Origin of the sequence: Pseudonocardia autotrophica, assembly GCF_003945385.1 — a bacterium.
Taxonomy (GTDB): Bacteria; Actinomycetota; Actinomycetes; order Mycobacteriales; family Pseudonocardiaceae; genus Pseudonocardia; species Pseudonocardia autotrophica.
Genome location: NZ_AP018920.1, coordinates 5,071,999 through 5,128,340, shown reverse-complemented (window position 1 = coordinate 5,128,340; position 56,342 = coordinate 5,071,999). Strand labels below are relative to the sequence as shown.

Genomic DNA, 56,342 nt, shown 5'->3' with positions numbered 1-56,342 from the left:
CCTCACCCACGGGGTGCAGGCCGGGGACGTGCTGCCCGGCTCGGGCCTGGTGTGGACCCGCGCCGACCGGCCGTCCCGGATGGTGGTCGAGGTCGCCGACAACCCGGAGTTCCGGGCGGCCCGCCGGATACCCGGCCCGGTGCTGACCCCGGACACCGATCTGACCGGCAAACTCCGGGTGCCGGCCGGGCACGGCCGCGTGCACTACCGCGTCGTCGCCGAGGACCTCGACGGCGGCAGCACGAGCGAGCCGCTGACCGGGTCGTTCCGGGCGCTGCCCGGACCGGGCGAGCCGGTGCGGATCCAGTGGTCCGGCGACGTCGTCGGGCAGGGCTGGGGCATCGACCGCGACCTCGGCGGTATGACGATCTTCTCTGCGATGGCCGACCGCGAGCCCGACCTGTTCCTGCACTGCGGGGACACCGTCTACGCCGACGGCCCGCTGGAGGAGACGGTCGCACTGCCCGACGGCCGGGTCTGGCGCAACGAGACGACCCCGGAGAAGGCCAAGGTCGCCGAGAGCCTGGCCGAGTTCCGCGGCCAGTTCGCCTACAACCTGCTCGACGACCACCTGCGCCGTTACACCGCATCGGTCGCCCAGATCAACCAGTGGGACGACCACGAGGTCACCAACAACTGGTACCCCGGCGAGATCCTCACCGGCGAGGTGGGGGAGCAGTACGTCAACGAGAAGCGGGTCGACGTGCTCGCCGCCCGCGGGTTCCAGGCGTTCCACGAGTGGGTGCCGCTGGACCCGCGGACCGCCGTCGACGGCCGGGTGTACCGGAAGCTGTCGTTCGGCCCGCACGTCGAGGTGTTCGTGCTGGACATGCGCAGCTACCGCGGCCCGAACACCGTCAACACCGGTGCCGACGAGCGGATCCTCGGTGAGAAGCAGGCGCGCTGGCTGGTCGAGTCGCTGGCGTCGTCCCGGGCCACCTGGAAGATCGTCCAGTCGGACATGCCGATCGGCGTGCAGGTCCCGGACGGCGACACCGCCTGGGAGGCCGTGGCCAACGGCGAGCCCGGCCCACCGAGCGGGCGGGAGTCCGAGATCGCCGGCGTGCTGACCGCGATCGCCCGCAAGGGGGTACGCAACGTCGTCTGGGTGACCGCGGACGTGCACTACACCGCCGCCCACCACTACTCGCCGGACCGGGCCGCGTTCGACGACTTCGACCCGTTCTGGGAGTTCGTGTCCGGGCCGTTGCACGCCGGGGCGTTCGGGCCGAACGAGCTGGACCCGACGTTCGGTCCGCGTGCGGAGTTCGTCCGCGGCCCGGCCCGGGACGGCGCGTCACCGCTGGAGGGCTTCCAGCACTTCGGCGAGCTGGACGTGGCGGGCGACGGCTCCTCCCTGACGGTGCACCTGCGCGACCAGACCGGCGCCTCGCTCTGGAGTCGCACACTGCACCCGGCCTGACGGCACACCCGCCGCCCTCGCCGCACACCCGCCGGCCCCGCGGCTCGCCGGCTAGCGTTGCGCCGCGCTCGCCGGCCCCGCGCCACGCCGACTGGCCCGCCGCACACCCCTTCGCCCCGCCGCACACCTGCTGCAACGGGTGTGCCGCGGGGCGAAGGGGTGTGCGGTGAGGTCAGGCGGTCGCGTCGAGCGAGGCGATGACCTTCGTGGGCCGGATACGGACGACCAGCTCGCCGGGCACCCCGTTGCGCCGGCCGAACTCCTCGGCCCGGTCCGCACCCATGTACCGGCCGCCCAGCGCGGTCGCGATGCGCAGCAGTTCGTCGGGATCGTCGCTGATCTCGGCGATGCCCTGGACCTGCACGAACGCGTACGGCGGCGCCGCGAGGTCCGCGCTGAGCACCACCCGGGGATCGCGGACGAGCGCCCGCCCCTTCGCGGTGCCCGCCCCGGTGTTGAACACGAGCACGCCGTCCTCCGCCAGGAACCAGACCGGGGCGACGAGGGGACGGCCGTCCTTCCCCGTCCAGCCGAGCATTCCGGTGCGGGTGCCCTCGTTGAGGAACGCGACGACCTCGGGGGACAGCGTGGTCTCACTCATCGCGCGAGGCTAGCCCGGTGCCGGTGCGACCGCCCGGGGTGGCAGCCGGTCGTGGCTCGCCGGGCGGTCGGCGCCACCCCGGGACCGTCCGCCCGGCCTCGATGCCGGTCCCGGCCGCCCGGATCGCGCCCGGCCTCGACCGATCTCGCCCCGCCCCGCCTGCCCCGCCCCGCCTGCGCCGCTCCACCCCGCCTGCGCTGCTCCGCCCGCCCGCCCGCTCCGCCCCGCCGGGCCGGGCCGGGCCGATTGTCCGTGCGCTCCCGGTCCGCCTGCGCTCTCCCGACGCGTGCCGGCACGCACGGACTAGGGTCGCCCGCATGCCCTACGAGGTGCGAAGCGCGGTGTGGCGGGCCGCGCTGCGTCCCGCCGGCGGCGCGCCGGGGATCCACGACCCGGCCGAGCCCGTGCTGCCCGGCCGGGCCCGGGTGCGCAGACCGACCGCCGAGCCGCTGCCTGCCCGGTCGGCGCGATGAGCACCCCCGAGCCCGGGCCGGACGGCTCGGTGGGCGCGCTGCGGGCGGGGACCGTGCTGGGCCGCCAGGTCGACGGCGTCTCGTGCGGGCCGTCGGTGCTCGTGATGACGGCCGCGCTCACCGGATCCGGATGGCCCGGCGCGGTCGGCGCCCGGTTCGGGGCCGCGCAGCGACTGGCACACCGGCAGGCGAACCGGCTGTGGCCGCGGGCGCTGGGCACGACGCCGTGGGGGATGCGGGCCTGGCTGCACCGGCACGCGCCGGCCGCGGGGCGGTTCCGGGTCCGCCCGGCCACCCGGGCGGTGCTGCGCCGGGTCGCCGACGCCGGGCAGCCGGTACCGGTGCTCGTCGGTTCGCCCCGGCTGCCGCGGCACTGGGTGCTGGTGGTCGGCGCCGGGTCGGACGGCCGGTGGCGGGCCTACGAGCCGTCGTCCGGGCAGGTGCGGACGGTCGATCCGGACTCGTTCCGGGACGGGTCGGCGGTGCGCTCGACCGGGTGGCCGAGAGCATGGGCGGTCCTTCTGCCGGCGTAGCGCCGTAACGCGGTGTGCTCCGACGGTGATCCGGACGTAACGGGAACGAGTGAAGGTTCCTGACATGTCCGATTCCCGCTCCCCGCTGTTCGCCCTCGGCCGTCGTGACCTGTTCCGGGCGGCCGCGGCCGTCACCGCCACCGGCGGGCTGCTCGGCTGCTCGGGCGGCGGCGCGGTGCTCCCCGCGGCCGCACGCGGCGTGCTGCTCGACGGCCCGCTGCAGCCCGGTACCGGCGACATCCCCGGCGACCACTACCTCGGCTCCGACCCGGACGCCGTGCGCTGGGGCTACGTCCCCGCGATCGGCGCCGAGCCGGTGCTGACCGTGCGCTCCGGGCAGACGGTCACCATCGACACGGTCTCGCACGAGGGGATCCTGGAGGACCAGGGGCGCGACCCGGTGGCCTGGTTCGCCCGGCACGGGGTGGCCGCCGACGGGGTGCTGAGCGATGCGATCGCGATCGCCCGCGACTACCGGCGCACCCCGCGCGACTTCGACACCGACGGCCCGCACGTGATCACCGGGCCGATCTTCGTCGAGGGTGCCCGGCCGGGCGACGTGCTGAAGATCGAGACCCTGTCCGCGGTCCCCCGGGTGCCCTACGGCGTGATCTCCAGCCGGCACGGCAAGGGGGCGCTGGCCCGCACCCGCGACGGTGGCGCCCCGGACGGCATCACCCTGGACGAGATCATGCCGCCGGTCGCGACCGACGGCCGGGACACCGGGGACCCGCAGCGCCAGGGCAACGTCTCGCTGTTCACCGCGGTCCGGCCGGGTGACGACGGCCTGCCGCAGGGCGTGCTGCCCTACGGCGACGGGCAGGAGGTGGCGTTCGGGCTGCGCCCGTTCATGGGCACGATGGGCGTCGCGCACGCGGCCGCCGGCTCGGAGACCGCCCCGGAGCTCAACTCGATCCCGCCGACGCTGGGCGGCGGCAACATCGACATCCGGCTGCTCGGCCCGGACTCGGCGTTCTACCTGCCGGTCCGATCCGAGGGTGCGCTGTTCTACGTGGGTGACCCGCACCTGGCGATGGGTGACGGGGAGGTGGCTCTGACCGCGTTGGAGGGCTCGCTGCGGGCCACCTTCCGGCTGACGGTCTGCCGGCCGGGGGAGGGGACCGCGCCGTCGCCCGCGTTCGGCTATCCGTTCGGTGAGACGCCCGACGCCTGGGTGCCGATCGGGCTGTCCGACCCGGACGGGGTGATCGGGGGCCAGGAGACCGACCTCGGGGTGGCGATGCGCCGGGCCGTGGTCAACGCGCTGGACTTCCTGGAGGTCGACCGGGGGATGGACCGGGCGACCGCCTACGCCTACCTGTCGGCGGCGGCGGACTTCGCGGTCTCCCAGGTGGTGGACCGCACCGTCGGCATCCACGGCGTCATCCCCAAGGCGCACTTCGGCAGCTGAGCGGAGCTCGCGGAGCGCGCATCCATACCGAACCCCGGGCCGGAATCCTGTCGGTGGTGGCTCGTAGACTTGACATGTGACCGAGACCCTGCCAGCGCGTACCGCCGAACTGCCCGCCAAGTGGACCCCCGGCGAGGTAGAGGGCGACATGTACCGCCGCTGGGTCGAGCGCGGCTACTTCCGGGCCGACCCGGCGTCGGGCAAGCCGGCCTTCAGCATCGTCATCCCGCCGCCGAACGTCACCGGCAGCCTGCACCTGGGCCACGCGATGGACCACACGCTGATCGACGTGCTCACCCGGCGCCGCCGGATGCAGGGTCACGACGCGCTGTGGCTGCCCGGGATGGACCACGCCGGCATCGCGACCCAGTCCGTCGTCGAGCGGCGGATGGCGGCCGCGGGCGAGCCCGACCGGCACGCGATCGGCCGGGAGGCCTTCGTCGAGAAGGTCTGGGAGTGGAAGGCCGAGTCCGGCGGCTCGATCCTGGGCCAGATGGAGCGCCTGGGCGACGGCGTCGACTGGTCCCGCGAGCGCTTCACGCTCGACGACGGGCTGTCCCGCGCGGTCGCCACCGTGTTCAAGAAGATGTTCGACGACGGGCTGATCTACCGGGCCGAGCGCCTGGTGAACTGGTCCCCGGCGCTGCGGTCGGCGATCTCGGACATCGAGGTCGACCACGCCGAGGTCGAGGGCGAGCTGGTCTCCATGCGCTACGGCGACGGCGACGCCTCGGTCGTCGTCGCCACCACCCGGGTCGAGACGATGCTGGGCGACACCGCGGTCGCCGTGCACCCCGACGACGAGCGCTACCGGCACCTGGTCGGCACCGAGATCGAGATGCCGATCACCGGGCGGCGGATCCCGGTGATCGCCGACGACTACGTCGACCCGGAGTTCGGCTCCGGCGCCGTGAAGATCACCCCGGCACACGACCCGAACGACTTCGAGGTCGGCCGCCGGCACGACCTGCCGATGCCGACGATCATGGACGAGACCGGCACGATCGCCGGATCGGGCACCCGCTTCGACGGCATGGACCGCTTCGAGGCCCGGCGCGAGATCCGGGCCGAGCTCGCCGCCGAGGGCCGGATCGTCGCCGAGAAGCGTCCCTACCTGCACTCGGTCGGGCACTGCTCGCGCACCGGGGTGCCGATCGAGCCCCGGCTGAGCCTGCAGTGGTTCGTCAAGGTCGAGCCGCTGGCGAAGGCCGCCGGCGACGCCGTCCGCTCCGGGGCGACCACGCTGCACCCGAAGGAGCAGGAGCGCCGCTTCTTCGACTGGGTCGACAACATGCACGACTGGACGATCAGCCGTCAGCTGTGGTGGGGCCACCGGATCCCGGTCTGGTACGGCCCGGCGGGCGAGATCGTCTGCGTCGGGCCGGACGAGCAGCCCCCGACCGGCGAGGGCTGGCGGCAGGACTCCGACGTCCTGGACACCTGGTTCTCCTCCGGGCTGTGGCCGTTCTCCACGCTCGGCTGGCCGGACGAGACCCCGGACCTGGCCGCGTACTACCCGAACTCGGTGCTGGTCACCGGCTACGACATCCTGTTCTTCTGGGTCGTCCGGATGATGATGTTCGGCACGTACGCGATGGGGCAGACCCCGTTCCGGGACGTCTACCTGCACGGGCTCATCCGCGACGAGCACGGCAAGAAGATGTCGAAGTCCAAGGGCAACGTGATCGACCCGCTGGCCCTGATCGACGACTACGGCGCCGACGCGCTGCGGTTCACCATCGCCCGCGGCTCCAACCCGGGCACCGACATGTCGCTGTCGTCGGAGTGGGTCGCCGGGTCCCGGAACTTCACCACCAAGCTGTGGAACATCACCCGGTTCGCACTCGCGAAGGGGGTCACGGCAGCCGATGCCTCGGCCCTTCCGGCGGAGACGGACCGCACCGACGCCGACCGGTGGATCCTCGGCCGGCTCGCCGAGGTCCGGCAGCAGACCGACGAGCTGCTCGACTCCTACCAGTTCGCGAAGGCGACCGAGGGGCTCTACCACTTCGCGTGGGACGAGCTGGCCGACTGGTACGTGGAGCTGTGCAAGACCCAGCTCGACGACCCGGCCACCGAGCCGGGCACCCGCGCGGTGCTCGGCCACGTGCTCGACGCGCTGCTGCGGATGCTGCACCCGATCGCGCCGTTCGTCACCGAGGCGCTGTGGACCGCGCTCACCGGCCGGGAGACGGTCGTGACGGCCGCCTGGCCGACCGGCGCGGACACCGGCGCACCGGTCGACCGGGCCGCGTTCGCCCGGGTCGCCGACGTCCAGAAGGTGATCACCGAGATCCGCCGTTTCCGGACCGAGCAGGGCCTGCCGGACCGCAGGTCGGTCGCGGCCCGGCTGGTCGGGCTGTCCGACGCGGGGCTCGCCGCGCACGAGCGGGCGGTCCGGTTCCTGAACCGGCTCGACGTCGCGGGCCCGGAGTTCTCCGCGTCGGCGACGTTCGAGGTCACGACCTCCGGCGGCCCGGTCACCGTCGAGCTGGACACCTCCGGCGCGATCGACGTCGCCGCGGAGCGGTCCCGGCTGGGTAAGGACCTGGCCGTCGCCGAGAAGGAACGCGACCAGGCGGAGAAGAAGCTGAACAACCCGAAGTTCACCGAGAAGGCCCCGGCCGAGGTGGTCGACGGGATCCGCGAGCGGCACTCCGCCGCGCTGGCGGACATCGAGCGGATCGCGGCGCGGCTGGCCGCGCTGCCGGAGGCCTGAGCACGTGGCACCACAGGACGACCGGTTCGAATACGACCAGTTCGACGAGGAGGACTCGCCGACCTACGGCGGGGACCGCTGGGCCGAGGGCGGCTTCGGCCGGGATGAAGCCGATCCCGAGGCGGACCCCGCCGGCCGGGCCGGCGCGGACGACTCCGATTCCGACACCGAGGACTCCGACACCGGTGACGCCGACTCCGACACCGGTGACGCCGACTCCGACACCGGTGACGCCGACTCCGACTCCGGTGACGCCGACAGCAACACCGAGTCCGGCGGATCCGCCCCGGAGGACGGCGACCGGTCCGTTGCGGCCGGCCGTGCGGCGGCCGCCGAGGCACCGGAGAAGGACGCTCAGGAGGCCGTGATCGCGGCCGTGCTGCAGGAGATCCGCGGCGGCGACAACCCCGACGTGGTGCCCGCCCAGTCCACCGTCGCCGGCTACGCGGAGTTCCTCGCGGTCGACGCGGTGCTGGACCGGCGCTGGCCGGAGTCGGTCATGGAGCCGTCGCTGGACCGGATGCAGGCCCTGTGCGACGCGCTCGGCGAGCCGCAGCGCGGCTACCCGGTGGTGCATCTGACCGGCACGAACGGCAAGACGTCGACGTCCCGGATGATCGACGCCCTGCTCACCGAGATCGGCCTGCGGACGGGCCGCTACACGAGCCCGCACCTGCAGCGGGCCACCGAGCGGATCAACCTCGACAACCGGCCGGTCAGCCCGGAGCGCTACGTCGAGGCCTACCGCGAGGTGGAGCCGGTGGTCGAGCTGCTCGATGCCAAGCGGGGCGACGAACCGCAGCTGAGCAAGTTCGAGGTACTCACCGCGATGGCGTTCGCGACGTTCTCCGACGCCCCGGTCGAGGCCGCGGTGATCGAGGTCGGGCTCGGCGGCCGCTGGGACGCCACCAACGTCGCCGATGCGCACGTGGCGGTCGTGCTGCCCATCGGCGTCGATCACGCCGAGTACCTGGGCGACGACATCGTGGGGATCGCCCGGGAGAAGGCCGGGATCATCAAGCCCGGCTCGGTCGCGGTGCTCGCGGCGCAGGACAAGCAGGTCGCCGAGGTGCTGATCGAGCGCTGCGCCGAGGTCGGCGCGCAGGTCGCCCGGGAGGGGGCCGAGTTCGGGGTCCGCGAGCGGGAGATCGCCGTCGGCGGTCAGCGCCTCGAGCTGCAGGGCCTGTCCGGCCGCTACGACGACGTGTTCATCCCACTGCACGGCGAGCACCAGGCGGCGAACGCGGCCGTCGCGCTGGCCGCCGCCGAGGCGCTGGTGGGGGCAGGCACCGCGCAGCCGCTGGACCCGGACGCGGTCCGCGCCGCGTTCGCCTCGGTGCGCTCCCCGGGCCGGCTGGAGCCGGTGCAGGGCGGGCCGGACGTACCGACCGTGCTGCTCGATGCCGCGCACAACCCGGCCGGCGCCACCGCCCTGGCCAGGGCGCTGACCACGGAGTTCAGGTTCACCCGGCTGGTCGGGGTGATCGGCGTGCTGCAGGGCAAGGACGCGCGCGGCATCCTCGAGGGCCTCGAACCGGTACTGAACGAGGTCGTGGTCACCGGTAACGCGTCGCCGCGTGCGATGAACCCGGACGAGCTGGGCGCGCTGGCCGCGGAGGTGTTCGGCGCCGACCGGGTCAGCGTGGAGCCGTCGCTGCAGCTGGCGATCGACCAGGCGGGTGAGCTCGCCGAGGAAGCGGGCGGATCGGGCGTCGGCGTCGTCGTCACCGGCTCGGTGGTCACGGCGGGCGAGGCCCGCGCCCTGTTCGGCAAGGAGCCCGAGTGAGCGAGATCCCCGGAGTCCCCGAGGGCGTGCGACCGCCGCCCACCGACCCGATGAAGGGCGCCCGCGGCGTGTTCGCGGCGACGCTGATCCTCGAGGCGATCGTGGTGCTGCTGGCGCTGCTGGTGCTGCCGCGGTTCGGCAGCGGGTCCACCGGGCTCGGCATCGGGGTGATCGTCGGTCTGGCGGTCGCGATGATCCTGGCCTCCGGGCTGCAACGCCGGTCGTGGGGGCTGAACGCGGCCCTGGTGCTGCAGGTCCTGCTGGTGATCGCGGCGTTCGTGTTCCTGCCGTCGCTGGCGATCGTCGCGCTCGCCTTCGTGATCGTCTGGGTGATCCTGGTGTGGATGCGCCGGGAGGTGGCCCGGCGGATGGCGGCCGGGACGCTGCCGTCGCAGCAGGAGGGGTAGCAAGGCCGCGGCGCTGCTCCAGAGCGTCTGTACCAACCACGCGCTGGTCGACGGGAACGAGCGGCTGGGGTGGTCGGTGACCGCCGTCTTCCTGGTGCTGAACGGGGAGCGGATCCGCCCCGATCAGGACGCCGTGTTCGATCTGGTGATCGCGGTGTCGGAGGGCGGGCTGCGGGAGCTCGACCTGAACGCGGCGGCCCTGCGTGACCTGACCGACGGTGTGTGACACCGGGTCCGGTGACGGCACCGGCCGTCGTTACCCTGACGGGCGTGACTGAACGCACTCTCGTCCTGGTCAAGCCCGACGGGGTCTCGCGCAAGCTCGTCGGTGAGGTCGTCTCCCGCATCGAGCGCAAGGGCCTCGATCTCGTCGCACTCGACCTGCGCACCGTCGACCGTGAGCTGGCCACCCAGCACTACGCCGAGCACGACGGCAAGCCCTTCTTCGAGGAGCTGATCTCCTTCATCACCTCCGGCCCGGTGCTCGCCGCGGTCGTCGAGGGTCCGCGGGCGATCGCCGCCTGGCGCCAGGTGGCCGGCGGGACCGACCCGGTCGAGAAGGCGGCGCCGGGCAGCATCCGGGGCGACCTGGCCCTGGAGACCGGCTCGAACCTGGTGCACGGCTCGGACGCGCCGGCCTCGGCCGACCGGGAGATCAAGCTCTGGTTCCCGAACCTGTGACGGCGCAGGTCGGCGTCCCGCGCAGGATCGTCGACCCGCACCCGGACACCGCCCGCGCGCTCGGTGAGCTCTGGATCGCCGTCACCGAGGCGGGCGGCGCCGTCGACTTCGTGCCCGGCTGGGATCCCGCCGAGATCCGGGGCCTGGCCGCGGCCACGATCGACGGCGTCCGGTCGGGGGCGCTGCGGATGCTCGTCCTCGGCGACGAGACGGCCCCCGACGGCACGGTCTTCCTGGCCCGCGGCAGCGGCATCGCCGCGCACCGCGCGGACGTGCAGCGGCTCATGGTCCGGCCGGATCTGCAGGGCCGTGGGCTCGGCACGGTCCTGCTGGAGGCCGCCGTCGCGCACGGTCGGGAGATGGGCGTCGAGATGCTCACGCTCGGTGCCCGCGGCGGGACGTCGCTGCCCGCCTTCTACACCGCCCGCGGCTTCGTCGAGTACGGCCTGCTCCCGCGTGGGGTGCGGCTCGGCGCCGAGGACGTCCGCGACGTGCACCTGTTCGTGTTCCCGCTGACCTCCTGACGACCTGATGATCGTGTGACGCCCGTTGGCCGGATGGCAGACGGGCCGGTTGGGGTTCACCATGTGCGGATGACGGTGCTCACTCCTCGCCCGACCACCGCAGACCTCGTACGCGGCGTGCTGGTGGCGGCGTTCGCGATCGTGCAGGTGCTGGTCTCGGCATTCGGCGGGGCCGGGGTCGGGGAGGTGGCCCGCGCCTACGACACCCCGCTGCTCGCGGCCGGCTGGGCGTTCTCCATCTGGGGCCTGATCTACCTGGGGTTCCTCGCCTACGCCGGATACGCGCTGCTGCCCGCCCAGCGTGGCCGGGCGGTGCACCGCCGGGTCGGCTGGTGGCTCGCCGCGTCGGCGGTGCTGAACCCGCTGTGGATCCTGGCGTTCTCGAACGGCTGGGTGATCACCGCGCAGCTGGTGCTGATCGCGCTGGTCGTCGTGCTGGCCGTGACCTACGGGCGGCTGTCCCGGGAGACCGCGCAGGGCTGGACGGAGCGGCTGGTCTTCCGGCTGCCGGTGGCGCTGTACCTGGGCTGGGCGTCGTGTGCGCTGCTGCTCGGGCTGATGGCGGCCGGGGTGGCGGTCGGCCTGCCGAGCGAGGGCGCACTCCCGCAGACGGCCGCGGTGCTGCTGCTGGTGATGTTGACCGCGGTGGTGCTGTCGGTGATCGGCACGACGGCCGGGTTCGCCGGGTTCGCCGCCGCCGTGGTGTGGGCGCTCGTCGCGATCGCGGCGAACGACCGCCCGGTCGCGGTCGCGCTGGTCGCGGTGGTGGCGGCGGTACTGGTGGCGGTGCAGGCCGCGCGCCGCATCCGGCGCTCGGTGGAGCCGGCCCGGCTCGCATTCGGCTGAGCCCGCCGGCCCGGGGTCCGTTACCCGCTGGAACTCTCCCAGCTACTTGCTACCGTCTGGCCGGGACGGCAGAGGTACCAGGAGGTTTCGGCATGATCACCGGAAGCATCGTCGCGATCGTGACCCCCATGCACGACGACGGCGAGGTCGACCACACGGCGCTCGGTGAGCTCGTCGAACGGCAGATCGACGCCGGCACGTCCGCGATCGTCTCGGTCGGCACGACCGGTGAGTCGTCGACGCTCTCGGTGCTCGAGCACACCGAGGTGATGCGTCGCACGATCCAGGTGGCGAACGGCCGGGTGCCGGTGATCGCCGGCACCGGCGCGAACTCGACCGACGAGGCGATCCACCTGACCCGGGCGGCCCGTGCGGCCGGTGCCGACGGCGCGCTGCTGGTCACGCCGTACTACAACAAGCCTCCGCAGGAGGGCCTCTACCAGCACTTCAAGCGGATCGCCGAGACCGTCGCGATCCCGCAGTACCTGTACAACGTCCCCGGCCGGACGGCATGCGACCTGCTCCCGTCGACGGTCGCGCGGCTCGCCGAGATCCCGAACATCGTGGGGCTCAAGGAGGCCAAGGGCGATCTGGACCGGGTGCGTGAGCTGGTCGCGCTCGGGCTCGACGACTTCGCCCTCTACTCCGGCGACGACGGCACCGCCCGTGCCTCGATGCTGGCCGGCTTCCACGGCGACATCTCGGTGACGGCGAACGTCGCCCCCGAGCCGATGGCGCGGATGTGCAAGGCCGCGGTCGCCGGCGACGCCGAGACGTCGTCCGCGCTGGACGCGGACCTGGCGGGCCTGCACTCGGCGCTGTTCTCCGAGCCGAACCCGATCCCGGTCAAGTGGGCGCTCGCCGAGCTGGGCCTGATGCCCGGCGGGATCCGGCTGCCGCTGGTGCCGCTGGACGAGTGGCACCACGAGGACGTCCGGGCGGCGCTGCGGGCTGCGGGACTGCTGAACTGACGGCTGCTCAGGCCGGGTCGGGTGCGCCCGCCCCGGCCTCGGCGTCCGGTCCGCTGGTCGGCCCGGCGCTGCTGGTGCGCACGTTGCGCACGATGTCCCGGCCGAAGGTCACGTCGACCCGTTCGGCGACGGCCAGCTCCAGCACGGCGATCATGACCTCGCCGGAGATCTGACGCAGCCGCTCGATCGTCTCGTAGACCCGGGGCCACTGGTCGTCCGGACGTCCGGACGCGTCGAAGGGCTGCCAGATCTCGCCGAGGAACAGATCGACGTAGAGCTTCGCGACGGCGTCGGCGTGCTTGCGGACCTGCTCGACGACGTCCAGCGAGCGGGTGATCGGGATGCCCAGGCCGGTCAGCTCGGCCGCAGCGGTCATCAGCCGCGGGCTGATCTCCTCGTAGGTGTCCTCGCCGACCTCGCGCAGCAGGCCCATCTTCACCCCGCGCTTGGCGAGGCCGGTGTCGGTCGACTCGTAGCGCTGCGCGAGCTCGGCGAGATGAACCATCTGCCGGGTCTCGGGGGCGAACAGCGCGCGGACGGTCCGGATGAACTGCACGACCTGCTCGGTGGAGCCACCGGTGGTGTCGAGCAGCTTCTTGATGGTGTCGAGCTTGACGCCCTCGTCCTGCAGGTCCTTGATCAGTTCCAGCCGGGCGGCGTGCCCCGGGCCGTAGTAGCCGGTCCGGGCCCGTACCTCGGGCGGCGGGAGCAGCCCGCGCGACTGATAGGCACGGATGTTGCGCACCGTGACTCCGCTGGCGTGGGCCAGCTCGTCGATGGTGCGCCATCCCTCCAGGTCAGCGTCCTCGTCCACCATGACATGAACCGTAGCACTAACCCATGTGACACAGGCGACCGATCGTTGCGGGTTGCTATGTGACATCAAGTTGTGCAGAGTTGATGTCATGTTCCGATCCGCTGCTTCGGCTCCCGCCCGGCCCCGGCGGCTGCTGGCTGCCGTGAGCGCGCTCACCACGCCGCTGCTGCCCGAGGACTTCCTGACCCTGTTCGATCCGCTGTGGTCGACGACGTCGCTGCGCGGCCGGGTCGTGGCGCGGCGCAGGGAGACCGACCGGGCCGTGTCGGTCACGATCGAACCCGGCCGGGCCTGGGCCGGCCACCGGGCAGGCCAGTACGTCGGGATCGGGATCGACGTCGACGGCGTCCGGTACCGCCGCAGCTACTCGCTGTCCTCGCCGGAGACGGCCGAACACCTCACGGTCACCGTGCAGGAGGTGCCGGGCGGGGTGGTCTCCACCGAGCTCGTCCGCAACGTGCCGATCGGCACCGTCGTCGAGCTGGAGCAGGCGGCAGGTGGGTTCACCCTGCCCGATCCGCTGCCCGGCAGGCTGCTGTTCGTGACCGCGGGCAGCGGGATCACCCCGGTGATGAGCATGCTCCGCACGCTCGCCGCGGCCGCCGCACCGATGCCCGACATCGTGCTCGTGCACAGCGCCCGCACCCCGCAGGACACGATCTTCGCCGCCGAGCTCGCCGGGCTCGCCGCCCGGCATCCGTCGCTGCGCGTGGTGCAGCGGCACAGCGGGGTCACCGGGCGGCTCGATCCGGCGAGCCTGGACGCCGCCGTACCCGACCGGGCCGCCCGCACCGTGTACGCCTGCGGCCCGGACGGGCTGCTCGACGCCCTCACCGACGCCTGGGACGACGTCGTGGTCGAGCGGTTCACCCCGCCCGCACGGGAGAGCGAGGGGACCGGCGGCACCGTCGAGCTCGGTGACAGCACCGTCGAGGTGCAGCCGGGCCAGAGCCTGCTGGAGGCCGGCGAGTCGGCCGGGAAGATCATGCCCAGCGGGTGCCGGATGGGCATCTGCTTCGGCTGTGTGCTGCCGCTGCGCGAGGGCCGGGTCCGCGATCTGCGGACCGGGCAGGCGCACGGGGAGCCCGGCGATCTCGTCCAGACCTGCATCAACTCCGCCTGCGGCCCGGCGAGCATCGACCTGCCCTGAGCACGGCGGACCGCGCCCGGCCCCTCCGGCCGCCACCCGGTCCCCGCGACGGGGCCACTCCGTCGCCCCGGGCCGGCGCGCCACCGGCCGGCACCACCGACCGTCACCGGAGCCCGGATCGTCCGGCCCGGCTTCCCATCGACCCGAGGAGGTCCACCATGACCGCCACGCTCGACACCACCGTCACCGACTCCGAGCCCGGCCCGGAGGAGACCGGCCTCGTCCGGCAGCCGCAGCGGCCGCTGCTGGAGCTCGTCCCCTCGACCCGGCGCGCGGACGTGCAGGCCACCACCGCGCTGACCGCCGAGCAGATCGAGGAGCTGGGCCGCCGGCTCGACGCCATCCGGGACCGCGTCCTCGACGAGCGCGGCGCGTCCGACGCCGCCTACATCCGTGACGTCATCGGCAAGCAGCGGGCGCTGGAGATCGGCGGGCGCGCACTGCTGTTCGCCGGCGTCCTGCCGCCGGCCTGGATCGCCGGCACGGCCATGCTCTCGATCGCCAAGATCCTGGAGAACATGGAGATCGGGCACAACGTCATGCACGGCCAGTGGGACTGGATGCGCGATCCCAAGATCCACTCGTCGACGTGGGAGTGGGACAACGTCTCCTCGTCGGCCGAGTGGAAGCACTCGCACAACTACCTGCACCACACCTACACCAACGTCGTCGGCAAGGACCGCGACGTCGGCTACGGGATCCTGCGGCTGTCCGAGGAGCAGCGGTGGACGCCCTACTACCTGGGCAACCCGCTCTACAACTTCCTGTTGAGCCTGTTCTTCGAGTACGGCGTCGCGCTGCACGACCTGGAGGTCGAGAAGGTCGCCGCGGGGGAGAAGTCCTGGTCGCGGGTGTGGCAGCAGGTCAAGTCGATCGGCCGCAAGACGGGCAGGCAGGTCTTCAAGGACTACCTGGCGTTCCCGGCGCTGGCCGGACCGTTCTTCCTGCCGGTGCTCGCCGGGAACCTCACCGCGAACGTCGTGCGCAACGTCTGGTCGCACGCGGTGATCTTCTGTGGGCACTTCCCGGCCGGGGCGGTGCAGTTCTCCGAGGAGCAGCTGGCCGACGAGAGCCGAGGCGAGTGGTACGTCCGGCAGCTGCTCGGCTCGGCGAACCTCGACGGCGGCCGGTTCTTCCACCTGATGACCGGCCAGCTCAGCTTCCAGATCGAGCACCACCTGTTCCCGGATCTGCCGAGCAACCGCTACGCCGAGATCGCTCCCGAGGTGCGGTCGCTCTGCGAGGAGTACGGGCTGGAGTACACCTCCGGGCCGCTGTGGAAGCAGTACCTGCAGGTGCTCGGCACGATCAACCGGCTGGCGCTGCCCAACGGGAAGCGCTGAGCCCGCTGTGCACCGAGCCCCCGCCGAGCCCGCTGTGCCGACAGCGCCCGCCGTGCCCACGGCGCCCACCGGATCCCGAGGTACCCGGTTCCGGTGGGCACGGCGGCGGCCCGGTGCTCAGGGGGCGGGGACCGCGTCCAGGAATCCGTGGACCTGCTCGATCCGGCCCTCGGCGTCCAGCACGATCACGTCGAAACCGATCACCGGAGGTTCCGCCCCGCTCGCGTAGCTCTCCGGCGGTGCGGCCTGCCAGCGGAACCGGGCCCGGTCGTGGTGGGCGTCGATGTCGCCCAGCAGCCGGAACTCGAAACCCGGCAGCCGGTCCTGGACGGTCCCGAGGAACCCGTCGACGCCGTCGTGGCCGGTGACATCGGCGAGCGGATCGACGTAGCGGCAGCCCGGTGCGAACAGCTCGGCGACGAGCCGGCGCCGGGCACCCGGGTCGGTCCGGTTGAAGGCCTCGACGTAGCGCCGGGCGAGTGCGGTGAAGTCGGTCGTCGTCTCGGTCACGGTGTGCTCCTCGGGATCGGATGGGTCGGCGGTCTGCCGGGACCGAGCCTGGACCGGACCCCCGGGGCCGGGCGATGACCTGGGAGGTAACGACGCCGCATTACCTCCCGGGTAGTCGAACTCGGGCGGCCGTATGGCTAGCGTGATGCCGGTGACCAGCGCGAACGTCCGTCCGTCCCGGAACGCAGGCCCGGGGGAGATGCTCCGGTTCTGGCGGGCCCGGCGGCGCCGCAGCCAGATGGACGTGGCGCTCGCGGCCGGCGTCTCCACCCGGCACCTGAGCTTCGTCGAGACCGGCCGCTCCGGTGCCAGCCGGGAACTGCTGGGCGCGCTCGCCGAGCAGCTGGAGATCCCGTTGCGCGAGCGCAACGCGCTGCTGCTCGCCGCGGGTTTCGCGCCCGCCTACGCCGAGCGCCCGCTCGACGACCCGGATCTCGCGCCGGTCCGAGCGGCTCTGGAACAGCTGGTCGCGGCGCACGAGCCGTATCCGGCGCTGGTCGTCGACCGCTGGGGTGACGTGCAGCTGGCCGGAAGATCCGTCACGTCCCTGCTCGGCGGGCTCGATCCGGTCGTGCTCGGGCCACCGGTGAACGTCTACCGGGCCTGCCTGCACCCGGGCGGTCTCGCGCCACGGATCCGGAACCTCGCGCAGTGGCGGGAGCACCTGCTGCACCGTCTGGAACGGCAGATCCGGGTCACCGCCGACCCACGGCTCGGTGCGCTGCTCGCCGAGTGCCGCGACTACCCGGCCCCGCCGGAGACCGCGCTGCCCTCGGCCGGTTCCGACGTGGTGCTCCCGATGCTGCTCGACACCCCGGCGGGCACGCTGGCGTTCCACTCGACGCTGACGACGTTCGGTGCCCCGCACGACGTCACCCTCGCCGAACTCGCACTGGAGACCTTCCTGCCGGCCGACGAGGCGACCCGCGCCGCCCTGCAGGCGATGTCAGGCGAATTGTCGTGAACGCGTCCGGTGCGGGCAGCCGACCCGCTAATCTCCGCGGTGTCCTATAAGGGAAGTTCGGGGGGACCTCATGCGGAGCTTCAGCGGGATGCTGGTCGGGGTGATCGGGGTCGGGACCGGCCTCGCGTTGCTGGGCAACGGTATGGAGTCGACCCGCCGCGCGATGGCGATGTTCGCGATGGGGCAGATCCCGCTCGGTGCGCTCACGATGCTGCTCGGCGGTGCGGTGCTCGGCCTGCTCGCCGGGCTGGCGCGGCGGATGCCCGCCGCGCCGGTGACCGCGGGTGCCGTGCTGCTCGCCGCCGGCGCCCTGTCGATGGTCGCCCCCGGTGAGATCTACAGCCTGCTCGGCCCGGGTGGCATCGGCGACGTGATCCTGCTGCAGATGGGGACCGCCTTCGGGGCGCTGCTCGTCGTCGCGGTGCTCGTCGCCCGGCGGCAGACGAGCGCTACCCCGTCGGCGCCGGAGAGCGGTGGGCCGCGTCCGTCGTCCGGTAGCGGCCCGGTCGTGCACTGAGCGGGTGCCCGCCACCGACCCGCCGGGTCGTCCCGTTCGGACGGGGCTACCCTGGTGCAGCGTGGCACCCACCTCCGTATTCCCCGCCCTCGAGTCGATCCTGCCCCGTGTCTCGAAGCCGGTGCAGTACGTCGGCGGTGAAGGGAACTCGCAGGTCAAGCCCTGGGACTCGGTCTCGGTCCGGTGGGCACTGCTCTACCCCGACGCCTATGAGGTCGGTCTGCCCAACCAGGGCGTCCAGATCCTCTACGAGGTACTCAACGAACGGGCCGACGCGCTCGCCGAGCGGTGTTACGCGGTCTGGCCCGATCTCGAGGAGCTGATGCGGGAACGCGGGGTCCCCGCGTTCACCGTCGACGCGCACCACGCGATCGGCGACTTCGACGTGCTGGGCGTCTCGTTCTCCACCGAGCTCGGCTACACGAACCTGCTCACCACCCTCGATCTCGCCGGGACCCCGCTGCACGCGGCGGACCGGGACGAGACCCATCCGGTCGTCGTCGCCGGTGGGCACGCGGCCTTCAACCCGGAGCCGGTGGCGGACTTCGTCGATGTCGCCGCGCTCGGCGACGGCGAGGAGGTCGTCGGCGACATCACCGACGTCGTGCGGGACTGGAAGGCGCAGGGACGACCGGGCGGGCGCCGGGAGCTGCTGCTGCGGTTGTCCTCGACACCGGGCTGCTACGTGCCGTCCCTCTACGACGTGAGCTACGCCGACGACGGCCACATCGCCGCGGTGACCCCGGCCGACGAGCGGGTTCCCGCGAGCGTCCAGAAGCGCACCACGATCGAGCTGGACGACTGGCCGTACCCGAAGAAGCCGCTGGTCCCGCTGGCCGAGACGGTGCACGAGCGGGCGTCGGTGGAAATCTTCCGCGGCTGCACCCGCGGCTGCCGGTTCTGCCAGGCCGGGATGATCACCCGGCCGGTGCGGGAGCGGTCGCTGCAGGGGATCGGGGAGATGGTCGACGCGGCCGTGCGCGCGTCCGGGTTCGACGAGGTCGGCCTGCTGTCGCTGTCCTCGGCCGATCACTCCGAGATCGCCGAGGTGACCAAGGGCCTCGCCGACCGCTACGAGGGCACCAACACCTCGCTGTCGCTGCCGAGCACCCGGGTCGACGCGTTCAACATCGACCTCGCCAACGAGATCTCCCGCAACGGCCGCCGGTCCGGTCTGACCTTCGCCCCCGAGGGCGGCTCCGAGCGGATCCGCCGGGTGATCAACAAGATGGTGTCCGAGGACGACCTGATCCGGACCTGCGCGGAGGCGTTCTCGCAGGGCTGGCGCCAGGTCAAGCTCTACTTCATGTGCGGGCTGCCGACCGAGACCGACGAGGACGTCCTGGAGATCGCCGGCATGGCCTACCGGGTGATCGAGGCGGGGCGCCGGGCGTCCGGCCGCAACGACGTCCGGTGCACGATCTCGATCGGCGGGTTCGTCCCGAAGCCGCACACCCCGTTCCAGTGGGCGTCGCAGTGCCACCCCGAGGTGGTCGACGCCCGGCTGCGGAAGCTGCGCGAAGCGGTGAACGCCGACCGGAAGATCGGCCGTAACATCGGTATGCGCTACCACGACGGCGAGCCCTCGCTGATCGAGGGGCTGCTCGCCCGCGGTGATCGCCGGGTCGGCGCGGTGATCGAACGCGTGTGGCGCGACGGCGGCCGGTTCGACGGCTGGTCCGAGCACTTCTCCTACCGCCGCTGGGTCGACTCGGCGGCCCAGGCACTGGAGCCGATGGGCGTCGACCTGGACTGGTACACCACCCGGGAGCGGTTCGCCGGCGAGATCCTGCCGTGGGACCACCTCGACTCCGGCCTGGAGCGGGACTGGCTCTGGGAGGACTGGCAGGAGGCACTCGCCGGCCGCGAGCAGGACGACTGCCGTTGGACGCCGTGCTTCGACTGCGGGGTGTGCCCGTCCACCGGCACCGACATCGAGGTGGGGCCCAGCGGTACCACCTTGCTGCCTCTGACGGTGGTGAACCCGACGGCGTCGGCGGGCGCGATGGCGCAGGGGGCTCGGCAGGGATCGGGTGACTGAGACGACGGGAGCGTCGAGCGGTCTGTCCTCCATCCCCGATCGGGGCTCGGGTGCCGGTGGCTCCGAGTGGGAACACGGCGGACGGCGGCTGCGGGTCCGGGTCGCCGACGAGCGCGATGTCGCCGGGCTGGCCCGGCTGCGCCGGCAGTGGCTGGAGGAGCGCGCGGGGCGGCCGGTGGCCGATCCCGGGTTCGAGGAGGCGTTCGCCGCCTGGTGGCGGGTCGAGCAGCCACGCCGGGCGTTCTGGATCGCCGAGGCGGGCAGCGAGCGCGCCGGATACACCGCGATCGGCTCGATCAACGTGTTGGAGACCGTGCAGATGCCGCGGCCGGGCGGCCGGGGCACCCGGACCGGCCAGGTCGGCAACGCGTTCGTGCTCGGCTCGTTCGCCGAGGCGGGGGTGCCGCGTGCACTGCTCGCAGCGGTCGTCGCGCACGCCCACGACCGCGGCTACCGGCGGTTGATGCTGGCCCCGACGGCGGGCAGCACCGCGTTCTACCGGCGGGCCGGGTTCCGGCCCGCCGGTGACACGCTGCTGGTGCTGGAGCAGTAGCAGCCGGTCAGGCCGGTGCGGAGGTGCTGACCGGGGTCGGGTTGCGGAACAGGTCGAGCACCGGGCAGTGCGCGTCCACCGTCTCGCGCAGCCGCCGGTAGTCGTCCTCGGACGCGGGGCCACGGAGATCGACGACCAGCCGCACCTCGCCGAAGCCGGGGCGGACGCCGTCGTCGAGACCGAAGAAGCCGCGGACGTCGAGATCACCCTCGACGTCGACCTGCACGTCGTCGAGCGGGATGCCGAGCTTCGCCGCCCAGAACCGGTAGGTCACCACCTGGCAGGACAGCAGTCCGGCCAGTGCGAACTCGACCGGGTTCGGGGCGGCGTCGGCGCCGCCGAGCGCGGGCGGCTCGTCGACGAGCACGTCGTGGCGGCCGATCCGGATCGCGGAACGGACCCCCTCGCCGCCGGAGCCGGTGGCGCGGAACAGCGCGTGGGCGTTGTCGGGGTCGGTGTCGACGGCGCGGGTGGTGGCGGCGACGATCTCGCTCAGTGCGGCGTCACGCGGGGTCTGGGTGCTGGTCACGGGAGGTCCTCTCAGGGCGATGCGACGGGTCGGCGGGGCAGCGGGCGCGACAGATCGCGCTCGCGGTGCGGAGCAGGTCCACATGGCGCCGTCGTACGCCGACGAACATCACGTCTCCTCGAGAGGCCCGGACAGTGGTGATCCGACCGTACGACGGGCCCGGGCCCGGGGGCGACGTGATGTCCGCCGACCGGGACACCCGTCCGGACATCCCGGGGGAGGGGATCGGAGGTGGCGGTCCCGCACGTCCGGCTCGACGGCCCGGACCGCCACCGCGCGGCGCCCGCCACGACCGGGGGCTCCTAGACTCCCCGCATGGCACGCGTGAAGGCAGGAGCGGCGGCGAACCCGGCACCTCCGACGGTGCAGCGGGTGCGCCTGCGCTTCGCCAAACGCGGCCGGCTGCGCTTCCTGTCGCACCGTGACATCGCCCGTAGCTTCGAGCGGGCGGTGCGGCGCGCCGGCGTCCCGGTGTCGCACTCGCACGGTTTCAGCCCGCATCCGCGGCTGTCCTGGGTCGGCGCGGCGCCGACCGGCGCGGCCAGCGAGGCCGAGTACGTCGAGATGGGCGTGACCCGTGAGGTCGATCCGGAGCTGCTCCGGGAGGCGCTGGACCGGGCGCTACCCGACGGGCTGGACGTGCTGGCGGCCGTGGTCGCGCAGCCGCCGGCGCTGGCCGACCGGATCGACGCGGCCCGGTGGCGGCTCGAGATCCGCGGCGTGTCGCACGCCGAGGCCACCGCTGCGGTGGCCGCACTCCTGGAGCGGGACTCGGTGACCGTGACCCGCGTCACGCCGTCCGGTCGCAAGGAGATCGACGTCCGGGCGGCCCTGGTGGCGCTGGTGGTCGAACCGCAGGTGAACGACGAAGCGGCGGATCATGCACCGGCCGACGTGGCGGGTTCCCCGGGTCCGGCGACCGGCTGTGCGATACTGACCGCGGTCGTTCGGCAGACCACACCGACCGTTCGACCCGATGACGTGCTGGGTGCACTCAGCGTTGTCGCAGACCTGACGCCACCGGTTCCGGTGACGGCCACCCGGTTGGCGCAGGGCCTGCTCGACGACGGGGGTGACCTGGTGGATCCGCTCGGATCGGCACCGGCGACTCGGGGCCGGCCCGGAACGTCCTGACACGGGCGGCGTGGAGCTGCCGGCACGCCGTCGAGCAAGCACCCCGTAGATCCGGGGCAGCGACACCAGATGTGCCGCACCGCGCACCCGCGCGAGCTGCGGAACGAGTACGCGCAAGGTCCCTGCGTGGCCGCCTCCGACGTGAGGCGCCCGGGGGCGAAGGAGCTGAATGTCCGTGAACGACGCGCCCGCCGGTGACACCGGCGGGCCCTCCGGTGTGTCGGAGCCCGCGCCCAGCCAGGACCTGCCGGAGAAGATGCGGGTCCACGCACTGGCCAAGCTGCTCGGAAGGGCCAGCCGGGACGTCCTGGGTGCCCTGAGCGGGCTGGGCCACGAGATCCGCAGCGCCCAGTCCAGCATCACCCGTGCGATGGCCGAGCAGGTCATCGCCGCGCTGGCCCCCGCGACGGCCGACCCCGCGACGGCGGCCCCGGCACCCGAGGCCCCGGCCGTGCCCGCGGCACCCGAGCCGGCCACCGCGCCGGACCCGGTGGTCGACGACGGCGCCGACGTCGCAGCGGCCGCGGAGCGGCTCGGTGACCGCGAGGAACCGCAGGCGGCCCCGCTCGCCCCGGTGTTCGCGATGCCGATGTTCCAGGCTCCCACCACGCCCGTGCCGGCCCCCGTCACTCCCGCCGAGCCGGACTCCGGCTCGGGCTCCGGATCAGGCTCCGGCTCCGGCTCCGGCTCCGAGGAGGAGTCCGGCGGTCGGAAGCGCCGGGGTCGCAAGAGCAAGCGGGACGACGACCGTTCCGCCGCGCCGTCCGCCGACGAGCAGGAGTCCTCGGCAACCGACGACGCGACCGGCGGCGACCCGGACTCCGGGCCCGACGCCGGCGGCGAGGACGACGACGACGAGGGCGCCCGCCGCAGGCGCCGTCGCGGCCGCCGTGGCCGTGGCCGCGGCAAGGGCGGCGACGACCTGGGCGAGAACGACACCGACGGCGAGTCCGGTGACGACGACACGGCCGACGACTCGGCCGATTCGGCCGATGAGGCCGAGCGGTCGTCCGACGGCGACGGCGAGACCGACGGCCCCGACGGTGGCGACGACCAGTCGTCCGGCTCCCGGCGTCGTCGGCGCCGGCGGCGCCGTGGCGGTTCGGACGTCGAGGATCGTTCCGAGGACGACCCGCCGAACACCGTGACGAAGGTCCGTGAGGCGCGCCAGGAGCAGTCCGGCGGCGGCTCGGCCGCCGACGACGGCGTGCAGAGCGTCCGTGGTTCCACCCGTCTGGAGGCGAAGCGTCAGCGTCGCCGGGACGGGCGCGACGCGGGCCGCCGTCGCCCGCCGATCCTGTCCGAGGCCGAGTTCCTGGCCCGCCGCGAGTCGGTCGACCGGCAGATGGTCGTCCGGCAGCTCGCGGACCGCACCGAGATCGGGGTGCTCGAGGACGAGGTCCTCGTCGAGCACTTCATCGCAGGCGGCGGTTCGACCGCCGGCGGCATGGTCGGCAACATCTACCTCGGCCGGGTGCAGAACGTGCTGCCCTCGATGGAGGCGGCCTTCGTCGACATCGGGCGTGGCCGCAACGCCGTGCTCTACGCCGGTGAGGTGAACTGGGACGCGGCCGGTCTCAACGGCAAGGCCCGCAAGATCGAGCAGGCGCTGTCCTCCGGCGACCAGGTGCTGGTCCAGGTCACCAAGGACCCGGTCGGGCACAAGGGTGCCCGGCTGACCACCCAGATCTCGCTGGCCGGGCGGTTCCTGGTCTACGTGCCCTCCGGCGGTGCCGCCGGGATCTCCCGCAAGCTGCCCGACACCGAGCGCAAGCGGCTCAAGGACATGCTCAAGGAGATCGTCCCGGCCGAGGCCGGTGTGATCATCCGGACGGCGTCCGAGGGTGTTTCACACGAGGCGCTCGAGCGCGACGTGCGCCGGCTGCAGGCGCAGTGGGAGATCGTCAAGGAGAAGTCCGAGAAGACCGGCAAGGGTGCCCCGAAGGCGCCGACGCTCCTCTACGAGGAGCCGGACATGCTGGTGAAGGTCGTCCGCGACCAGTTCAACGAGGACTTCTCGAAGCTGATCATCTCCGGCGACGACGCCTGGGAGACCGTCTCCGGCTACGTCCGGCACGTCGCACCGGAGCTGACGGAACGCATGCACCGGCACACCGGTCCGTCCGACGTGTTCACCGAGCACCGGATCGACGAGCAGCTGCTCAAGGCGCTCGACCGCAAGGTCTGGCTCCCCTCCGGCGGCACGCTGGTGATCGACCGGACCGAGGCGATGACCGTCGTCGACGTCAACACCGGCAAGTTCACCGGGTCCGGGGGCAACCTCGAGGAGACCGTCACCCGGAACAACCTGGAGGCGGCCGAGGAGATCGTCCGTCAGCTCCGGCTGCGCGACATCGGCGGGATCATCGTCGTCGACTTCATCGACATGGTGCTCGAGGCCAACCGGGATCTGGTGCTGCGCCGGCTCACCGAGTGCCTGGCCCGCGACCGCACCCGCCACCAGGTGGCGGAGGTGACCTCGCTCGGGCTGGTCCAGATGACCCGTAAGCGGGTCGGCGGGGGCCTGCTGGAGCACTTCTCGACGCCGTGCGAGCACTGCCGCGGCCGCGGCGTGATCGTGTCGACCGACCCGATCGGCGACCAGCACGGCAGTGCCAACGGCAACGGCAACGGCCGCGCGGCCGGGGGCGGCGGCAGCAACGGCTCCGCCGGCGGCTCCAACTCCAACAGCAACGCCAACGGAAACAGCGGCGGCAACGGAAACGGCGAGGACGGTGGTGGACGCCGCCGTCGCCGCCGGGGTGGTGGCAACGGCGACTCCGGGAACGGGCAGCAGTCCGAGACCCACGAGACCGCCGCGGACCGTTCCGGCGCCGAGCGCAACGGCCATGACCAGCAGGACAGCGGCGACCGGTCGGTCGACACCAGCTCCGCCGTCGCCGGGGTGGCGGCGGTGGCCGCCGGTCTCGGTGTGCGCGGCGAGGAGCCGGGCGGCGGGGCCGCGACGGTGACCGATCCGGCGCCCGCACCGGTGACCGATCCGGCGCCCGCACGGGTGACCGATCCGGCGCCCGCACCGGTGACCGACCCGGCGCCCGCACCGGCACCGGGCGCTGATCCGGACGACGTGGCCGTCGCCCAGCCGATCGGCGAGCTCACCGGCTCGGCGCCGAAGGCCGGGCGGACCGCCTCCGGGCGGCGCCGCGCCGCGACCCGCTCCGCAGGTGCTCCGTCCGCGCCGGGCTCCGCTGCGGCCGAGGTGACCACGGCTGCCGCGGCTGCGTCCCAGGCCGACGGACCCACCGCCGCCGGGGCCGGCACTGCCGCTGGGACCGACACCGCTGCGGCTACCGCCACCGGATCGGCTCCCACCGGGGCGCCGGCGACCGCGGCCACCCCGGATCCGGAGACCGGCACCGGGTCAGCCGCCGAGGGCGCGCCGGCCCAGGCCGAGCCGGCCCCGCGCCGGCGCCGGGTCAGCCGGACGGCGGGTGCCCCCGCGGCGACCGTCGATCCGGTCGTCATCACGACTCCCACCCCGAGCACCGACTCGTCGGGCACGCAGGACGGCCCCGCCGCACCTGCCGTTCCCGAGCAGCCGGAGCCTGCGGCGGTGGTGTCCCGGCCGCGTCGTGCGCGCCGGGCAGCCTCCCGTCCCGCGGGTCCGCCCCAGGACGGGGGGTGAGTGCGGCCCCGGCGACGGGGTCGCGTACTCTTGACCGACAGAAGCCACGCCTCTGTGTCCGGGCCTCCTGGCCTGGATCGACACAGTCCAGTGGCGTGCGCGCCGGGTTCGGCGCGAGCTGTGTAGACCGAGCGCAAGCAAGCGCCCCCGAATTTCAGGAGTCGTGCGTCAGCGATGTACGCGATCGTCAAGACCGGCGGAAAGCAGTACAAGGTGGCCGTCGACGACGTGGTCACCGTCGAGAAGCTCGACGGTGAGCCCGGTGCGGAGATCAGCCTGCCCGCCGTGCTGCTCGTCGACGGCGACCAGGTGTCCACGGACGTGTCGGGCCTCACCTCCGCGGTGACCGCCACGGTTGTCGAGCACACCAAGGGTCCCAAGATCCGGATCCACAAGTTCAAGAACAAGACCGGGTACCACAAGCGTCAGGGGCACCGTCAGCCGCTGACGAAGGTCCAGGTCACCGCGATCGGCAAGTAAGGAGCCTGCGTCATGGCACACAAGAAGGGTGCGTCCAGCTCCCGCAACGGTCGCGACTCGAACCCGCAGTTCCTGGGTGTGAAGCGCTTCGGCGGCCAGACCGTCAAGGCCGGCGAGATCCTGATCCGCCAGCGCGGCACCAGCACCCACCCGGGTCTGAACGTCGGCCGCGGTAAGGACGACACGCTGTTCGCCCTCGCGGCGGGCACCGTGCAGTTCGGTTCCAAGCGCGGCCGCAAGACCGTCAACATCGTGCCGGTCGAGGTCTGAGCGACCCGCCCAGCACGTCCACGACGCCGACGGCGGGTCACCCCGGTTACCGGGGGGCCCGCCGTTCGTCGTGTCATCACCACATCGAGGAGGCACCCATGTCCCGCTTCGTGGACCGCGTCGTGCTGCACGCGACCGCGGGCGCCGGGGGCAACGGCTGCGCCTCGGTGCACCGCGAGAAGTTCAAACCCCTCGGCGGCCCGGACGGCGGCAACGGCGGTCGCGGCGGCTCGGTCGTCCTGGTCGTCGATGCCGGCGTGCACACGCTGCTCGACTACCACCACCGGCCGCACGCCACCGCCCGCAGCGGCACCCAGGGCCAGGGGGCGTTCAAGAACGGCGCCAACTCCCCGGACCTGGAGCTGCGCGTCCCGGACGGCACGGTGATCCTCGACGACGACGGCGAGATCGTCGCCGACCTGGTCGGGCCGGGTACCCGGTTCGTCGCCGCCCAGGGCGGCCGCGGCGGCCTCGGCAACGCCGCGCTGGCCTCCGCCGCGCGCAAGGCGCCCGGCTTCGCTCTGCTCGGCGAGCCCGGCGAGGAGGTCAGCTTCACCCTCGAGCTGCGCTCGCTGGCCGACGTCGGGCTGGTCGGTTTCCCGAGTGCCGGCAAGTCCTCGCTGGTCGCGGCGATGTCCGCGGCCCGCCCGAAGATCGCCGACTATCCCTTCACCACGCTCGTCCCGCAGCTCGGCGTGGTCAGCGCGGGCGATGCCACCTTCACCGTCGCCGACGTCCCCGGGCTGATCCCGGGCGCCGCCGACGGGCGCGGGCTCGGGCTGGAGTTCCTCCGGCACATCGAGCGCTGCTCGGTGCTGGTGCACGTCGTCGACTGCGCGACCTTCGAGACCGAGCGCGATCCGGCGTCCGACATCGAGGCGCTGGAGACCGAGCTCGCGCACTACGCCGACCAGCTGGGCACCAGCGCGCTCGGCGAGCGGCTGGACCAGCGCCCCCGGATGATCGCGCTGAACAAGATCGACGTGCCGGACGCCGCCGATCTCGTCGACATGGTCCGCGCCGATCTCGCCGAGCGGTTCGGCTGGCCGATCTTCGCGATCTCCACCGCGTCCCGCTCCGGATTGCGGGAACTGGGCTTCGCCATGGCGGAGCGGGTCGCCGCGGCCCGCGCCGCACAGCCCGAGATCGAGCCCACCCGCACCGTGATCCGGCCGAGGGCGGTCGACGACTCCGGTTTCACCATCGAGCCGGACACCGAGCTCGACGGCGGGTTCGTGGTGCGCGGGGAGCGGCCCGAGCGCTGGATCCGGCAGACCAACTTCGAGAACGACGAGGCCGTCGGCTACCTCGCGGACCGGCTCGCCCGGCTAGGGGTGGAGGAGTCGCTGGCGAAGGCGGGCGCGGTGCCCGGCTGCCCGGTCACGATCGGCGACATGACCTTCGACTGGGAGCCGTCGACACCGGCCGGCGTCGCGGCGCTGCTCACCGGGCGCGGCACCGACGTCCGGCTCGAGGACACCGGCCGGGTGGGCGCGTCCGACCGGAAGTACGCCCGCGCGGCGCGCCGGAAGCACCTGTCCGACGCCGAGCTCGCGGCCGGGGCGCGGTACTCCTCGGACCACGAGCTCGAACGGTGAGCAGGGGATGAGTTCGACCCGATCCGCGATCGGTGCGGCCCGCCGGATCGTCGTGAAGGTCGGGTCGTCGTCACTGACCAGTCTCACCGGCGGGCTCGACCCGGCCCGGCTGGACGGGCTGGTCGACGCGTTGATGGCCCGCCGGCACGCCGGGAGCCAGGTGGTGCTGGTGTCGTCCGGGGCGATCGCGGCCGGGCTCGCGCCGCTGCAGCTGCGCAGGCGGCCCCGTGATCTCGCCACCCAGCAGGCCGCCGCGTCGGTCGGGCAGCTGCTGCTGGCGCACGCCTACTCGGCGTCGTTCGCCCGCCACGGCCAGGGCATCGGGCAGGTACTGCTCACCGCCGACGACATGATCCGGCGCGCCAGCTACCGCAACGCGCAGCGCACCCTGGAGCGCCTGCTGCAGCTCGGCTCACTGCCGGTGGTCAACGAGAACGACACCGTCGCCACCGCTGAGATCCGGGTCGGTGACAACGACCGGCTGGCCGCGCTGGTGGCGCACATCGTCGGCGCGGACGCGCTGCTGCTGCTCTCCGACGTCGACGGGCTCTACGACGGCGACCCCCGGGACCCCGGATCGTCGCTGGTCACCGAGGTCGACGATCCGGCGGAGCTGGCCGGGATCAGCGTGACCCGGACCGGCTCGGGCCTGGGCACCGGCGGGATGTCGACCAAGGTGACGGCCGCGGCGATGGCATCCGCCGCCGGGATCCCGGTGCTGCTGACCTCCGCCGAGGAGGCCGCCGCCGCCGTCGATGCCGTGCCGGACGGCCCGAAGGTCGGCACCGCGTTCCGCGCCTCCGGCCGCCGGATGAGCGCACGGCGGTTCTGGCTGCGGCACGCCGCCGACGTCCGCGGCGCCCTCGATCTCGACGACGGCGCCGTCGAGGCCGTCCGTACCCGCCGCCGGTCGCTGCTGGCGGCCGGGGTGCACGGCGTCTCCGGAGACTTCGTCGCAGGTGACGTGGTCGAGCTGCTCGCGCCGCACGGCCGTCCGATCGCTCGCGGCGTCGTCTCCTACGACGCCGCCGAACTGCCCGCGATGATCGGGCGCCGGAGCCGGGAGCTGCCGCCCGAGCAGCGCCGCGAGCTGGTGCACGCCGACGACCTGGTGCTGGTCCAGTAGCTCGCCTGCGGGATCCACCGGGCAGCGGCGCCTCAGCCGGTCCGCTCGAACCAGGTCCTGATCGATCGCCGGTACCCGTCGGGCATGGTCAGTCCGTCCACCTCGGACTGTGCGAAGAGGCCGATCGCCTTGTGCTCGTGGGACAACACCGGATCGACGTCGGACACCGGACGGCAGCCGTAGGTCACGATGAAGACGTGCCGCTCGACCTGGTGGATGTAGTACATCCAGGTGTCGAGAACGGGGCCGGACCGGCTCAGCCGCCGGACGCTACCGCCCGGCGACCTCCCTGGCCCTGGCGAGCTCGATCTTGCCGGTCGGGGTGCGCGGCAGCTCGTCGACCACGACCACGACGCGCGGCACCTTGTAGCCGGCCAGCACCGCACGGACCCGGTCGCGCAGCCGGTCGGGCAGCTCCGGGCCGGCGCCGGGGGCGGCGACGACCGCGGTCACCTGCTCACCCCACACCGGATCGGGGACCCCGACGACCACGCAGTCGGCCACCGCCGGATCGGCGAGCAGCACGTCCTCGACCTCCTGCGGGTGCACCTTCTCGCCACCGGTGTTGATCACTCCGGCGCCGCGGCCGAGGAACCGGATGACCCCGTCGGACGTCAGCTCGGCCAGGTCACCGGGCACCGCGTAGCGCACCCCGTCGACGAACCGGAACGTCGCGGCGGTGCGCTCGGCGTCGCCGTGGTAGCCCAGCGGCAGCGGGCCGCGGTAGGCGAGCATCCCGGTCCCGGGCTCGCCGGGGGCGAGCACCCGGCCGTCCTCGGTGATCAGTCGGGTCGCGGGCACCGGCCGGAACCGGGCCGGCAGGTCGTCCACCGAGTGCGTCACCGCGAACGCGAACGGACCACCCTCGCTGGCCGCGATCGCGTCGGTGACGGTCAGCTCGGTGCGTTCGTGCAGCGCCTGCTTGGTGCGGTCGCCGAGTGCGGTCCCCGAGCTCAGCACCACCCGCAGCGACGACAGGTCGTGCGGGGTGCCCGCCGCATCGGCCCTGGCCAGCTCCTCGACCAGCGGGACACCGACCGCGTTGCCCGCCACCACGATCGTCCCGACCCGCTCCGCGGCGACCGTCTCCCAGACGTGCCTCGGATCGAGCCGGCCGGGCCTGGTGAGCACCGCCCGGCCGCCGACGAGCAGCGCACCGAGGGTGTTGAACAGGCCGGTGCCGTGCATCAGCGGAACCACCGGCAGGGTGACCGGCGACCGGCCGCCGGTGCGGGCGGACACCGCGAGTTCCACGGCGTCGTCGAGATCGGCGGGCGGGGCGTCGCGGCCCAGCGGCCCGAAGATCGCGACCGCGATGCTGTGCAGCAGGTCGACCTGCTGCCACACGACGCCCTTCGGTCGTCCGGTGGTGCCGCCGGTGTACATGAACAGCCGGTCCGATCCCGGCCGCGGGGTGTGCGGGCGGGGCGGGGTGCTGCGGCGGATCTCGGCCAGGTCGGCCGCGTCCGGACCGGGATCGGCGTCGGGTGCGGCGCCGTCGCGGACCAGCAGCCGCAGCGAGGGCAGGTGCGCCGCGGCGTGCGCGACGTTCGGGGCGAGCGATCCACTGAACACGATCGCAGCGGCGCCCGCGTCGTCGAGCAGCGAGGTGAGCTCGGCCGAGGTGTAGCGGTAGTTCGCGTTCACCGGGACCGCGCCGAGCTTGAACGCCGCGAACACGGTCTCCAGGTAGGCCGAGCCGTTGTACAGGTAGCAGGCGACCGTGTCCCCGGCCCGGACGCCTGCCGACTCCAGCGCGGTCGCCAGCCGCGACGCGCGGTCGTCGAACTCGGCGTAGGACCACCGGGCCCCGGGCTCGCACACGGCCGTCGCGTCCGGGAGCCGGGCGGCGACGGCCTCCCACACGGTGCCGAAGGCGACGTCCATGCGGTCACGGTAAGGAGCCGGCGGCACCTCGGACGATCGGCCGATGACCGTCGTCGCGGCGGTCGTCCGGCCGCTGCGGACCGCGACGGATGACGTAGATCGGGTGACCTCGCCGATCCGGCTGCCATGCTGGGACCCCCGGGCGTCGGAGCCCGGGACGGCCGAGGGGAGGCGCTGCGAGTGAACGCACCGACCGAGTCAACGACGACGATCACCCCGGTGAAGGTCCTCGTCGCCGACGACCACGCCGTCGTCCGGCGCGGGATCCGGGCCTACCTGGAGGCCCTCGACGACGTCGAGGTCATCGGGGAGGCCGGGGACGGGCAGGAGGTACTGGACCGGCTCGGTGCGATGGCCGTGCACCGGGAGCTGCCCGATGTCGTCCTGATCGACCTGCTGATGCCCCGGCTCGACGGCGCCGCGACGACGGCGCTGATCGCCGAGCGTTTCCCGGGTGTGCGGGTCGTCGTGCTGACCAGCTTCGGCGAGATGGAGCGGGTGCACACCGCGCTCGGCAACGGGGCATCGGGCTACCTGCTCAAGAACGCCGAACCGGGCGAGGTGGTCGCCGCGATCCGGGCCGCCGCCCGCGGCGACGTGTTCCTCGACCCGAGCGTCGCCCGGCAGCTGACCAAGGAGATGATCTCGCCGCCGAGCGGGCTCGGCGCGCTCACCCACCGCGAGCGGGACGTGCTGATCCTGGTCGCCCAGGGCCGGTCCAACCAGGAGATCGCCGACCAGCTGGTGATCAGCGAGCGGACCGCGCGCACACACGTCAGCAACGTGCTGCGCAAGCTGGCGCTCACCTCCCGCACCCAGGCGGCGCTGGTCGCGGTCCGGCAGGGACTCGTCCCGCCGCAGAGCTGATCGCGCGGCCACGACGGATGACGTAGCGCGTCCGGGACGGCAGACCGCCGCCGTCGCCGCCGCGCGGCCCCTAGCGTCGGACGCCGGGGCGGACCACGCCCGCGGTCGGAGAAGCGCCCACCGGGGTGCCGGAGCCGGGTGCCCGCACGACGGCGCCGGATCCGGACGGCCTGCACGGTGGGGCAGGCGAGGGAGGTACGGATGCTCGACGGCAAGGTCGCCGTGGTGACAGGAGCGGGCCGGGGGCTGGGCCGGGCGTATGCCCGGGCGTTGGCGGCGTCGGGCGCCGCCGTGGTGGTGAACGACCTCGATCCCGGTGTCGCGCAGGAGACGGTCACGTCGATCACCGACGCCGGTGGGCGCGCGGTCGCCGAGGCCGGCGCGGTCGGCACGGCCGATGTCGCCGACGCGCTGGTCGAGCGCGCGGTGCGCGAGTTCGGACGACTCGACGCGATGGTCACCAACGCCGGCGCGCTGCGGGACCGGACGCTGCGCAAGACCACCGACGACGACTTCGATCTCGTCGTCGGCAGCCATCTGCGTGGCACCTTCACCTGCGGGCGGGCGGCGGCCGCCCGGTTCCGTGAGCAGGGCGGTGGCGGCCGGCTGATCCTGGTCGGGTCACCCGCCGGGCAGCGGGCCAGCTTCGGGCAGACCGCGTACTCGGCGTCCAAGGGCGCGATCGTCGCGATGATGCGGACCTGGGCGGTGGAGCACGCGAAGATCGGGGTCACGGTCAACGCGATCCTGCCGACCGCGCTGACCAGGATGGTCGCGACCATCCCCGGGCTCGGCGAGCTGGTCGAGGCCGTCGACCGGGGCGAGCCGGTGCCGCCGGAGGTCCGGCGCACCGGGCTGGGCACACCGGACGACGCGGCACCGGTCGTCGTGTGGCTGGCGTCGGAGGCGTCCGCGCACGTCACCGGGCAGGCGATCGCGGTGGGCGGTGACCGGATCGCGCTGTGGACCCACCCGGAGGAGGTCGCCGAGCGACTGTGCGACGGCGGCTGGAGCCCCGAGGCGGTGGCCACCGAGTTCGCGCAGGCCCCGCTGCAGGACTTCACCCAGGCGCTGCCCGCCGCGGCCACCGGGGGTACCCGATGAGCGCCCCGACGGTCGCGACCGGGATCGACGGCGTCCGCGCGCTGCCGCGCGGTGAGGTGCTCGGTGAGAGCGGCCCGGTCACGGTGACCCAGCACGACGTCGACCTGTTCGCGCAGGCCACCGGCGACCACCAGTGGATCCACGTCGATCCGCGGCGGGCCGCCGGCACACCCTTCGGCGGCACGATCGCGCACGGCTACCTGACGCTGTCGCTGGTGCCGCGGTTGCTGCCGGAGATCCTGCGGCTGGACGGCTTCTCGATGGTCGTGAACTACGGCTGCGAGAAGGTGCGGTTCCCGTCGCCGGTGCCGACCGGTTCCACGCTGCGGGCGACCGCGGTCCTCGACGAGGTCACCGAGGTGACCGGAGGTCTGCAGGTCACGATCACGATGACGATCACGGTCGAGGGCGCCACCAAGCCCGCCTGCGTGGTCACCTTCCTGACCCGGCACCTGGTGTGAACACCGGGGCGGGCGCGCCGGACGGCGCGCCCGCCCCGGGGGATCAGGAGGTCGCGGTCCGCCAGCCGGGCCGGTAGTCCTCGCGTGCCATCTCGCTGTACGGGGCCGGGCTGACGACCGCGCGCACCGCGAACTGCTCGTGCGGCTCGACGGTGGTCTTGCGGGATCCGCCGTCCGGCTCGCCCCAGACCACCCGCACCTCGGCGCCGAGCGGGACGCCCGGGTCGATCGTGGCCAGCGACAGCGCCTTGCGCTCGTTCGCGCTGTACCCGGTGAACATGGACAGGCCGACGACGTTGTCGTCGGCGTCGACGACCGAGTCGAAGTTGGACGATCCGAAGTTCGCGTTCGGCAGGTCGAAGAACTGGTACTCGGGTCCGTCCGCGACCGGGGAGGCGAGCAGCGTCGAGACGTCCTCGACGTTCCAGGCGAGAGTCACCTTGCGCCGCTCGGCGGCCGGCTCGATCCGCTCCAGCGCGGAGCGGCCGATGAAGTCGTGGTCGAACTTCACGAAACCGCCGTAGCCCAGCTCCCACGGGTTCGTGTAGTAGTCCTCGACGTCGGCGGAGACGAAGCTGCCGGCGACCGCGTTGTTCGCCTCGTAGGAGTCGGCGCCGAGCCACTCCCGGTAGGCCTTCAGCTCGTCGCCGGTGTAGATCGCGGGCAGCGGCGACGGGATCCAGCCGGACTCCAGGGTGTTGCAGGAGTAGGCGCGCGCCCCGGCCGGTTCGATCCCGAACTCGCGGCCCGCCTCGAGGATCGTCTCGCGCACGGCGCCGTAGCTCTCGTACGGCCCCCAGATCTCCAGCCCGGGCGCGCCGGCCATGCCGTGCCGCAGCGTCCGGACCTCCACCCCACCGACGTTCATGTGCCCCATCCGGAAGAACTTGACCTTCTCCACCGGGCCACCGTTGACCTTCTCGATGACCTCCCAGGCCCGCGGGCCCTGGATCTGGAACCGCCAGACGTCGCGGGTCACCTCGCGACCGTACGGGCGGGACGGGGAACGCTCGTCGCGCCGGATGTCGACGTCGTAGCCCTGGCCCTGGAAGGTCAGCCAGTTCGCCACCGGGGCGCGGCCGACGAAGACGAACCGGTCCTCGGCCAGCCGGAACAGGATGCCGTCACCGATCACCCCGCCACCCGGCGCGACCGGCACGAACTGCTTCGCGGAGTCGACCGGGAAGTTCGCGGTGCTGTTGATCCCGGTGTCGGTGAACAGTTGCAGCGCACCCGATCCGGACACCCACAGGTTGACCATGTGGTGGGTCTGGTCGAACAGCACGGCGGTGCGCTGCCAGGCGCGTACCTCGCGCCGGAAATTGCTGAACTCGGAGGGGACGACCGGGTAGATGTAGGCGCCGAGCTGGGCGTTCCGCAGCAGGTCGACGGTGTCACCGGCCCGGTCCAGTACGTCCTGCAGGTTCCTCGCGCTCATGGTGCTCCAGTCCTCGACGACGATCGGACCAACGCTAGGAACGCCGGGCTCGGTCATGGCAGCGCGGAACGACGGCAGCGGGCCTGCCGGGGTGGCCGTACCGGGTGCGACGGATGACGTAGCGCCGCCCCGCTACGTCATCCGTCGCGGGGCGGACGGGGCGCGGCGGCGGCCGCCGGTCGGGACATCCGGGCGATGGCCGCGGCCCGCCCGGCTCCTAGCGTCGGTACCCGGAGCCGACCGCGGGGGGAACCGAGCATGACCACCAGGAGCGACCTACCGGGGACCTACGTCTTCGACGGTCCCAGCGGGCGCCGCGGCCGGCCGCTGAACCGGATGTTGCAGTCGCTGCGCACCGAAGGGGCGCGGGCCGATTTCCGCGCCGACGAGGCCGCGTACTGCCTGCGGTTCGAGCTGTCGGCGGAGCAGACCACGGCCGTCCTGGAACGCGACTGGCAGGCGATGCTCGATCTCGGCGGCAGCATCTTCTACATCTACAAGCTGGCCATGATGGACGGACGCTCGATGCAGTACCTGGGCGGTGTGTTCACCGGCATGACCGAGGCGGAGTTCACGGCCGCGATGGCGGCGGGAGGACGGACCGATGTCTGAGGTGATCTGGGGTCTGGGGACCTCGCACGTGCCGTCGATCGGCGCGGCGATGGACCGCGACCTGACGGCCGATCCGAAGTGGTCACCGCTGTTCGACGGCTACGCCCCGGCCCGGGAGTGGCTGGCCGAGCGGACCCCGGACGTCGCGATCCTGGTCTACAACGACCACGCGAACGGCGTCGACCTGGACATCGTGCCGACCTTCGCGATCGGGACCGCCGAGCAGTACCGGGTCGCCGACGAGGGGTACGGCCGGCGTGCGGTGCCGGACGTCACCGGGGACCCGGACCTGTCGTGCCACCTGCTGGAGCACCTGGTCGACGACGGTTTCGACCTGACCGTGTTCTCCGAGCTCGACGTCGATCACGGCTTCACCGTGCCGCTGTCGGTGTGGACGCCCGATCCCGGCGACGCCTGGCCCTGCCCGGTCGTCCCGATCATGGTCAACGTCATCCGCTACCCGCAGCCGAGCGCGGCCCGCTGCTACGCACTCGGGCAGGCGATCGGGCGGGCACTGGCCTCCTACGAGGGCGCGCGCACCGTCGGGATCCTCGGCACCGGCGGGATGTCGCACCAGCTGGCCGGTGCGCGGGCCGGGTTCGTCAATCCCGAGTTCGACCGGATGTTCCTGGACGCGATCGCCGACGACCCGCAGCGGCTCACCGCCCTGCACCGCGACGAGTACATCCGGCTCGCCGGGTCCGAGGGCATCGAGCTGATCATGTGGCTGGTCATGCGCGGCGCGATGAACGCCCGCGTCCGCACGGTGCACACCGCCTATCACGTCCCGGCGTCGAACACCGCCGCCGGACTCGCCCTGCTGGACAACCGGAGCGCCCCGTGACGTCGTTGCTCGATCCCCCCGACCGAAGCACCGGGCCCCGGCGCACCGACCGGCGGGCCGTGCTCGCCCGGGTGCTGCGCGAGGCCACCTACGAGGTGCTGCCGTTCCCGAGCGCCGGGGACAAGGTGCTCGCGCACGTACCCACCGGCACCGGGCTGAGCGTGACGACGACCGAGGCGAAGGGCCTCGGACCGACCGTCGATCTCGCCGTCCGGCTGACCGGGCACGGCTACCGGGTCGCCCCGCACATCGCGGCCCGCCTCGTCCGGGACCGGGCGCACCTCACCGATCTCGCCGACCGGCTCACCGAGGCGGGGATCAGCACGGTGTTCGTCATCGGCGGTGACGCCGCCGAGCCCGCGGGCGCCTATCCGGACGCCCTTGCTCTGCTCACCGACCTGCGTGCGATCGCCGGCGACCGGTTCGACCACATCGGGATCGGCGGCTACCCGGAGGGGCACGGCGGCATCGCCGACGAGCTGATCGAGGGTGCGCTCACCGCGAAGGCGCCGTACGCCACGCAGATCGTCACCCAGCTGTGCTTCGACCCGTCCGCCACCGTGCGCTGGGCCCGCCGGATCGCCACCGCCGGGGTGCGGCTGCCGATCCGGGTCGGCGTACCCGGTGCGGTGAGCAGGCAGAAACTGATCCGGGTCTCCGCCGGGCTGGGGCTCGGTCAGTCGGCCCGTTTCCTGCGCAAGCAGCAGGGCATGCTCTGGCGGTTCTTCACCCCCGGCGGGTACCGGCCGGACCGGGTGCTCGACGGCATCGTCCCGGCGCTGGCCGCCGGTGACACCGGACTGGCCGGGATCCACGTGTTCACCTTCAACGACCTCGAGAGCACCGAGACGTGGCGACGTCGGCTGCTCGAGCGCCTGGACCGATGACGGCGCCGCTGATCGACGGCCGGGCCGCCGGATCGCGGGTCGCGTCGTGACCGCCTCGGCGCAGGGCCCGCGCGCGGTGCTGCTGCTCAGCTGCCCGGACGCGCCCGGCATCGTGCACGCCGTGACCGGCCTGCTCGCCGACGAGGGCTGCACCATCGTGCAGAGCCACCAGTTCGGCAGCGCCAGCACCGGCACCTTCTACCTGCGGGTCGAGTTCGCCCGGGTGGACGGCGACCGTCCCGACCTGGACCGGCTCGGTGCCGGTGTCGCGACGCTCGCCGAGCCGTTCGGGATGACCTGGAGCCTCGCCGACACCGGGCACCGCCCGCGCACCGTGATCATGGTCAGCCGGTTCGCGCACTGCCTCAACGATCTGCTGTTCCGGAACTCGATCGGCGAGCTGGCGCTCGACGTCGTCGCGGTGGTGTCGAACCATCCCGATCTCGAACGCCTCGCCGACGGGTTCGGGGTGCCGTTCCGGCACATCCCGGTCACCCGGGAGACGAAACCGGCCGCCGAGGCGGAGCTGCTCGACCTGGTCCACGACCAGGGTGTCGAGCTGGTGGTGCTGGCCCGCTACATGCAGATCCTGTCCGACGACGCGTGCAAGGCCCTGCAGGGCCGGGCGATCAACATCCACCACTCGATGCTGCCCAGCTTCAAGGGCGCCCGGCCCTACCACCAGGCGCACGAGCGCGGGGTGAAGTTCATCGGGGCGACCGCGCACTACGTGACCGCGGACCTCGACGAGGGCCCGATCATCGAGCAGGAGCTGCTGCGCGTCGACCACTCGCTGAGCCCTGAGCAGCTCGCCGCCCGCGGCCGGGAGGCCGAGCGGCTCGCGCTGGCCCGGGCGGTGCGCTGGCACAGTGAGCACCGGATCGCGGTGTCGGGCAACCGCACCGTCGTCTTCCCCTGAGCGGCCCGGCGCCTCGCGCGTCATCGGGCCCCGTCCGTGGCGGCGGGGCCCGGTCTCCGGTGCCCGGGAGTCCCGTGCGCGATCCGGGCAGCGAACCGCCCGCCGACGCCGTGTGCGGCGTCGGCGGGCGGGCCCGGGGTATCGGGTTCAGCGCTCCTGCGGGTGCGTGGCCAGCGCTTCGACGGTCACGTCCATCCAGGGGAACATCGGCAGCGACGCCAGCGCGTCGTGCAGCGCCGCCGGATCCTCCGCCTCGTACAGCCCGACGGTGGCGTTGCGCCCGGGGACCCGCCACAGCCGTTTGAGGATCCCGGCCTCGCGCAGCTCGACGGCGCGGGCGCGCTCGCCCGCCTTCAGCTCGTCACGGGTGGCGGCCGGGGTGTCGACCGGGAGCAGGTTCTCGGTGCGGACCAGGAACTCCATCAGCGGGCCTGCTCGATCAGCAGCGCGGTGAGCTCGTCGGGTGCGGTCACCATCGCCTCGTGGCCGGTGGCGATCTCGTGCACCGGCCAGCCGCGTTCGGCGGCCCGCCCGGCGTGCTCGCGGAAGACCCGCATCCAGTCGGTGCACTCGATGAACACCGCGGGTACGTCGTCGCCCTTCCCGGTCAGCCGCAGCGGCTCGGTGTAGGTGAGCCACGGGTGCGGGGTGAGGCGCGGGGTGAGCCAGTCCAGGTCGGCCTGCTCGGTGACGCCGAGCCGCTCCAGCGGCCGGACCGGGACCAGCCAGCCGAACCCCGGCCCGGCCACCGCCTCCCGGTAGTGCCCGGCGACGGTCGGCGGGAGCAGGTCGATCGCGGCGTCGCCGTCGTCGCCGACGAAGGCGTCCAGGTACACCCGGCGGGTCAGCCGGTCCGGGATGCGGTCGGCGACCCCGGTGACGACCTGGCCCGCATAGCTGTGCCCGACCAGCACCACGTCGTGGGCGTCGTGCGCCTCCAGCAGCGCGACGACGTCCTGGACGTGCGTGGACAGCCCCACCTGCGGGGTGAGCAGGTGGGCCCGGTCGCTGAGGCCGGTCAGCGTCGGGGTGTGCACCTCGTGGCCGGCGGCGCGCAGCCCGGGGACCACCCGTTGCCACGCCCATCCGCCGTGCCAGGCTCCGTGCAGCAGGACGACGGTGCTCATGCTCGGTCTCCCTCGGGGTCGTCGACGTAGCGCACGCCCAGCCGTTCCAGGGTGGGGCGCAGGTCGTAGTGGTCCAGGCCGAGCAGGCCCTCGGCGAACCGGCGGCGCTTGTCCTCCTCGTTCGCGGCGCGGGTGCCGGCGGCCTCGGCGACGGTGGCGGCCTCGGCGCGGGGGACGCAGAGCACACCGTCGTCGTCGGCGATCACCGCGTCGCCGGGGTCGATCCGCTGCCCGGCGACGACGACCGGCACGTTCACCGAGCCGGGCACGGCCTTCGCGGTCCCCTGCGCGTGTACCGCCCGCGACCAGGCGGGGAAGCCCATCGCGGTCAGCTCGGCGACGTCGCGGACACCGGCGTCGCTGATCAGCCCGAGCACCCCGCGGTGCTGCAGCTGGGTCGCGAACAGCTCGCCGAACATCCCGTCGGTGGAGCGTGAGGTGGTGGCGACGACGAGCACGTCACCCGGCCCGCACTGCTCGATGCAGGCGTGGATCATCAGGTTGTCGCCGGGGTGCGACAGCACGGTGACCGCGCGGCCCGCGATCCGCGCACCGCGCTGGATCGGCCGGATCTCCGGTGCGAGCAGGCCACGCCGGCCGTGCGCCTCGTGCACCGTCGCGACGCCGTGGCGGGCCAGTTCGGCGAGCACGCCGGGATCCGGGCCGCGCCGGGTCCGGACGATCACGTGCCCGCTCACCGCAGCACGTCCCCGACGATCGGGAAGACCCGCTGGTAGGCCTCGGCCTGCACGATCGACCGGTCGCCGCCGTTGCGGACGGCCTGCACGCCGCGGCGCAGCCCGAGATCGGTGTAGTACTGCACCAGGTGCGACTGCGCGCCCATGCACTCCATCGCCTTGCGCTTGCGCTCGAACACCGGGGTGATGTCGAGCAGCAGGTTCGGGACGAAGCCGCACTGTTCGGGCTGGTGCGGTTCGAACTGCAGCACCTGCGGCGCACCGATCGGCGGCGTCGACGGATCGTGCCCGGCGGCCTGGGCGACCTGGCGGGCCAGCAGGGTCGCCTCGTGGGCGGCGTCGTGGTCGCGGTTGTACGGGTCGTTCGCGACGTGGGTGAGCAGCACCTCGGGGGCCGCGTCCCGGATCTCCGCGACGATCCGGGACAAGCCGTCGTCGTCGATCCGCAGTGGGTAGTCGCCGAGATCGAGGAAGGTGATCCTCGCGCCGAGTGCAGCGGCGGCCGCCTCCGCCTCGTCGCGCCGGGCGGCCTTCGCGGCGTCGACGGTCATCCCGGGAGTTCGCCACAGGCCCGGCGACTCGCCGCGCTCGCCGTAGCTCAGGCAGACGATGCGCACGTCGTGGCCGCGCTCGGCGTAGAGCGCCAGCGCACCACCCGCCCGCCACACGAAGTCCCCGGAATGCGCGCTGATCACCTGTACGGAAGGTCGGTCGTGCGACGTCATGGGCCCCGACGTTAGGCAGCGCCGCGGTCGGTGGGTACGCGCGAACGACCCGTGGCCGCTACGTCATCCGTCGCGCGGTGAGCCGAACCCTTTTGCCTGGTGGAAGGTGGTCTGGCGGGTTCGGCGGCGGGCTTTCTAGCGTGTTCGCGACCCCCCAGTTCCGACGACGGGACCCGCCATGTTCGAGACCATGATCGACCCGACCGGGGCAGCCGATCCGGTCGCCGCGGCGGGCGCGGCACTCGCTCCGCGCCCGGCGGACCTGGCGGGGCTGCGGCTCGGCCTGCTGCTCAACACCAAACGCAACGCCGCGGAGCTGCTCGACGCGGTCGCCGAGCGGTTCGCGCAGCAGTACGGCACGGTGCCCGCCGCCCGGCACATCAAGCCGCACATCAACGACCCGGTCGCGCCGGAGGTCCTCGCCGATCTCGTCGAACGGTGCGACGTGGTGCTCGTCGGGGTCGGCGACTGCGGATCGTGCAGCGCGTCCGCCGTCACCGACGGCATCGCACTGGAGGCGGCCGGGGTCCCGGCCGCGGTGCTGATCAGCGAGGCCTTCCGGACGACCGCGGATGCGATGGCCGGGCTGCGCGGCAGCCCCGGCTACGAGTACGCGATCGTGCCGCACCCGGTCGCCTCGCTGGACGCCGCCGGGGTGACCGCCCGGGCCGGCGAGGTGCTGCCCGGACTGACCCGGCTGCTGCACGGCCCGGCCGGCCCGGGCGATCAGCGCGGGAACGGTGCGGACCGCAGCGGGGCGGGTGCCCGGTGAGTGCCACGGGTGCGGGCGCCGCGACCGCCGTCGATCCGGTGGACATCGCCCGGGCCGGGATCGAGCACGCCTACGAGCAGGACTGGACCGACGGCCTCCCGGTCGTCCCGGTGACCGCGGCGACCCGCGACGAGTTCCTCGCGGCGACCCCGCGTGATCCCGCCGAGGTGGTCGCGCACGCCGGCAGCCTGGGCCGGGAGTGCACCGTCGAACGGGTCGCGGTGAACGCTGCGATGGCCGGCTGCCGCCCGGAGTACCTGCCGGTCGTGCTGGCCGCGTGGGACGCGCTGATGGCTCAGCGGGTCGTCACCGGCGGCGGCTGGCAGAGCACCAGCGGCCCGGCCCCGCTGATCGTGGTGAACGGCGATGTGCGGGCCGAGCTGGGGATCAACTCGGCGGGTGGCTCGGTGGGGCCCGGCTTCCGGGCGAACGCGACGATCGCCCGCGCGATCGGGCTGACCGTGCGCAACGTGCTCGGCATCCGCCCGCACGAGCTGGACCAGGCCACCCAGGGGCTGCCCGGCCGGTTCGCGGTGTGCGTGGGGGAGAACGAGGAGGAGAGCCCCTGGGAGCCGCTCTCGGTGGAGCTCGGCGCCGCGCCCGGCACCGGCTCGGTCTCCGCGATGCTGATCCGGACCTGCGAGTTCATCGACAACCGGGACTCCACCGATCCGGAGGATCTGCTCCGCGACATCGCGGACACGGTGGCCCGGACCGGCACCGTGGTCGGCGGACGATCGTCGGCGGGCCTGCTGCTCGGCGTCGAGCACGCCAGGATGCTGGCCGACGGCGGGTTCGGCAAGGCCGACGTCGCCGCCTGGATCAGCGAGCACGCGGTGCGGACCGCCGCCGATCTGCGGGCGGTCGGAAAGGGCCGGGCGGCCGGGGACGCCCCGGACGACGCCCCGTTCCCGATGGTGCCCGAGCCCGAGCACCTGCCGATCGTGGTCACCGGCGCCCGCAACGCCGGGATGTCGCTGGTGGTGCGGCCGTTCGGCTTCGGCGGCTGGTCGCGCACCACGCACCCGGTGCACGTCGGCGGGGCCGCGTCGTGAACCCGGTGCTGGACGTGCGGGACCTGCGCGTCGAGTTCCCGACGGCGGCCGGTCCGCTCGGGGTGGTCGACGGCGTCTCGTTCGACGTCGGGCCGGGCGAGACGGTCGCGCTGGTCGGCGAGTCCGGCTCGGGCAAGAGCGTCAGCTCGCTGGCGGTGCTCGGGCTGCTCGGCAGCGGCCGGGTCGCGGGCGGATCGGTGTCGTTCCGCGGCGAGGAGATCGCCGGCGCCGGGCCGGAGCGGCTGCGCCGGCTGCGCGGCGCCGAGATCGCGATGGTTTTCCAGAACCCGATGAGCGCGCTGGACCCGCTGTTCAGCATCGGCGACCAGGTCGTCGAGGCGATCCGGGTGCACCGGCCGGTCGGCCGGGCGCAGGCCCGCGAGCGCGCCGTCGAACTGCTCCGCGAGGTGGGGCTGCCCGATCCGGAGCGTCGGATGCGCTCCTACCCGCACGAGCTGTCCGGCGGCCAGCAGCAGCGGGTCGGGGTGGCGATGGCGCTGGCCTGCGATCCGGAGCTGTTGATCGCCGACGAGCCGACGACCGCGCTGGACGTGACCGTCGAGGCGCAGATCCTGGCGCTGATGCGACGGCTGCAGCGCGAGCACGGCGCGGCACTGCTGCTCATCACGCACGACATGTCGGTGGTGGCCAGGATGGCCGACCGGGTGGTGGTGATGTACGCGGGCCAGGTCGTCGAGCGGGGCACCGCCGCCGAGGTGCTGTCCGCGCCCACCCACCCCTACACCCGGGCGCTGATCGGCTCCGTCCCGACCGTCCACACCGGACGTGATGAGCTGCTGACGGTGATCCCGGGAAGCGTGCCGAACCCGGCCGAGGTGCCGGAGGGCTGCCGGTTCCATCCGCGCTGCCCGCAGGCGGAGGACCGGTGCCGGATCGAGGTGCCCCCGGTGGTCCGGACGGGGGAGAACCGGATCAGCCGGTGCTGGCTGGCCGAGGAGGTCGAGCGGGTCCCGGCGCAGAGCGGGGCGCCGGGGTCCGCCGAGCGCTGACCCGACGGTCGCGCTGTGGTGCCGGGGCTGCGCAACTTAGCGCCGCGCGCTGTCGTTGGTGAACAGCAGCTCGTAGCGAGCGGCCAGGATGTCCCGGCCCGCCTGTGCGAGCGCGGGATCGTCGCTCGGGGTCAGCGAGGCGCTGAACGGGTAGGCGAACAGCGCGGGCGTCCGTGCCCGTGCTGTTCGGGCGTGCCGATCGCGGTGTCGGCGTCGATGGTGATGCGGGCGCGGGCCTGTTCCGGGGTCTCCGGTGTGCCGTCCGCGGTGACCAGCCGGTTGATCAGGAACGGCCGGAGATCCCCGCCGCCGACGTCGTGCCGGTCGTGACCGGCTGCGGTGTGGCTCGCGAGGTCCCACCGGCCCGGTCTCGCGCATGGCGGTCAGCTCGTCCCAGGTCAGGTAGTACGGGTAGTGCTCGCCGACCCGCCCGGTGATCGCGAACGCGACACCGCGGAAGCCGTACTGCTCCAGCAGCGGATCGGCGTAGCGCCACACGCCGCCGGTGCCGTCGTCGAAGGTGATCGTGACGGGCCGTTCGGGCGGCACCGACGGGTCGGTGCGCGCGTCGAGCAGGGTCTGCGCGGACACCGAGGTGAAGCCTGCGGCGCGCAGCATCGCCAGCTGCTCGGCGAACACCTCGGGGCGATGGTGAACGCGCCGTCCGGTTCGGGGGTGATCTCGTGGTAGCTCAGCACCGGCACCGAGCCGGCGCTGCGGGCGGTGACCGCCGGGTCGTGCGCGAACGCGGTGTGCGCGGCGGCCGGATCGACGGTGGCCGGTACGACCTGCTGGCCGCGGACGGCGGGTGGTGCCGAGACGGCGTCGCCGATCCACCGGATTGCGCACGGAGCGTCACTCCATGTAGTTGAGAGCAAGATCATTTCCCCTGCAAGTTGGTCTCGGACTGCGTCCGCGGGACGGTCTCGCGACCGAAGCCATACGCATAGCGTGACACGGATACCAACATTCGAGTGATGGCTTTGGCCAGGGCAAAGTCGGCACTTCCGGGCTTGTGGGAGCAGCTCGGTCTGTGTAGCGAACTGATCGAGTCACGTTGAGTAGTGACCGCGATGGGCGGAAGGTCGTCAGTTGTGATGCGACACGGATCCGAAATGCCGCATTCGTCTATCACTGTGTGTCACGGAGTTCGGCCGAACAGCGCAGCTACGTCATCCGTCGCGGCGCGCACTGCGACACCACCCGTAAACCTGCGCACCGCCTTCTCCCTGGTGAAAGGCGGTCTGGTGGGCGACCCGGCGCGATTTCTAGCGTGCTCGCAGCACACGGCCGACGGAGTCCGACGGGAGACCCACATGTGTCAGACCACCACCGACCGGACCGGGTGTGCGCCGACGGGCCGCCCGGCCGGTGCCCGGTGAACGACCCGGCGCTGTTCGAGGCCCACGACCTGGTCAAGCACTTCCGGAGTCGGCGCGGCGTCGTACAGGCCGTCAACGGCGTATCGCTCAGCATCCCGCGCGGCCGCACGGTCGGCCTGGTCGGGGAGTCCGGATCCGGCAAGTCCACGGTGGCCCGGCTCGCGCTGCGGCTGCTCGAACCGACCTCGGGGACGCTGTCGTTCGACGGTGCCGATCTCGGCGCCGCCTCCGGCGCGGAGCTGCGCCGGCTGCGCCGCCGGATGCAGATCGTCTTCCAGGACCCGCACGGCTCGCTGAACCCGCGGATGACCGTCCTGCAGGCGGTCGGTGAACCACTCGTGGTGCACCGGATCGCCCGCGGGGCCGCGCTCGCCGACCGGGTCGTCGAGCTGCTCGAACGGGTCGGGCTGGGCGCCCGCGACCTGAACCGCTACGCCCACCAGTTCTCCGGTGGCCAGGCGCAGCGGATCGGGATCGCCCGCGCGCTGGCCACCGACCCGGAACTGATCGTGTGCGACGAGGCGGTCTCCGCGCTGGACGTCTCGGTGCAGGCCCAGGTGCTCAACCTGCTCCGCAGCCTGCAGGCCGAGCGCGGGCTGTCGTACCTGTTCATCGCGCACGACCTGAACGTCGTCCGCTACATGTCCGACGAGGTCTGCGTGATGTACCTCGGTGAGATCGTCGAGCGCGGGGACGGCGACGCGGTGCTGCGGGACCCGCAGCACCCCTACACCCGGATGCTGGTCTCCGCAGTGCCGGATCTGGCCACCGCCGGCCCGGCCGACGAGGTGACACCGGTCGGCGAGGTACCCAGCCCGATCGATCCGCCGCCGGGGTGCCGGTTCCACACACGCTGTCCGCACGCCGAGGCCGCCTGCCGCGACGAGCGGCCCGAGCTGCGCAGGGTCGTCGCCGATCGCGACGTCGCCTGCCTGCTGGCCGGGCCGCGCACCTCCGAGGCGGTGCGCTCATGATCCGCTACGTGCTGCGCAGGCTCGCCTACGGCGGTGTGGTGATGGCGCTGGTGACCACATTGGTGTTCGTGCTGATGCGGCTGGTCCCCGGCGACGCCGTGACCATGCAGCTGGCCGACTCCGGTGCGAGCCCGGAGCAGATCGCCGCGCTGCGCGCCGAGTTCGGCCTCGACGTGCCGGTCTGGACGCAGCTGGCGACCTGGCTGGCCGGCGCCGTGCAGGGTGATCTCGGGACGTCGTTCTACGGCGGCGGCGCACCGGTGACCCAGCTGTTCCTGGAACGGGTGCCGGTCACCGTCTCGCTCGGCCTGCTGGCGATGCTGTTCGCGACCGTCGCCGGGATCGCGCTCGGCGTGCTGGCCGCCGTCACCCGCGGCTCCGCGATCGACGGCGCCGTGCGGAGCTTCGCGGTCGCGTTCCTGTCGGTGCCGAACTTCGTCGTCGCACTGCTGGCGCTGACCGCGTGCGCGGTCTGGCTCAACTGGTCGCCGCCGCTGGCCTACCGGCCGCTGACCGAGGATCCGATGAACTGGATCCAGCAGATGGCGATCCCGGTGATCGCGCTGGGCACCGCCGGGATGGCGGGAACCGCGCGGATGGCGCGCTCGTCGTTGCTGGAGTCGCTGGGGTCGGACTACGTGCGCACGGTCCGAGCGAAGGGCGCCCGGGAGCGCACCGTGGTCGGCAAGCACGCCGCCCGGAACTCCACGATCGCGGTGCTCACGCTGCTCGGGCTGGAGCTGGCCACGGTGCTCGGTGGCACCGTGATCCTGGAGCAGATGTTCGGGATCCCGGGGACCGGGCAGCTCATCTACTCCTCGGTGCTGGAGCGCGACTATCCGGTCGTCGTCGCCTGCACGATCTTCTACGCGGCACTGTTCGTGGTGACGATCATCGTGATCGACCTGCTCTACGCACTGGTCGATCCGCGGATCCGGACCGGAAGGGCACTCTCGTGAGCGCACCGGCCACCCCCGCGCGGCTGCGCGCCGTCCCCGGTGCGATCGGCCGGTTCGTCCGCGCCCAGCCGCTCGGCGGGATCGCGTTGATCGTGCTGACGCTGTTCGTGCTGGCCGGGCTGCTGGCGCCGCTGGTGGCGCCGTACGACCCGCTGGAGCAGTTCCGCCGCGACATCCTCGACGGCCCGTCCGCCCGGTTCCTGCTCGGCACCGACGACCTCGGCCGGGACGTGCTGAGCCGTTCGCTGCACGGGGCACGGACCTCGTTGCTGATCGGGGTGGTGACCACCGCGGTCAGCCTGGTGCTGGGCACCACGATCGGGGTGATCTCGGGCTACGCGGGCCGGGGCGTCGACATCGTCCTGCAGCGGGTGATGGACGCCGTGCAGGCGATCCCCGGCATCGTGCTGCTGCTGTTCATCGCGGTGATCCTCGGGCCGTCGGTGCGCAACACGATCATCGCGCTGACCGTGGTGATCACACCGTCGTTCAACCGGATCGCCCGCGGCGAGACGCTGCGGGTGCGCGAGGAACGCTACGTCGAGGCGGCCCGGGCCACCGGCGCCGGGACCGGCCGGATCCTGTCCCGGCACATCCTGCCGAACATCGTCGCGCCGGTGTTCACGCTGGCCAGCCTGATCTTCGCCGGGGTCATCATCGCCGAGTCGGCGCTGAGCTTCCTCGGCATCGGCGCGCCGCCGCCGACCCCGTCCTGGGGGCTGATGCTCTCCGAGGGCGTCCGGTACGTGGAACGCGCGCCGTGGCTGATCGTCGTCCCGGCGATCCTGCTCTCGCTGGCCGTGTTCAGCCTCAACCTGCTCGGCGACGCGCTGCGCGACCACCTGGACCCGCGCCTGCAGCACGCCACCTTCGCCGAGTCCCGGCGCTGGTGGCGGCCCCGCCCGCCGGCCCGCCTCGCCCCCGGACTGGCCCGGGCCGCCGAGGAACTCGACGCGACCGAACCGACCGACCGACGACCCGACTAGGAGCATGCACAGTGGAGATCTCACTCGCCGGCAAGGTGGCCCTGGTCACCGGAGCCGGTCCGAACATCGGCGGCGGGATCGGCCTGGCGCTCGCGCGCTACGGCGCGACCGTGGCCTGCAACGACATCGACCCGGACGCGGCGGCCGCCGCCGTCGAGCGGATCGAGCGCAACGGCGGCCGGGCGATCGCGGTACCCGGTGACGTCACCGACGAGGACCAGGTGGCCGGCTACGTCGAACGGGTCGTCGGCGAGCTGGGCGGGATCGACATCCTGGTCAACAACGCGGCGCTGCTCGGCGGCAAGGGGGTGCTCGACGAGAGCGCCGAGTTCTTCGATCGCGCCGTGCGGGTCGCCGGACTGGGCAGCTTCCTCAACACCAGGGCGGTCGGACGGCACATGGCCGAGCGCGGCACCCGCGGCTCGATCGTGATGGTCTCGTCGTCGAACGGCTGGTCCGGCTCGGCCGGGGTGATCGCCTACGCGTTCCACAAGGGCGGGGTGAACAACTTCGTGCGGGCCGCGGCGATGGACCTGGCCCCCTACGGGATCCGGGTCAACTCCTTCACCCCGACCGCGCCGACCCCGGACAACCCGGCACTGACCGGGCCGGACGGGAAGTCGATCATGGATCGGCCGCGGAACGGGATCGGCGGGGGCACCGGCGACGAGTCGTGGCGGCGGCCAGCCCGCTGGAGCGGTGACCGGGTGCCGATGGTGCCGATGGGCACCACCGGCACGCCGACCGACATCGGGCACTGCGTGGCCTGGATGTGCTCGGACCAGGCCCGGCTGATCACCGGCCAGGACTTCGTCGTCGACGGCGGGGCCCGGGCGAAGAACTTCGCCTACATCCCGGCGGCGGCCGGCGACCTCGCCGGCCCGGTGCCGCTGGTCGGGCTGGACGTCACCGGCGAGCTCGACCGGGAGACGGTGTGAGAGCGGGACGCGCCGCGGCGCTGCTGCTGGCCGGAGCACTGGTGCTGTCGTCCTGCGGAGCCGGTGGGGGAGGTGGCGGCGGCAGCGACGAGCCGGTCGGAGAGCCGCGTCCCGGCGGATCGCTGGTCTGGCAGCTGCCCTCCGAGGTCTCCACCGACCTGCACCCGCTGGAGAGCTCCGACCCGAGCGCCACCGGGCTGATCTCCGGCTCGGTGTACGGGAAGCTGCTCGACTGGCGCACCGGCCCCGACGTCACCGACATGGAGCTGGAGGGCGATCTGGCCGAGTCGTGGGAGATCTCCGACGACGGCCTCACCTACACCTTCAACCTGCGCCAGGACGTCACCTGGCACGACGTCGAGCCGGTGAACGGCAGGCCCTTCGTCGCCGACGACGTGGTCGCGACGATCACCGCGATGAAGGAGCGCGGGCTGCAGGCCTACATGCTCGAGGCGGTGCAGACCGTGCAGGCGCCGGACGAGCACACCGTCGTGCTGACCCTGGACCGGCCGTTCGCCCCGCTGCTGGAGTACGTGGCCTACCACACCTTCCTGATGGTTCCGCGGGAAGGAATCGAGGGGCAGTACGACCTGGACACGATCGCGATCGGCACCGGGCCGTTCCTGCTCACCGAGCACACCCCCGACGTCGAGTGGGTGTTCCAGCGCAATCCGGACTACTACATCGCCGACCGCCCGTACCTCGACGAGGTCCGGCGACCGGTCATCAGCGACACCGCGGCGACCACCGCTGCCCTGCGCAGCGGCCGCCTCGACGTGGGCACCACCAGCGACGTCAACGTGGCCGACGACTTCCGCGACGGCGACTTCACGGTGGACGAGACGCCCGGTGCGCCGGTGAGCTTCTACCTCAACCCGCGTGAGGAGCCGTTCGACGACGTGCGGGTGCGCCGTGCGGTGGCACTCGCGATCGACTGGGAGGGGATGGGGGAGACCATCCGCGGCTCCTTCAACCTGACCTCGATCCTGCGCCCGGACGTCTCCGACGCCGCGCTGACCGAGGACGAGGTGCGCGAGATCCGCCCGTACGACCCCGAGCAGGCCCGGCAGCTGCTCGCCGAGGCCGGCCTGCCGGACGGCTTCGCGACCACGCTGCTCGTGCAGCGGGTCGACGACGAGGACGTCCGCGAGGCCCAGTGGATGCAGGCCGACCTGGCCGAGGTCGGGATCGACGTCACCATCGAGACCGTCGATCCCGGGACCGGGATCGAGCGCCGGCGCAACCACGAGTTCGCCATGACGAAGGCGCTCCGGACCGTGCACCTGCCCGACCAGGCCTGGCGCGACTTCACGCCGGGCTACATCGAGAACTACGCGCTCATCGAGGACCAGGAGCTCGTCGACAACTACGAGCTGACCCGGGCCACCACCGACCCCGACGAGCAGCGTGAGCTGCATCGGGCCATGCAGACCCGGATGGAGACCGAGATCGTGCAGGCGCTGTACCCGATCCAGAAGTTCGACTACACGATCTTCTCGACACGGACCCAGGACCTGCACCCGGTCCCGATCCACCAGGGCCGCCGGCTCGCCGACGTGTGGCTCAGCGACCAGCCGGAATCGCCGTGAGCGCCCCGGTGCACGATCTCGTCGTCGTCGGGTCCGGCCCGGCCGGGTACACCGCGGCGGTCTACGCCGCCCGGGCCCGGCTGGCCCCGCTGGTGTTCGAGGGTTCCAGCTACGGCGGCGCCCTGATGACCACCACCGACGTGGAGAACTACCCCGGTTTCCCGGACGGCGTCGACGGGCCCGGCCTGATGGAACGGATGCGGACGCAGGCCCAGCGGTTCGGCGCCGACCTGCGGCCCCGCGACGTCGACGAGATCCGGCTGGACGGCCCGGTCAAGGAGATCGTGACCGACGGCGAGGTGCACCGGGCCCGTGCGGTGGTGCTCGCGATGGGTGCCGCGCCGCGCTATCTCGGCGTGCCGGGGGAGCAGGAGCTGCTCGGGCGGGGGGTCTCGTCCTGCGCGACCTGCGACGGGTTCTTCTTCCGGGACCGCGACGTCGCCGTCGTCGGTGGCGGGGACTCGGCGATGGAGGAGGCGGAGTTCCTCACCCGGTTCGCCCGCAGCGTCACCGTCGTGCACCGCCGGGACACGTTCCGGTCGTCGCAGATCATGCTGGAGCGGGCTCAGGCGAACCCGGCGATCCGCTGGGCGACCCACCGCGAGGTCGTCGCGGTCACCGGTGACGGCGCGGTCGGCGGGCTGCGGCTGCGCGACGTCCGGGACGGCTCGGAGTCCGATCTGGAGGTCGCCGGGGTGTTCGTCGCGATCGGCCACGATCCGCGCAGCGGGCTGGTCGCCGATCGGCTCGACCTGGACCCGGACGGCTACGTCCGCACGCTCGACGGGACCACCCGGACCGCCGTCGACGGGGTGTTCGCCTGCGGCGACCTGGTGGACCGGCACTACCGGCAGGCGGTCACCGCTGCCGGCTCGGGCTGCTCGGCTGCGATCGACGCCGAGCGGTGGCTGGCCGGGCAGGCCCCGGCCGACCTGCGGACGGCCTCGTGACGAGCGCGGCCGCCACCGAGGACCGGCAGCGGACCGGCGTGGTGGTGCACGACCCGACCGGCACACCGCCGTCGGTGCGCGGCAGGAGCCCGGCCGAGCGGACGGCCACCCTGGACGGCCGACCGGTGTTCCTGGTCGACAGCCGGTTCGACGACTCGGTGGAGCTGCTGCGGCAGATCGGCACCTGGTTCGAGGAACAGATGCCCGCGGTCCGCACCACGATGGTGCAGCTGACGGGCACCTACGCCACCGACGACCCGCAGCTGTGGACGAGGATCGCCGCGGAGGGCGGCGTGGCGATCCTCGGGGTCGGGCACTGCAGTACCTGCGCGCCCGCGGTGACCACCCACGCCATCACCCTGGAGACCCGGTACGGGGTGCCGGCGGTCGCGGTGCACACCGAGACCTTCCACCGGGTCGTCGGCTCGGTGGCCCGGATGGGCGGGCTCGCCGAGCTGACGCAGGTGTTCGTGCCGCAGCCGGTGATGGGCCGCTCGGCCGCGCAGCTGCGGGAGTACGTGCACGGGGACGACCCGGTGCGCGGCGGCCCGGTCATGCGCCGGATCCTCGACGGACTGACCTCCGCCACCGGACCAGCCATCGGACCGGTGGCTGGGGCGGGGGCGGGAGCCGTGGGATCCGGCCGCTCCGGCACCCGGCGGTTGCTGCCGGCCGACTCCGAGGACCGGCTGCACGAGCTGTTCCTCGAACGGTCCTGGACCGACATGCTCCCGATCGTGCTGCCGACCGAGCGCCGGGTGGCCGAGATGCTGCGCGGCACCAGCCGCGACCCCGGCGAGGTGGTCGGCCGGATGCAGCCCACGGCGAACCGCGGTGCCTGGATCTACACGGTGGAGAACGTCGCGGTGAACGCCGTCATGGCGGGCGCCCGGCCCGAGTACCTGCCGGTGATCCTCGCGCTGGCCGCCGGCGGGCACTCGGCGCGCAGCAGCTCGTCCAGCTCGGCGTCCGCGATGGTGGTGGTGAACGGGCCGGTCCGCGAGGAGATCGGGATGAACAGCGGGATCGGCGCGATGGGCCCCTACAACCACGCGAACGCCACCATCGGACGCGCGTTCGGCCTGGCCTCGCAGAACCTGCAGGGCGGCTCGGTGCCCGGCGAGACGTACATGGGATCGCAGGGCAACGGCCTCACCTACAACAACGTCACGTTCGCCGAGAACGAGGAACGCAGCCCCTGGGAGCCGCTGCACGTCCAGCGGGGGCACCATCCGCGGGAGAGCACGGTGACCGTGTTCCAGGGCGGGCGCTCGACCACCTTCGGGCTCGGCCTGCGCGAGGAGCACTGGCGCGAGCACGTGCAGGACATGCTGCGCGGCACCGATGTGGTCGGCGCGCCGACGCTGCTGCTGGATCCGCTCGCGGCCGCCCAGTTCGTGGAGCGCGGCGGCTTCACCGACAAGGCCGCGCTGATCTCCTGGATCCACCGGACCGCCACCATGCGCGCGGACCGCTACTGGGATCTGCAGCTGGTGCGCAACTACATCCAGCCGCGGGCGACCTCCGGCGAGGAACCGCTGGCGACGCGGCTGCGGGCGGCACCCGAGGAGGAGATCCCGATGTTCGCCGAACGCGACGTCGGCGTCGTCGTGGTCGGCGGCGGGACCAACGGCTACTGGCAGATCATCGGGTCCCGCCCGGTCGTCACGGTCTCGATCGACGAGTGGCGGTGAACCCGGTGCCGGGGTACGACGTGATCGTCGTCGGTGCCGGGATCGCCGGCCTCACCTGCGCGCGGGAGGCGGCCGCCGGCGGCGCCGACGTGCTGGTGCTCGACCGGGGCACGGTCGGCGGGCAGGTGGCGACCGTGGACGCCGTCACCAACGCCCCCGGCCGTCCCGGGCCGATCGCCGGCTACGACCTGGGCGCACTGCTGATGGACGACGCCGAGGCGGCCGGCGCCGCGGTGACGCTCGCCGAGGTGACCGGCATCGTCGCCGACGGCGACCGGTTCCGGGTGGTCGCCGAGGGCGGCGAGGAGTTCGCCGCGGCGGCGGTCGTGCTGGCCGGCGGTTCCCTGCGGCGACGCCTCGGCGTGCCCGGCGAGGAACGGCTGAACGGGCGCGGGGTGACCCGCTGCGCCTCCTGCGACGGGCCGCTGCTGCGGGATCGCGACGTGGTCGTCGTCGGCGGTGGGGACTCGGCGATGGACGAGGCGGCGGTGCTGGCCGGGTACGCGTCCCGGGTGCTGATCGTGCACGACGGCCCGGCCCCGACCGCCCGCGACGAGCTCGTCGCACGGACCGCCGCGATGGACGGCGTCAGCTTCCGGGCCGGGGCCACGGTCACCGCCATCGGCGGTGCCGACCGGGTCGACTCGGTGGTCGTCCGTGACCTCGCCACCGGCGCCGAGACCGAGGAGCCGGTGGCCGGGGTGCTCGTGCAGATCGGATTGCGACCGGACACCGACCGGCTCGCCGATCTCGTGCGGCGGGACGGGACCGGGCATCTCGTCGTGGACGACGACCTGATGACCTCCCGACCCGGGATCGTCGCGGCGGGAGACATCCGCTCCGGTAGCGCCGCGCTGCTCGCCGAGTCGGCGGCCGACGGGATCCGGGCGGCACGGACGGCGCTGCGGCACGTCGCCGGGGAGCCGCCCGCGGGATGAGGACCGCCGGTGCCGTCCGACCGGCGTCGGAGGCCGGGATCGGCCGCCGCTCCGATGTGCCGGGGCATGCCCGCCCGGGAGGGTCGGTGCACCCCGGAGGCACCCGCCCCGGGGAGCACCGGAGCACCACGGAGGCACCTGGAATGGTCAGCGGAAACGGCAGCGTACGACGGTCGGTGCTGGCGGCGGCGACGGCATTCGGCGCGTTGCTCGCGGTCACGGCTCTCGCCCCGCAGGCCGGCGCGGTGATCGGCGGGACCGACGCCGACGAGCCGTATCCCTTCATGGCGACGCTGCGCGACGACCGCGGTGCGCACTTCTGCGGCGGCACGCTCGTCGACCCGGAGTGGGTGCTGACGGCGGGGCACTGCGTGGACACACGGGCGGTGGCGCCCGGCGATCTGACCGTGGCCCTCGGCGACACCGACCGGACGGCGGGCGTCGAGTACGGGGTGCGCGAGATCGTCACCCATCCCGACTACGTCGCGGATCTGGTCCCGCATCCCACACTCGACGTGGAGATGCTGGACCTGCGCGAGGACATCGCGCTGATCCGGCTCGACGAGCCGGTCGATGCCCGGCCGTTGGAGCTCGCGCCGGCACCACGGCCCGGCGACCCGGTGCGGGCGCTGGGCTGGGGGATGACCTGTGAGGACGGTGCGGACTGCCCGGAGCCGCCGATCGTGCTGCAGCAGCTCGACACCGAGATCGTCCCGGACGAGCGCTGCACCGGGCTGGAGGCCGGCCGGGATCACTGCTCGGAGCACCCGACCGAGCCCGCCCAGGTCTGCACGCTCGACTCGGGCGGCCCGATCCTGCAGTGGATCGACGGTCGGTGGGCGCTGGTCGGGGTGATCAGCCGCGACGGTGACTACGTGACCGACCCGAACTGCGTCGGACCGCAGGTGATGACCGGTGCCGGGGCGCACGCGGAGTGGATCGGGTCCACCGTCGCCGGGGGCTTCTCCGGGACGTGACAGCGGCCGCCCGGCAGTCGGCTCCGTGCACGACGACCGGGCAACTGAGCAGCCCGGCAACCCCCGGCGCGGGAAACGGTGCCGCGCGACCGGGTAGGTGCTCGCGTGGCCGGCGTCGGCGGAGGGCTGTTCCCGGCCCGGGCGCGCTTCCGGCTCTCGGAGCCGGTGGGCCGTCGCCACGGGTACGGTGACGTCGTGAACCGGTTGGCCGGCCGCCGCGGGCGCGCCTACCTGCGAGACTGCATCGTCTACGCCGGAGTCGCCGCCGCGACCGTGCCCCTCGGGATGGCGGCGCACGCGGCCGGTTGGGGCGGAAATCGCGCGTTCGTGCTCGCAGCCAGCGCAGTCCCACCGGTCGTGGCGACCTGGCTCGCCGCGAAGCAGGAGTCCGGACCGGCGCGGGCGACCTGGGGGAAGCAGCGACACGGCCTGGTCGTCACCGACCGAGGCGGCCGGCCGATCGACCGTCGGCGCGCCCTCCTGCGCAACACGGTCAAGATCGGTGTGCCGTGGCAGCTCGGGCACACGGTCGCCATCGGGGCGGCATTCGGTGGCTTCGAGACCCGTGACCGGCTCACGATCGCCGCGGCCGTGGTGACCTATCCGCTGCTCGCCGCGATGATCCTGGCCGTGGCGCGGGGGGAGGGGCGTGCGCTGCACGACCGGGTGGCCGATACCGCCGTGGGTGTGGCCGCCGAGACGACTCCGTCGGGTCGGCACTCCCCGGCGTGAGCCCCGGCCCGGTGCAGCGCGGCTCGGACACGATGTCATCCCTGGCCGGTGCCCTGGCGCATCAGCAGGTAGCCGGCCGGAGGTTTCCCGGGGGCGGGCGGAGCCATCCGCATGCGGCCGAGTTCGTCGAAACCATGATCGTGCAGCCGGTCCACGAGTGCGTCCAGGTGCCACAGGTACGCCGGTGAGGCCTTGTGGTCGTACGGGGCCCAGCCATCGGGACCGGCGGTGTCGATGATCTGTACGCCGATCAGGAGAGGGCCGCCCGGCTCGATCGCACGGGCGAACTCGGCCAGCGCGAGCGGAAGGAGATCCGGCGGCGTGTGGATCAGCGAGAAGCTGGCGAGGATGCCGGCGACCGACTGGTTCGCTGCTCCCAGCTCGAGCATGGAACCGACGTCGTAGCGGAGGTCGGGACGGTACCGGCGGGCGATCGTGATCATGGCAGGTGAGAGATCGACGCCGTAGGCGGCGATACCCGCTCGGTCCAGATGATCTGTCCACTGCCCGGGGCCGCAACCCGCATCGACCACCGGGCTGTTCGATCCCCCGGCGCGGACCAGACCGGCGAACGCATCGACCATCGCGGTGCTGAGAGCGTCGGTGACGACGTCGCCGCGTCGGATCAGATCGTCGTACAGCTCCGCGACGTCGTCGTAGTCCCGGCGTGTCCGTTGGAGGATCTCCGACTGGCTCATGCGGCTGACGGTAGAGAACACCTCTGACAAGAATGAGGCAGCGAGCAGCGGCCCGCTGCTCCGCCG

At 73.1% G+C, this 56,342-nt stretch carries 57 protein-coding genes and 1 pseudogene (1 of these 58 running past the window's edge); 44 read left to right on the top strand and 14 right to left on the bottom strand.

Annotated features, from left to right (window positions below; translation table 11 throughout):
- Positions 1-1,423: the 3' portion of an alkaline phosphatase D family protein gene (locus tag Pdca_RS23945; RefSeq protein WP_085913193.1), read on the top strand. It extends 140 nt beyond the left edge of the window; only the last 1,423 of its 1,563 coding nucleotides appear in the window; the start codon falls outside the window, past its left edge; it ends in the stop codon at positions 1,421-1,423.
- A gap of 172 nt (positions 1,424-1,595) precedes the next feature.
- Here Pdca_RS23945 and Pdca_RS23940 read toward each other — a convergent pair whose 3' ends face one another.
- Positions 1,596-2,024, bottom strand: coding sequence for a PPOX class F420-dependent oxidoreductase (locus Pdca_RS23940; RefSeq protein WP_085913194.1), 429 nt, complete (start codon positions 2,022-2,024; stop codon positions 1,596-1,598).
- Between the two features lie 317 nt (positions 2,025-2,341).
- Between Pdca_RS23940 and Pdca_RS35740 the strand changes: the two genes are divergently transcribed.
- The 11 genes and pseudogenes from Pdca_RS35740 (at position 2,342) to dapA (ending at position 12,375) form a co-directional block, all read left to right on the top strand.
- Positions 2,342-2,497 (top strand): hypothetical protein, encoded by a 156-nt coding sequence (locus tag Pdca_RS35740; protein WP_158092176.1) that lies wholly within the window; start codon positions 2,342-2,344, stop codon positions 2,495-2,497.
- Positions 2,494-3,030: a hypothetical protein gene (locus tag Pdca_RS23935; protein WP_085913195.1), complete on the top strand. Its 537-nt coding sequence runs from the start codon at positions 2,494-2,496 to the stop codon at positions 3,028-3,030. Before Pdca_RS35740 ends, Pdca_RS23935 begins: the two co-directional genes overlap by 4 nt.
- A gap of 64 nt (positions 3,031-3,094) precedes the next feature.
- On the top strand, positions 3,095-4,441 hold the full coding sequence (locus Pdca_RS23930) for an acetamidase/formamidase family protein (protein ID WP_085913196.1): 1,347 nt from the start codon (positions 3,095-3,097) through the stop codon (positions 4,439-4,441).
- A gap of 76 nt (positions 4,442-4,517) precedes the next feature.
- Entirely contained in the window at positions 4,518-7,160 is a 2,643-nt protein-coding gene (locus Pdca_RS23925; RefSeq protein ID WP_085913197.1) for a valine--tRNA ligase, read from the top strand.
- Positions 7,161-7,164: 4 nt separating this feature from the next.
- A complete protein-coding gene (locus Pdca_RS23920; RefSeq protein WP_085913198.1) occupies positions 7,165-8,946 on the top strand; it encodes a bifunctional folylpolyglutamate synthase/dihydrofolate synthase in 1,782 nt (593 codons plus the stop codon).
- Positions 8,943-9,353, top strand: a complete 411-nt coding sequence (locus Pdca_RS23915; protein ID WP_307724062.1) for a DUF4233 domain-containing protein — start codon at positions 8,943-8,945, stop codon at positions 9,351-9,353. The genes Pdca_RS23920 and Pdca_RS23915 overlap by 4 nt, the downstream gene beginning before the upstream one ends.
- A 10-nt stretch (positions 9,354-9,363) precedes the next feature.
- Positions 9,364-9,579, top strand: a pseudogene (locus Pdca_RS23910) (type II toxin-antitoxin system death-on-curing family toxin); the annotation flags it as partial.
- A gap of 44 nt (positions 9,580-9,623) precedes the next feature.
- On the top strand, positions 9,624-10,034 hold the full coding sequence (gene ndk / locus Pdca_RS23905) for a nucleoside-diphosphate kinase (RefSeq protein ID WP_085913255.1): 411 nt from the start codon (positions 9,624-9,626) through the stop codon (positions 10,032-10,034).
- Positions 10,031-10,558, top strand: coding sequence for a GNAT family N-acetyltransferase (locus Pdca_RS23900; RefSeq protein WP_085913199.1), 528 nt, complete (start codon positions 10,031-10,033; stop codon positions 10,556-10,558). The genes ndk and Pdca_RS23900 overlap by 4 nt, the downstream gene beginning before the upstream one ends.
- A 69-nt stretch (positions 10,559-10,627) precedes the next feature.
- Positions 10,628-11,404, top strand: a complete 777-nt coding sequence (locus Pdca_RS23895) for a hypothetical protein (RefSeq protein WP_085913256.1) — start codon at positions 10,628-10,630, stop codon at positions 11,402-11,404.
- Positions 11,405-11,496: 92 nt separating this feature from the next.
- Complete coding sequence (gene dapA / locus Pdca_RS23890; RefSeq protein WP_085913200.1) at positions 11,497-12,375, top strand: 4-hydroxy-tetrahydrodipicolinate synthase; 879 nt, start codon at positions 11,497-11,499, stop codon at positions 12,373-12,375.
- 7 nt (positions 12,376-12,382) lie between these two features.
- Here dapA and Pdca_RS23885 read toward each other — a convergent pair whose 3' ends face one another.
- Entirely contained in the window at positions 12,383-13,192 is an 810-nt protein-coding gene (locus tag Pdca_RS23885; protein ID WP_158092177.1) for a MerR family transcriptional regulator, read from the bottom strand.
- Between the two features lie 142 nt (positions 13,193-13,334).
- Here Pdca_RS23885 and Pdca_RS23880 point away from each other — a divergent pair, with 142 nt between their 5' ends.
- Together Pdca_RS23880 and Pdca_RS23875 are read left to right on the top strand one after the other, a co-directional pair.
- A complete protein-coding gene (locus Pdca_RS23880; protein ID WP_232021161.1) occupies positions 13,335-14,342 on the top strand; it encodes a ferredoxin reductase in 1,008 nt (335 codons plus the stop codon).
- 158 nt (positions 14,343-14,500) lie between these two features.
- Entirely contained in the window at positions 14,501-15,685 is a 1,185-nt protein-coding gene (locus tag Pdca_RS23875; protein WP_085913203.1) for a fatty acid desaturase family protein, read from the top strand.
- A gap of 117 nt (positions 15,686-15,802) precedes the next feature.
- On the opposite strand, the gene Pdca_RS23870 is transcribed toward Pdca_RS23875, so the two are convergent.
- Positions 15,803-16,195 carry a nuclear transport factor 2 family protein gene (locus Pdca_RS23870; RefSeq protein ID WP_085913204.1) on the bottom strand — a complete coding sequence of 131 codons (393 nt, stop codon included), beginning with the start codon at positions 16,193-16,195 and terminating at the stop codon, positions 15,803-15,805.
- Between the two features lie 145 nt (positions 16,196-16,340).
- Here Pdca_RS23870 and Pdca_RS23865 point away from each other — a divergent pair, with 145 nt between their 5' ends.
- The 4 genes from Pdca_RS23865 (at position 16,341) to Pdca_RS23850 (ending at position 20,270) form a co-directional block, all read left to right on the top strand.
- Positions 16,341-17,159 (top strand): helix-turn-helix domain-containing protein, encoded by an 819-nt coding sequence (locus Pdca_RS23865; RefSeq protein WP_166665854.1) that lies wholly within the window; start codon positions 16,341-16,343, stop codon positions 17,157-17,159.
- Positions 17,160-17,229: 70 nt separating this feature from the next.
- Positions 17,230-17,676 (top strand): hypothetical protein, encoded by a 447-nt coding sequence (locus Pdca_RS23860; protein WP_085913205.1) that lies wholly within the window; start codon positions 17,230-17,232, stop codon positions 17,674-17,676.
- Between the two features lie 61 nt (positions 17,677-17,737).
- Positions 17,738-19,717 (top strand): TIGR03960 family B12-binding radical SAM protein, encoded by a 1,980-nt coding sequence (locus Pdca_RS23855; RefSeq protein WP_085913206.1) that lies wholly within the window; start codon positions 17,738-17,740, stop codon positions 19,715-19,717.
- A complete protein-coding gene (locus Pdca_RS23850; protein ID WP_232021160.1) occupies positions 19,710-20,270 on the top strand; it encodes a GNAT family N-acetyltransferase in 561 nt (186 codons plus the stop codon). Before Pdca_RS23855 ends, Pdca_RS23850 begins: the two co-directional genes overlap by 8 nt.
- A 7-nt stretch (positions 20,271-20,277) precedes the next feature.
- On the opposite strand, the gene Pdca_RS23845 is transcribed toward Pdca_RS23850, so the two are convergent.
- Positions 20,278-20,799, bottom strand: coding sequence for an OsmC family protein (locus tag Pdca_RS23845; protein WP_232021159.1), 522 nt, complete (start codon positions 20,797-20,799; stop codon positions 20,278-20,280).
- Complete coding sequence (locus tag Pdca_RS38070; protein WP_373865516.1) at positions 20,774-20,908, bottom strand: putative leader peptide; 135 nt, start codon at positions 20,906-20,908, stop codon at positions 20,774-20,776. Before Pdca_RS38070 ends, Pdca_RS23845 begins: the two co-directional genes overlap by 26 nt.
- 206 nt (positions 20,909-21,114) lie before the next feature.
- Between Pdca_RS38070 and Pdca_RS23840 the strand changes: the two genes are divergently transcribed.
- The 6 genes from Pdca_RS23840 (at position 21,115) to proB (ending at position 29,053) form a co-directional block, all read left to right on the top strand.
- Positions 21,115-21,933 carry a TIGR03936 family radical SAM-associated protein gene (locus Pdca_RS23840; protein WP_174824337.1) on the top strand — a complete coding sequence of 273 codons (819 nt, stop codon included), beginning with the start codon at positions 21,115-21,117 and terminating at the stop codon, positions 21,931-21,933.
- A gap of 169 nt (positions 21,934-22,102) precedes the next feature.
- Entirely contained in the window at positions 22,103-25,579 is a 3,477-nt protein-coding gene (locus Pdca_RS23835; RefSeq protein WP_085913208.1) for a translation initiation factor IF-2 N-terminal domain-containing protein, read from the top strand.
- Positions 25,580-25,753: 174 nt separating this feature from the next.
- Positions 25,754-26,059, top strand: coding sequence for a 50S ribosomal protein L21 (rplU, locus tag Pdca_RS23830; protein WP_085913209.1), 306 nt, complete (start codon positions 25,754-25,756; stop codon positions 26,057-26,059).
- Between the two features lie 12 nt (positions 26,060-26,071).
- Positions 26,072-26,329 (top strand): 50S ribosomal protein L27, encoded by a 258-nt coding sequence (rpmA, locus tag Pdca_RS23825; protein WP_085913210.1) that lies wholly within the window; start codon positions 26,072-26,074, stop codon positions 26,327-26,329.
- 98 nt (positions 26,330-26,427) lie between these two features.
- Positions 26,428-27,927: a GTPase ObgE gene (obgE, locus tag Pdca_RS23820; RefSeq protein WP_085913211.1), complete on the top strand. Its 1,500-nt coding sequence runs from the start codon at positions 26,428-26,430 to the stop codon at positions 27,925-27,927.
- A 7-nt stretch (positions 27,928-27,934) separates the two neighbouring features.
- Positions 27,935-29,053: a glutamate 5-kinase gene (proB, locus tag Pdca_RS23815; protein ID WP_085913212.1), complete on the top strand. Its 1,119-nt coding sequence runs from the start codon at positions 27,935-27,937 to the stop codon at positions 29,051-29,053.
- A gap of 32 nt (positions 29,054-29,085) precedes the next feature.
- On the opposite strand, the gene Pdca_RS23810 is transcribed toward proB, so the two are convergent.
- Positions 29,086-29,280 carry an NUDIX hydrolase gene (locus Pdca_RS23810; RefSeq protein ID WP_085913213.1) on the bottom strand — a complete coding sequence of 65 codons (195 nt, stop codon included), beginning with the start codon at positions 29,278-29,280 and terminating at the stop codon, positions 29,086-29,088.
- Between the two features lie 43 nt (positions 29,281-29,323).
- A complete protein-coding gene (locus tag Pdca_RS23805; protein WP_085913214.1) occupies positions 29,324-30,940 on the bottom strand; it encodes an AMP-binding protein in 1,617 nt (538 codons plus the stop codon).
- A gap of 180 nt (positions 30,941-31,120) precedes the next feature.
- Between Pdca_RS23805 and Pdca_RS23800 the strand changes: the two genes are divergently transcribed.
- The 3 genes from Pdca_RS23800 to Pdca_RS23790 all read left to right on the top strand — a co-directional run bounded on the left by Pdca_RS23800 (position 31,121) and on the right by Pdca_RS23790 (position 33,372).
- A complete protein-coding gene (locus Pdca_RS23800) occupies positions 31,121-31,807 on the top strand; it encodes a response regulator (RefSeq protein WP_232021158.1) in 687 nt (228 codons plus the stop codon).
- Positions 31,808-32,008: 201 nt separating this feature from the next.
- Positions 32,009-32,911, top strand: coding sequence for an SDR family NAD(P)-dependent oxidoreductase (locus Pdca_RS23795; protein WP_085913216.1), 903 nt, complete (start codon positions 32,009-32,011; stop codon positions 32,909-32,911).
- The gene (locus tag Pdca_RS23790) at positions 32,908-33,372 is read left to right on the top strand and encodes a MaoC family dehydratase (protein ID WP_085913217.1); all 465 of its coding nucleotides are present in this window, start codon (positions 32,908-32,910) and stop codon (positions 33,370-33,372) included. Before Pdca_RS23795 ends, Pdca_RS23790 begins: the two co-directional genes overlap by 4 nt.
- A gap of 43 nt (positions 33,373-33,415) precedes the next feature.
- On the opposite strand, the gene ligM is transcribed toward Pdca_RS23790, so the two are convergent.
- Entirely contained in the window at positions 33,416-34,810 is a 1,395-nt protein-coding gene (gene ligM, locus Pdca_RS23785; RefSeq protein WP_085913218.1) for a vanillate/3-O-methylgallate O-demethylase, read from the bottom strand.
- A gap of 258 nt (positions 34,811-35,068) precedes the next feature.
- On the opposite strand from ligM, the gene Pdca_RS23780 reads away from it, so the two are divergent.
- The 4 genes from Pdca_RS23780 to purU are packed head-to-tail and all read left to right on the top strand — an operon-like array spanning position 35,069 to position 38,072.
- A complete protein-coding gene (locus Pdca_RS23780) occupies positions 35,069-35,422 on the top strand; it encodes a protocatechuate 3,4-dioxygenase (RefSeq protein ID WP_085913219.1) in 354 nt (117 codons plus the stop codon).
- A complete protein-coding gene (locus Pdca_RS23775; protein ID WP_085913220.1) occupies positions 35,415-36,266 on the top strand; it encodes a class III extradiol dioxygenase subunit beta in 852 nt (283 codons plus the stop codon). Before Pdca_RS23780 ends, Pdca_RS23775 begins: the two co-directional genes overlap by 8 nt.
- On the top strand, positions 36,263-37,153 hold the full coding sequence (locus Pdca_RS23770; RefSeq protein WP_307724092.1) for a methylenetetrahydrofolate reductase: 891 nt from the start codon (positions 36,263-36,265) through the stop codon (positions 37,151-37,153). Before Pdca_RS23775 ends, Pdca_RS23770 begins: the two co-directional genes overlap by 4 nt.
- Positions 37,154-37,199: 46 nt before the next feature.
- Positions 37,200-38,072: a formyltetrahydrofolate deformylase gene (purU, locus tag Pdca_RS23765; protein WP_085913221.1), complete on the top strand. Its 873-nt coding sequence runs from the start codon at positions 37,200-37,202 to the stop codon at positions 38,070-38,072.
- A gap of 147 nt (positions 38,073-38,219) precedes the next feature.
- Here purU and Pdca_RS23760 read toward each other — a convergent pair whose 3' ends face one another.
- Genes Pdca_RS23760 through Pdca_RS23745 form a run of 4 tightly spaced genes read right to left on the bottom strand, consistent with a single transcriptional unit; the run spans position 38,220 to position 40,622 of the window.
- On the bottom strand, positions 38,220-38,495 hold the full coding sequence (locus Pdca_RS23760) for a muconolactone Delta-isomerase family protein (protein ID WP_085913222.1): 276 nt from the start codon (positions 38,493-38,495) through the stop codon (positions 38,220-38,222).
- Positions 38,495-39,199, bottom strand: a complete 705-nt coding sequence (locus Pdca_RS23755) for an alpha/beta fold hydrolase (RefSeq protein WP_085913223.1) — start codon at positions 39,197-39,199, stop codon at positions 38,495-38,497. Before Pdca_RS23755 ends, Pdca_RS23760 begins: the two co-directional genes overlap by 1 nt.
- Complete coding sequence (locus Pdca_RS23750; protein WP_232021157.1) at positions 39,196-39,897, bottom strand: 4-carboxy-4-hydroxy-2-oxoadipate aldolase/oxaloacetate decarboxylase; 702 nt, start codon at positions 39,895-39,897, stop codon at positions 39,196-39,198. Before Pdca_RS23750 ends, Pdca_RS23755 begins: the two co-directional genes overlap by 4 nt.
- Positions 39,894-40,622, bottom strand: coding sequence for a PIG-L deacetylase family protein (locus tag Pdca_RS23745; protein ID WP_085913224.1), 729 nt, complete (start codon positions 40,620-40,622; stop codon positions 39,894-39,896). The genes Pdca_RS23750 and Pdca_RS23745 overlap by 4 nt, the downstream gene beginning before the upstream one ends.
- Before the next feature lie 178 nt (positions 40,623-40,800).
- On the opposite strand from Pdca_RS23745, the gene Pdca_RS23740 reads away from it, so the two are divergent.
- The 3 genes from Pdca_RS23740 to Pdca_RS23730 are packed head-to-tail and all read left to right on the top strand — an operon-like array spanning position 40,801 to position 43,459.
- Complete coding sequence (locus Pdca_RS23740) at positions 40,801-41,394, top strand: UGSC family (seleno)protein (RefSeq protein ID WP_174824401.1); 594 nt, start codon at positions 40,801-40,803, stop codon at positions 41,392-41,394.
- A complete protein-coding gene (locus Pdca_RS23735) occupies positions 41,391-42,449 on the top strand; it encodes a hypothetical protein (protein ID WP_085913225.1) in 1,059 nt (352 codons plus the stop codon). The genes Pdca_RS23740 and Pdca_RS23735 overlap by 4 nt, the downstream gene beginning before the upstream one ends.
- On the top strand, positions 42,446-43,459 hold the full coding sequence (locus Pdca_RS23730) for an ABC transporter ATP-binding protein (protein WP_085913226.1): 1,014 nt from the start codon (positions 42,446-42,448) through the stop codon (positions 43,457-43,459). Before Pdca_RS23735 ends, Pdca_RS23730 begins: the two co-directional genes overlap by 4 nt.
- Positions 43,460-43,495: 36 nt before the next feature.
- On the opposite strand, the gene Pdca_RS23725 is transcribed toward Pdca_RS23730, so the two are convergent.
- Positions 43,496-44,098, bottom strand: coding sequence for a polysaccharide deacetylase family protein (locus Pdca_RS23725; protein ID WP_085913227.1), 603 nt, complete (start codon positions 44,096-44,098; stop codon positions 43,496-43,498).
- Positions 44,099-44,837: 739 nt separating this feature from the next.
- Here Pdca_RS23725 and Pdca_RS23720 point away from each other — a divergent pair.
- From Pdca_RS23720 to Pdca_RS23680, 10 genes are all read left to right on the top strand, one after another.
- Complete coding sequence (locus Pdca_RS23720; protein ID WP_085913262.1) at positions 44,838-45,815, top strand: ABC transporter ATP-binding protein; 978 nt, start codon at positions 44,838-44,840, stop codon at positions 45,813-45,815.
- Positions 45,812-46,774, top strand: a complete 963-nt coding sequence (locus Pdca_RS23715; protein WP_085913228.1) for an ABC transporter permease — start codon at positions 45,812-45,814, stop codon at positions 46,772-46,774. Before Pdca_RS23720 ends, Pdca_RS23715 begins: the two co-directional genes overlap by 4 nt.
- Positions 46,771-47,760 (top strand): ABC transporter permease, encoded by a 990-nt coding sequence (locus Pdca_RS23710; RefSeq protein ID WP_085913229.1) that lies wholly within the window; start codon positions 46,771-46,773, stop codon positions 47,758-47,760. Before Pdca_RS23715 ends, Pdca_RS23710 begins: the two co-directional genes overlap by 4 nt.
- 11 nt (positions 47,761-47,771) lie before the next feature.
- The gene (locus Pdca_RS23705; RefSeq protein ID WP_085913230.1) at positions 47,772-48,698 is read left to right on the top strand and encodes an SDR family NAD(P)-dependent oxidoreductase; all 927 of its coding nucleotides are present in this window, start codon (positions 47,772-47,774) and stop codon (positions 48,696-48,698) included.
- Positions 48,695-50,287, top strand: a complete 1,593-nt coding sequence (locus Pdca_RS23700) for an ABC transporter substrate-binding protein (protein ID WP_085913231.1) — start codon at positions 48,695-48,697, stop codon at positions 50,285-50,287. Before Pdca_RS23705 ends, Pdca_RS23700 begins: the two co-directional genes overlap by 4 nt.
- Positions 50,284-51,237 carry a thioredoxin-disulfide reductase gene (gene trxB / locus Pdca_RS23695; RefSeq protein WP_197719809.1) on the top strand — a complete coding sequence of 318 codons (954 nt, stop codon included), beginning with the start codon at positions 50,284-50,286 and terminating at the stop codon, positions 51,235-51,237. Before Pdca_RS23700 ends, trxB begins: the two co-directional genes overlap by 4 nt.
- The gene (locus tag Pdca_RS35730) at positions 51,234-52,931 is read left to right on the top strand and encodes a UGSC family (seleno)protein (RefSeq protein ID WP_158092178.1); all 1,698 of its coding nucleotides are present in this window, start codon (positions 51,234-51,236) and stop codon (positions 52,929-52,931) included. The genes trxB and Pdca_RS35730 overlap by 4 nt, the downstream gene beginning before the upstream one ends.
- Positions 52,928-53,869 carry an NAD(P)/FAD-dependent oxidoreductase gene (locus Pdca_RS23690; RefSeq protein WP_158092179.1) on the top strand — a complete coding sequence of 314 codons (942 nt, stop codon included), beginning with the start codon at positions 52,928-52,930 and terminating at the stop codon, positions 53,867-53,869. Before Pdca_RS35730 ends, Pdca_RS23690 begins: the two co-directional genes overlap by 4 nt.
- A gap of 143 nt (positions 53,870-54,012) precedes the next feature.
- Positions 54,013-54,846 (top strand): S1 family peptidase, encoded by an 834-nt coding sequence (locus Pdca_RS23685; protein WP_085913232.1) that lies wholly within the window; start codon positions 54,013-54,015, stop codon positions 54,844-54,846.
- A gap of 195 nt (positions 54,847-55,041) precedes the next feature.
- Positions 55,042-55,578: an RDD family protein gene (locus Pdca_RS23680; protein WP_158092180.1), complete on the top strand. Its 537-nt coding sequence runs from the start codon at positions 55,042-55,044 to the stop codon at positions 55,576-55,578.
- A gap of 35 nt (positions 55,579-55,613) precedes the next feature.
- Here Pdca_RS23680 and Pdca_RS23675 read toward each other — a convergent pair whose 3' ends face one another.
- Positions 55,614-56,276 carry a class I SAM-dependent DNA methyltransferase gene (locus Pdca_RS23675; RefSeq protein WP_085913234.1) on the bottom strand — a complete coding sequence of 221 codons (663 nt, stop codon included), beginning with the start codon at positions 56,274-56,276 and terminating at the stop codon, positions 55,614-55,616.
- Between the last annotated feature and the right edge of the window lie 66 nt (positions 56,277-56,342).

Bases quoted from the DNA above. Each gene is read 5' to 3' on its own strand.
- Pdca_RS23740 (WP_174824401.1), top strand. From the start codon at position 40,801: ATGTTCGAGACCATGATCGACCCGACCGGGGCAGCCGATCCGGTCGCC.
- Pdca_RS23875 (WP_085913203.1), top strand. From the start codon at position 14,501: ATGACCGCCACGCTCGACACCACCGTCACCGACTCCGAGCCCGGCCCG.
- Pdca_RS23930 (WP_085913196.1), top strand. From the start codon at position 3,095: ATGTCCGATTCCCGCTCCCCGCTGTTCGCCCTCGGCCGTCGTGACCTG.
- Pdca_RS23755 (WP_085913223.1), bottom strand. From the start codon at position 39,199: ATGAGCACCGTCGTCCTGCTGCACGGAGCCTGGCACGGCGGATGGGCG.
- Pdca_RS23865 (WP_166665854.1), top strand. From the start codon at position 16,341: ATGCCGGTGACCAGCGCGAACGTCCGTCCGTCCCGGAACGCAGGCCCG.
- proB (WP_085913212.1), top strand. From the start codon at position 27,935: ATGAGTTCGACCCGATCCGCGATCGGTGCGGCCCGCCGGATCGTCGTG.
- Pdca_RS23715 (WP_085913228.1), top strand. From the start codon at position 45,812: ATGATCCGCTACGTGCTGCGCAGGCTCGCCTACGGCGGTGTGGTGATG.
- Pdca_RS23885 (WP_158092177.1), bottom strand. From the start codon at position 13,192: ATGGTGGACGAGGACGCTGACCTGGAGGGATGGCGCACCATCGACGAG.
- Pdca_RS38070 (WP_373865516.1), bottom strand. From the start codon at position 20,908: ATGTTCGTCGGCGTACGACGGCGCCATGTGGACCTGCTCCGCACCGCG.
- Pdca_RS23940 (WP_085913194.1), bottom strand. From the start codon at position 2,024: ATGAGTGAGACCACGCTGTCCCCCGAGGTCGTCGCGTTCCTCAACGAG.
- Pdca_RS23835 (WP_085913208.1), top strand. From the start codon at position 22,103: ATGTCCGTGAACGACGCGCCCGCCGGTGACACCGGCGGGCCCTCCGGT.
- Pdca_RS35740 (WP_158092176.1), top strand. From the start codon at position 2,342: ATGCCCTACGAGGTGCGAAGCGCGGTGTGGCGGGCCGCGCTGCGTCCC.
- Pdca_RS23860 (WP_085913205.1), top strand. From the start codon at position 17,230: ATGCGGAGCTTCAGCGGGATGCTGGTCGGGGTGATCGGGGTCGGGACC.
- rpmA (WP_085913210.1), top strand. From the start codon at position 26,072: ATGGCACACAAGAAGGGTGCGTCCAGCTCCCGCAACGGTCGCGACTCG.
- Pdca_RS23795 (WP_085913216.1), top strand. From the start codon at position 32,009: ATGCTCGACGGCAAGGTCGCCGTGGTGACAGGAGCGGGCCGGGGGCTG.
- Pdca_RS23780 (WP_085913219.1), top strand. From the start codon at position 35,069: ATGACCACCAGGAGCGACCTACCGGGGACCTACGTCTTCGACGGTCCC.
- Pdca_RS23840 (WP_174824337.1), top strand. From the start codon at position 21,115: ATGGCACGCGTGAAGGCAGGAGCGGCGGCGAACCCGGCACCTCCGACG.
- ligM (WP_085913218.1), bottom strand. From the start codon at position 34,810: ATGAGCGCGAGGAACCTGCAGGACGTACTGGACCGGGCCGGTGACACC.
- dapA (WP_085913200.1), top strand. From the start codon at position 11,497: ATGATCACCGGAAGCATCGTCGCGATCGTGACCCCCATGCACGACGAC.
- Pdca_RS23760 (WP_085913222.1), bottom strand. From the start codon at position 38,495: ATGGAGTTCCTGGTCCGCACCGAGAACCTGCTCCCGGTCGACACCCCG.
- Pdca_RS23790 (WP_085913217.1), top strand. From the start codon at position 32,908: ATGAGCGCCCCGACGGTCGCGACCGGGATCGACGGCGTCCGCGCGCTG.
- Pdca_RS23745 (WP_085913224.1), bottom strand. From the start codon at position 40,622: ATGACGTCGCACGACCGACCTTCCGTACAGGTGATCAGCGCGCATTCC.
- rplU (WP_085913209.1), top strand. From the start codon at position 25,754: ATGTACGCGATCGTCAAGACCGGCGGAAAGCAGTACAAGGTGGCCGTC.
- Pdca_RS23685 (WP_085913232.1), top strand. From the start codon at position 54,013: ATGGTCAGCGGAAACGGCAGCGTACGACGGTCGGTGCTGGCGGCGGCG.
- Pdca_RS23935 (WP_085913195.1), top strand. From the start codon at position 2,494: ATGAGCACCCCCGAGCCCGGGCCGGACGGCTCGGTGGGCGCGCTGCGG.
- Pdca_RS23805 (WP_085913214.1), bottom strand. From the start codon at position 30,940: ATGGACGTCGCCTTCGGCACCGTGTGGGAGGCCGTCGCCGCCCGGCTC.
- obgE (WP_085913211.1), top strand. From the start codon at position 26,428: ATGTCCCGCTTCGTGGACCGCGTCGTGCTGCACGCGACCGCGGGCGCC.
- Pdca_RS23675 (WP_085913234.1), bottom strand. From the start codon at position 56,276: ATGAGCCAGTCGGAGATCCTCCAACGGACACGCCGGGACTACGACGAC.
- Pdca_RS23775 (WP_085913220.1), top strand. From the start codon at position 35,415: ATGTCTGAGGTGATCTGGGGTCTGGGGACCTCGCACGTGCCGTCGATC.
- Pdca_RS23895 (WP_085913256.1), top strand. From the start codon at position 10,628: ATGACGGTGCTCACTCCTCGCCCGACCACCGCAGACCTCGTACGCGGC.
- Pdca_RS23810 (WP_085913213.1), bottom strand. From the start codon at position 29,280: ATGTACTACATCCACCAGGTCGAGCGGCACGTCTTCATCGTGACCTAC.